Origin of the sequence: Mycobacterium sp. 852002-40037_SCH5390672 (assembly GCF_001665875.1) — a bacterium.
GTDB lineage: Bacteria > Actinomycetota > Actinomycetes > Mycobacteriales > Mycobacteriaceae > Mycobacterium.
Genome location: NZ_LZTA01000015.1, coordinates 1 through 45027, shown reverse-complemented (window position 1 = coordinate 45027; position 45027 = coordinate 1). Strand labels below are relative to the sequence as shown.

The 45027-nt window shown below is 66.6% G+C and carries 40 protein-coding genes, 1 tRNA gene and 1 pseudogene; 21 read left to right on the top strand and 21 right to left on the bottom strand.

All coding sequences use genetic code 11. The features are described 5' to 3' along the window. On the bottom strand, positions 1-96 hold a 96-nt coding region (locus tag A5782_RS26665; RefSeq protein ID WP_231986591.1), incomplete at its 3' end, for an FAD-dependent monooxygenase. Between A5782_RS26665 and A5782_RS04155 the strand changes: the two are divergent. Next, positions 67-1638, top strand: a pseudogene (locus A5782_RS04155) (GMC oxidoreductase); the annotation flags it as partial. The gene A5782_RS26665 and the pseudogene A5782_RS04155 sit on opposite strands and share 30 nt — an antisense overlap. A 38-nt stretch (positions 1639-1676) precedes the next feature. On the opposite strand, the gene A5782_RS04150 reads toward A5782_RS04155, so the two are convergent. Both A5782_RS04150 and A5782_RS04145 read right to left on the bottom strand, forming a co-directional pair. After that, positions 1677-2552, bottom strand: coding sequence for a hypothetical protein (locus A5782_RS04150; protein WP_067095584.1), 876 nt, complete (start codon positions 2550-2552; stop codon positions 1677-1679). Further along, positions 2549-3673 carry a Gfo/Idh/MocA family protein gene (locus A5782_RS04145; RefSeq protein WP_067095581.1) on the bottom strand — a complete coding sequence of 375 codons (1125 nt, stop codon included), beginning with the start codon at positions 3671-3673 and terminating at the stop codon, positions 2549-2551. The genes A5782_RS04150 and A5782_RS04145 overlap by 4 nt, the downstream gene beginning before the upstream one ends. Before the next feature lie 473 nt (positions 3674-4146). Between A5782_RS04145 and A5782_RS04140 the strand changes: the two genes are divergently transcribed. Both A5782_RS04140 and A5782_RS04135 read left to right on the top strand, forming a co-directional pair. Further along, on the top strand, positions 4147-4602 hold the full coding sequence (locus tag A5782_RS04140; protein WP_067095578.1) for a polysaccharide biosynthesis protein: 456 nt from the start codon (positions 4147-4149) through the stop codon (positions 4600-4602). Continuing rightward, positions 4599-5084, top strand: a complete 486-nt coding sequence (locus A5782_RS04135; RefSeq protein WP_067095575.1) for a glycosyltransferase — start codon at positions 4599-4601, stop codon at positions 5082-5084. Before A5782_RS04140 ends, A5782_RS04135 begins: the two co-directional genes overlap by 4 nt. Positions 5085-5093: 9 nt before the next feature. On the opposite strand, the gene A5782_RS04130 is transcribed toward A5782_RS04135, so the two are convergent. The 7 genes from A5782_RS04130 to A5782_RS25965 are packed head-to-tail and all read right to left on the bottom strand — an operon-like array spanning position 5094 to position 13158. Next, positions 5094-6137 carry a glycosyltransferase family 4 protein gene (locus A5782_RS04130; protein ID WP_067095572.1) on the bottom strand — a complete coding sequence of 348 codons (1044 nt, stop codon included), beginning with the start codon at positions 6135-6137 and terminating at the stop codon, positions 5094-5096. Between the two features lie 11 nt (positions 6138-6148). After that, complete coding sequence (locus A5782_RS04125) at positions 6149-8128, bottom strand: glycosyltransferase (protein WP_067095569.1); 1980 nt, start codon at positions 8126-8128, stop codon at positions 6149-6151. Next, a complete protein-coding gene (locus tag A5782_RS04120; RefSeq protein ID WP_067095566.1) occupies positions 8125-9588 on the bottom strand; it encodes a flippase in 1464 nt (487 codons plus the stop codon). The genes A5782_RS04125 and A5782_RS04120 overlap by 4 nt, the downstream gene beginning before the upstream one ends. An 11-nt stretch (positions 9589-9599) precedes the next feature. Beyond that, complete coding sequence (locus A5782_RS04115; protein ID WP_067095563.1) at positions 9600-11183, bottom strand: sugar transferase; 1584 nt, start codon at positions 11181-11183, stop codon at positions 9600-9602. Then, on the bottom strand, positions 11168-11740 hold the full coding sequence (locus tag A5782_RS04110) for a dTDP-4-dehydrorhamnose 3,5-epimerase family protein (protein ID WP_067095560.1): 573 nt from the start codon (positions 11738-11740) through the stop codon (positions 11168-11170). Before A5782_RS04110 ends, A5782_RS04115 begins: the two co-directional genes overlap by 16 nt. 55 nt (positions 11741-11795) lie before the next feature. Continuing rightward, positions 11796-13010, bottom strand: a complete 1215-nt coding sequence (locus A5782_RS04105; protein WP_067095557.1) for a PPE family protein — start codon at positions 13008-13010, stop codon at positions 11796-11798. A gap of 1 nt (position 13011) precedes the next feature. Continuing rightward, the gene (locus A5782_RS25965) at positions 13012-13158 is read right to left on the bottom strand and encodes a hypothetical protein (protein ID WP_156623784.1); all 147 of its coding nucleotides are present in this window, start codon (positions 13156-13158) and stop codon (positions 13012-13014) included. A 363-nt stretch (positions 13159-13521) separates the two neighbouring features. On the opposite strand from A5782_RS25965, the gene A5782_RS04100 reads away from it, so the two are divergent. From A5782_RS04100 to A5782_RS04085, 4 genes are all read left to right on the top strand, one after another. Beyond that, the gene (locus A5782_RS04100) at positions 13522-14199 is read left to right on the top strand and encodes a TetR/AcrR family transcriptional regulator (RefSeq protein WP_067095554.1); all 678 of its coding nucleotides are present in this window, start codon (positions 13522-13524) and stop codon (positions 14197-14199) included. Between the two features lie 125 nt (positions 14200-14324). Beyond that, positions 14325-15035 carry a TetR/AcrR family transcriptional regulator gene (locus A5782_RS04095; RefSeq protein WP_067095551.1) on the top strand — a complete coding sequence of 237 codons (711 nt, stop codon included), beginning with the start codon at positions 14325-14327 and terminating at the stop codon, positions 15033-15035. Between the two features lie 115 nt (positions 15036-15150). Further along, positions 15151-17157 carry a hypothetical protein gene (locus tag A5782_RS04090; protein WP_067095548.1) on the top strand — a complete coding sequence of 669 codons (2007 nt, stop codon included), beginning with the start codon at positions 15151-15153 and terminating at the stop codon, positions 17155-17157. 13 nt (positions 17158-17170) lie between these two features. Then, complete coding sequence (locus A5782_RS04085; protein WP_067095545.1) at positions 17171-18223, top strand: polysaccharide deacetylase family protein; 1053 nt, start codon at positions 17171-17173, stop codon at positions 18221-18223. A 17-nt stretch (positions 18224-18240) separates the two neighbouring features. Here the strand turns inward: A5782_RS04085 and A5782_RS04080 are convergent, their stop codons facing one another. Together A5782_RS04080 and metG are read right to left on the bottom strand one after the other, a co-directional pair. Beyond that, entirely contained in the window at positions 18241-18603 is a 363-nt protein-coding gene (locus tag A5782_RS04080) for a PAS domain S-box protein (RefSeq protein ID WP_067095541.1), read from the bottom strand. Between the two features lie 214 nt (positions 18604-18817). Then, complete coding sequence (gene metG / locus A5782_RS04075) at positions 18818-20374, bottom strand: methionine--tRNA ligase (RefSeq protein WP_067095538.1); 1557 nt, start codon at positions 20372-20374, stop codon at positions 18818-18820. A 33-nt stretch (positions 20375-20407) separates the two neighbouring features. Between metG and A5782_RS04070 the strand changes: the two genes are divergently transcribed. The 5 genes from A5782_RS04070 to A5782_RS04050 all read left to right on the top strand — a co-directional run bounded on the left by A5782_RS04070 (position 20408) and on the right by A5782_RS04050 (position 26429). Next, positions 20408-21250: a TatD family hydrolase gene (locus tag A5782_RS04070; protein WP_067095535.1), complete on the top strand. Its 843-nt coding sequence runs from the start codon at positions 20408-20410 to the stop codon at positions 21248-21250. Positions 21251-21396: 146 nt separating this feature from the next. Further along, entirely contained in the window at positions 21397-22524 is a 1128-nt protein-coding gene (locus A5782_RS04065; RefSeq protein ID WP_197694095.1) for a resuscitation-promoting factor, read from the top strand. Continuing rightward, on the top strand, positions 22488-23441 hold the full coding sequence (gene rsmA / locus A5782_RS04060) for a 16S rRNA (adenine(1518)-N(6)/adenine(1519)-N(6))-dimethyltransferase RsmA (RefSeq protein ID WP_067095528.1): 954 nt from the start codon (positions 22488-22490) through the stop codon (positions 23439-23441). Before A5782_RS04065 ends, rsmA begins: the two co-directional genes overlap by 37 nt. Positions 23442-23500: 59 nt before the next feature. After that, positions 23501-24457 (top strand): 4-(cytidine 5'-diphospho)-2-C-methyl-D-erythritol kinase, encoded by a 957-nt coding sequence (locus A5782_RS04055; RefSeq protein ID WP_067095525.1) that lies wholly within the window; start codon positions 23501-23503, stop codon positions 24455-24457. Between the two features lie 337 nt (positions 24458-24794). Continuing rightward, positions 24795-26429 carry a fatty acyl-AMP ligase gene (locus A5782_RS04050; RefSeq protein WP_067095522.1) on the top strand — a complete coding sequence of 545 codons (1635 nt, stop codon included), beginning with the start codon at positions 24795-24797 and terminating at the stop codon, positions 26427-26429. Positions 26430-26446: 17 nt separating this feature from the next. On the opposite strand, the gene pth is transcribed toward A5782_RS04050, so the two are convergent. The 8 genes from pth to A5782_RS04010 form a co-directional block, all read right to left on the bottom strand. Further along, positions 26447-27022 (bottom strand): aminoacyl-tRNA hydrolase, encoded by a 576-nt coding sequence (pth, locus tag A5782_RS04045; protein WP_067095518.1) that lies wholly within the window; start codon positions 27020-27022, stop codon positions 26447-26449. A gap of 12 nt (positions 27023-27034) precedes the next feature. After that, positions 27035-27703: a 50S ribosomal protein L25/general stress protein Ctc gene (locus tag A5782_RS04040; protein WP_067095517.1), complete on the bottom strand. Its 669-nt coding sequence runs from the start codon at positions 27701-27703 to the stop codon at positions 27035-27037. A 354-nt stretch (positions 27704-28057) separates the two neighbouring features. Then, positions 28058-28927: an oxidoreductase gene (locus A5782_RS04035; protein WP_067095514.1), complete on the bottom strand. Its 870-nt coding sequence runs from the start codon at positions 28925-28927 to the stop codon at positions 28058-28060. A gap of 228 nt (positions 28928-29155) precedes the next feature. Next, the gene (locus A5782_RS04030) at positions 29156-29812 is read right to left on the bottom strand and encodes an LpqN/LpqT family lipoprotein (protein WP_067095511.1); all 657 of its coding nucleotides are present in this window, start codon (positions 29810-29812) and stop codon (positions 29156-29158) included. Continuing rightward, positions 29809-30165, bottom strand: a complete 357-nt coding sequence (gene arsC / locus A5782_RS04025) for an arsenate reductase (glutaredoxin) (protein WP_067095509.1) — start codon at positions 30163-30165, stop codon at positions 29809-29811. Before arsC ends, A5782_RS04030 begins: the two co-directional genes overlap by 4 nt. After that, positions 30166-31146: a ribose-phosphate diphosphokinase gene (locus A5782_RS04020; RefSeq protein ID WP_067095506.1), complete on the bottom strand. Its 981-nt coding sequence runs from the start codon at positions 31144-31146 to the stop codon at positions 30166-30168. 94 nt (positions 31147-31240) lie between these two features. After that, positions 31241-32734, bottom strand: coding sequence for a bifunctional UDP-N-acetylglucosamine diphosphorylase/glucosamine-1-phosphate N-acetyltransferase GlmU (gene glmU / locus A5782_RS04015; protein WP_067095503.1), 1494 nt, complete (start codon positions 32732-32734; stop codon positions 31241-31243). A 124-nt stretch (positions 32735-32858) separates the two neighbouring features. Then, a tRNA-Gln gene (locus tag A5782_RS04010) sits at positions 32859-32930 on the bottom strand. Positions 32931-33091: 161 nt separating this feature from the next. On the opposite strand from A5782_RS04010, the gene A5782_RS04005 reads away from it, so the two are divergent. Continuing rightward, positions 33092-33685, top strand: a complete 594-nt coding sequence (locus tag A5782_RS04005) for a TetR/AcrR family transcriptional regulator (protein WP_007776775.1) — start codon at positions 33092-33094, stop codon at positions 33683-33685. Positions 33686-33731: 46 nt separating this feature from the next. Here the strand turns inward: A5782_RS04005 and lysA are convergent, their stop codons facing one another. Beyond that, complete coding sequence (gene lysA, locus A5782_RS04000) at positions 33732-35081, bottom strand: diaminopimelate decarboxylase (protein WP_067095501.1); 1350 nt, start codon at positions 35079-35081, stop codon at positions 33732-33734. A 130-nt stretch (positions 35082-35211) separates the two neighbouring features. Here lysA and mfd point away from each other — a divergent pair, with 130 nt between their 5' ends. The 8 genes from mfd (at position 35212) to A5782_RS03960 (ending at position 45003) form a co-directional block, all read left to right on the top strand. Beyond that, positions 35212-38868 carry a transcription-repair coupling factor gene (mfd, locus tag A5782_RS03995; RefSeq protein ID WP_197694094.1) on the top strand — a complete coding sequence of 1219 codons (3657 nt, stop codon included), beginning with the start codon at positions 35212-35214 and terminating at the stop codon, positions 38866-38868. A gap of 102 nt (positions 38869-38970) precedes the next feature. Next, positions 38971-40008: a nucleoside triphosphate pyrophosphohydrolase gene (locus tag A5782_RS03990; protein WP_067095496.1), complete on the top strand. Its 1038-nt coding sequence runs from the start codon at positions 38971-38973 to the stop codon at positions 40006-40008. Positions 40009-40327: 319 nt separating this feature from the next. Further along, positions 40328-41056, top strand: a complete 729-nt coding sequence (locus A5782_RS03985) for a lytic transglycosylase domain-containing protein (protein ID WP_156623785.1) — start codon at positions 40328-40330, stop codon at positions 41054-41056. A 58-nt stretch (positions 41057-41114) separates the two neighbouring features. Then, positions 41115-42404, top strand: coding sequence for a phosphopyruvate hydratase (gene eno / locus A5782_RS03980; protein WP_067095490.1), 1290 nt, complete (start codon positions 41115-41117; stop codon positions 42402-42404). 20 nt (positions 42405-42424) lie between these two features. Next, positions 42425-43138, top strand: a complete 714-nt coding sequence (locus A5782_RS03975) for a septum formation initiator family protein (RefSeq protein WP_067095487.1) — start codon at positions 42425-42427, stop codon at positions 43136-43138. After that, complete coding sequence (locus A5782_RS03970; RefSeq protein WP_067095484.1) at positions 43131-43619, top strand: DUF501 domain-containing protein; 489 nt, start codon at positions 43131-43133, stop codon at positions 43617-43619. The genes A5782_RS03975 and A5782_RS03970 overlap by 8 nt, the downstream gene beginning before the upstream one ends. Then, positions 43613-44560 carry a Ppx/GppA phosphatase family protein gene (locus A5782_RS03965; RefSeq protein WP_067095480.1) on the top strand — a complete coding sequence of 316 codons (948 nt, stop codon included), beginning with the start codon at positions 43613-43615 and terminating at the stop codon, positions 44558-44560. The genes A5782_RS03970 and A5782_RS03965 overlap by 7 nt, the downstream gene beginning before the upstream one ends. Before the next feature lie 101 nt (positions 44561-44661). Further along, positions 44662-45003 carry a hypothetical protein gene (locus A5782_RS03960; protein WP_067095477.1) on the top strand — a complete coding sequence of 114 codons (342 nt, stop codon included), beginning with the start codon at positions 44662-44664 and terminating at the stop codon, positions 45001-45003. Positions 45004-45027: the final 24 nt, after the last annotated feature.

Here is a 45027-nt window from a genome sequence, read left to right as displayed (position 1 = left end):
GCCCGCTGCCGCAAGCTCGAGCGCTGTCGTGATGCCGATCGGACCGGCCCCGACGATCGCTACGTCGGTCTCGATCGCACGGACCGGGCGGCACAAGAGCTATCGGCGTTCGATTCTCGCCAGGACGATTACTTCCATTCGCGTAGTGAGCTCACCGTCCGCCGGCAAGTCGGAGGAACCTCGGCCCTCTGGGGTGGGCGCTGCGTCAAGTTCGACCCCATCGATTTCGAGCTTCGACCCATCACCGCGCATGCGCCGTGGCCAATCGAGCATGACGATGTCGAGCCGTATCTCCAACGGGCCTGTGATTATGCGGTGTGCGGCCAGGCGGCATTCAACGCGCGCGATATTCCTGAAATCGCGCACCGCGACATGATCGTGGGACTTCCCGACGGCCGGGTGCGCACCACGGACCTCGAACGTTGGGCCTTGCCAACGCGTTTCGGGCGTGAATACCGCACGGCATTGCGCGACACTTCCGGCGTCACGCTGTGGACCGGCCTCACCTGCACCGAAATCGTGACGGCGCCGGCCGGTGACCGCGTCGATCACCTCGTGGTCAAGACGATTGACGGTCGGCAGGGGAGAGTCCTCGCGACGGACTACATCATCGCGACCGGTGGTTTGGAGGCCACCCGTCTACTGCTGGCGTCGGACCGCCATCACCCCGGGGGGCTGGGGAATGCGGGCGGGCACCTGGGTCGGTGGTACATGGCTCACGTCGAGAGCCGGGTGGCGCGCGTGCAATTCACCACCGACCGGATCCTCTACGCGTACGAACGGGACGCCGAGGGCGTGTACGTTCGCCGGCGCTTCACCTTCGATCCGCACCTGCTGCGCGAATCCGCAATGCCGAACGCCGCAGTCTGGTTGGTGAACCCGCCGATCAGCGACCCAGGACACGGAAGCGGGATTCTCTCGGGGGTTTATCTGACCCTCATCTCCCCGGTGGGCCGGTTCCTGCTCGCCGGGGCCATTCGTGAGGCACACACCAAGACCGACGCGTCGTCCCGAATCGTCGCGCACCTGCGCAATATCGTGCGAGACCTGATCCCCTCGATCCGGTTCGCGATCGCGTTCTGCTACGCCCGGTTCCTGCGCAGGGGCAGAAAGGCGCCGGGATTCTTCGTGAAGAGCGCCGACAATCGCTACCTGCTCCAGTACCACGGCGAGCATCTGCCACACTGGGAGAGTCGCGTCGAGCTGACCGATGAACGGGATACCTTGGGCATGAGGCGGATACGCACCCACATGCACTTCTCGGACGCCGATTACCGCAGCGTGCGCCAGGCCATCGTCGCGATCGACGAGCACCTTCGTCACCACGGCGTGGGCTACGTGGAGTGGCTGACCGACGATGTCGAGGGCGCGGTGCGCGCGTTCATGGAGAAGCGGACGGGCTTCCACCAGGCGGGAACCACCAGGATGTCGAACTCGCCGCGAGACGGCGTCGTAAACCCGCACCTGCAGGTGCACGGCGTGCGCGGGCTGCACGTTGCGAGCACGTCGGTGCTGCCGACGTCGAGTCAAGCCAACCCGACACTCCTCGGGATCGCGTTGGGCGTACGGCTAGCTCAGCGCCTTGCCGACGCCCGAAAAGCTTGCAGTCCGCCCGAATTCGGGGCGCGCACTAACTGACACTGAGTATGTGTGGCGCGCGTACCCCGGTAAAGGAATCATGTCGCCGTCTGCCACATGTCGTCGATGAGGGACTTCGTCTGCTGGATGTTGGTGCGGCTGGACGCGCCGAAAACGATCGACTGGATTTGGGGCTGGCTGCAGACATACTCGATCGCCTCGCGTGGCGGAATCGCGCCTGATGCGAGGACGGACATCGCAATCAGCCGGCACTGGCGTTCGCGGACGGTTCTCTCGTAAAGCTCTACGCCCCCGCACATCCGGAAGCCGATCTTGTTGAAATTGGCGCACACGATCGGGTTCTCGATCCCTTGCCGATCCAGAGCATCGAGGAGCCTCGGCAGGTTCATCGTGATGAAGCCCGGCTCGGCGTTGTACTTGAGCCTGACGTGGTCGGAGAACAACCTGAAGGCCTCGTTCATCCCGAGCCCGAGAAGCAGATCGGTGACGACGTTCTGGATGAAAATGACGGGGGTAGACATTCCGGCGAACATCTTCATCTCGGCATCGACCAAGAGCTGCATCAAGGGCTCGACGTCCTTGCTTGCGATCGCGACGCCGCCCTTGAACATCGACCTGACCGCCCCGTCGTCCGGCAGGAACTTCCGGAGCGCCTCGACAATTCCGAACTCGGTCACGGCATTCGCATACTTATGCGCGTACGGCATGCACGGGTAGAAGACGTAGTCGGGGTATTCAGTTCTGTTGGCGCGGAAGTGATCACAGACCTCGCCAACACGATCATGGGTCGTGCAGACGAACGTGCGGATGCCTTCCCGATAGGCGTCGTCCAGCGTCGCCAGCACGGCCGGGAGATGCTGGAAGCGTATCGCCTGTGCCCGTGCCTTTTCCTCGGACATGTGATTGACGCCGAAAAACTGGTTGTCCCCGAACAGCACGCGGTCCATGGTCACGATGCCTTGGAGGTTGCGAGTTTCTTGATGCGCGCGACGATCTCACGCCGCAATGCGCCGCGCGGGGATCCGTTCACCGACCCCTGCGGCGGCGGCACGGAGCGCATGCCGCCGGTGCCGCCGGTGATCATGTCGACCACGCGATCGACGTCGAGTGCCGAGCGAAACGTGTTTTCGCCATCCACCCGGTGCTGTTTCACGCTGCTGGCGAAATAATCGATCTGCGCCGAATATTCCTCGCCTCGAAGGTAATACCAAACCTCCTCGGTGAGGTCGGTCGTGTATCGGATTGTCCATCCCTGTGCCAACTCGGGGAGCTGGGGGTGTGCTTCACGCAGGTAGATTTGGCACTCCTGTCGATCGACGGTGATGCGGCCGTTCGTTCCCCATACCGACACCTTCGTCGACATCTTGCGGAAGCTCTCGTCGCTCCAGTTCACGCACAGCTGGCCGGTTGCGCCGTCGGGATAACGCATCGTGCAGTAGACCTCGTCGTCGACATCGCGCGAGAAGACACCATGGCGGACTACCCCGTCGACCGAATGCGGTACGCCGGCCACGAAGTTCATCAGATCGATGGCGTGACAAGCGTAGTCGTAGAGGGCGCCCCCGCCCTCGGCCTTCACTCCGCGCCACGTGCTCCCTTTCTCGCGCAGGACGACCGGGCCATATGCTTCCGCCCGCACATGGTGCAGGCGCCCCAGTGCGCCCGACGCGGCGATCCGCGCCGCCTCTTGGAAAGAACCAACGAAGCGGCAGTGATAGCCGACCTGAGTAACGAGCCGACTCGACTCGGCCAGGGCCACCAGGCGTTCGCCGTCCGCCACATCCAGGACGAACGGCTTCTCGCAGAAGACGTGCGCCCCGGCCTTCAGCGCCTTCTCGACTATCGGCGCGTGCAGCCTCGACGGGACGGCGACGACAACCGCTTCGATTTTGGTCGCCGCCAGCATCCGATCGAAGTCGTCGTAGCAGTCCAGGCCGGTGTATTTGGAGAGAACATCGCGCACATAGCCGGCCGAATCACAGATACCCACCACCTCGAGATCCGGGTGGGTACGCAGGATCGCAAGATGTGACAGCCCCATTTTTCCGAGGCCGACTAGGGCCGTGCGAATCATTTTGTGCGCCTTTCACTCTTCGTTCGAGTCCCGCGGCGACGTGTGCAGCGAAGGTGTCGAGCCAGATGGGCAGGAGGAGTTCCGCTTTGCTCAGATATTGGCGCCCGTGTGCATGGATCCGCCACGGCCGCCTCGCAGTCGATTGCTGCGCCGACGCCTATCAAGACATACCGGGCATCCCTGTCCTCGTACGCAGTGATCGCCCGCTTTAGGGACGCTCAACGCAACGATGATGACGTTAGCATCGCAGCGTTGATGATTTCGGCGATCTCGTCGATCTCGTTGCCGCCGCCCCGGGCGAGACGCCAGCCCGGTGCCCGCCGAGTTTCGTTGGTATATGCGAGAACGCGATTGAGGCGACGCCGGGTTCATTACCATTGAGCTGCCGCCTCGCCTGATGCAACGAGGGGCGGGAGCGAAAGCTCTTGTCGTGCGGCCGAGTTTGGTCGCGAGCGTCTGAGACGGGGGAGGACATGGGCCGCCTGCTCCTCATCGCGTCATCCGGCGGGCATATCTACGAAATGTTTTGCCTGCGGGAGTTCTGGCAGGACAAGGATCGGTTTTGGGTGAGTTTCGGTACCGCCGACGCCCGGTACCTGCTGCGCGACGAGAAGGAGATTCACTGGGCGGCGCACCCCACCGTCCGTAATGTCCCCAACCTGCTGCGCAATTTGGTGCTGGCGCTGCGGCTCCTGATCCGCCACCGGCCCGCGATGATCCTGACCACCGGTTCGGGGGTGGCCGCGCCCTTCCTCTGGCTGGCTTGGCTGCTGCGGATCCCCACGGTCTTCGTGGAGTCGATCACCCGCATCACCGAGCTCTCCCTCACCGCCCGGATGGTGAAGCCTTTCGCCTCGCGGTTTCTGGTGCAATGGCCCGAGTTGGTCGACCGGATTCCCGGCACGGAATATCACGGGAGGATCGTGTGATCTTCGTGATCATGGGGATGGAAGTGCATCCGTTCGACCGGCTGGCGCGCGCGGTCGACGAGCTGGCCCGGGCGGGCACGACCGGGGAGGACTTTTTCGTGCAGCTCGGAACCTGCGGCTATGAGCCGCGGCACGCCCGGTTCGAGCGCTTCCTGTCCTTCGGGGACGTCCGTGAACGGATACGTTCCGCGTCCGTGGCCGTCACCCACGCCGGCGCTGGATCGACCTTGCTGTGCATCGAGCAGGGCAAGCATCCGGTGATGGTCCCCCGTCGCTCGCGGCTCGGCGAGCACGTCGACGAGCACCAGCTGCCGTTCGCCGAGAAACTGGAGGCGGGCGGTTTGGCCACCGTGGTCCGAGAAATGGACGAGCTGCCGGCAGCGATCGCGGCGACGCGGTCTCAAGCGGCCCCGCCCGATGCGCTGGGCCGGGCCCGCGAGCTGACCGGGTGGCTGGAAACCTTCTGGCGTGGACTCGCCTGAACCCACTCGTCAGCGGCGATTGGTGATCACCTGTGCGATGACGTCCAGCAAGCGGTCCGCGACCAGATCGACGGAGCATCGCCGCGCGTAGTGGCGCGCGGCGTCGGCTCCTTGCGCCGCCGCGATATCCGGATCCGCCAGGGCGTCGAACGCGGCGGTGAGCCCGGCGACGTCGTCGATGCCGACCGGGGGGCAGCCCGGCGGCTGATACTCGGGCAGGGCACCGGCGGTGGACACAATCGGCATGACGCCCAGCTGCATAGAAAGCACTTGCACACCGCTTTGTGAAGCTCGCCGATAGTGCGCGATCGAACCTTTCGCGGCGGCCAGCGCGGGGATGACATCGGCGTAGCGGAAGCTGCCGTTGCGCCAGTGCGTGTGTTTGGGCAGGGCGGCCGCGTCTAGTGGCCCATCGCCGATGAGCACCATGTCATCCCCGCGCCAGCAGCCGCCGATCACGTGTCGCCGCCAGGCCTCCAGCACGACGTCGACGTTCTTGTACGGGTTGAGGCGGCCGAACATCACGAAATCACGGCGTCCTTCGGGCCCCACGAACGGTGGCAGCCGGTCCAGGTCGAGGTCGCTGGCCAACGGCACGACATGCACTGGCGTGCCGGCGATGTCGCGGCGCGCGGCGACGGCGGCCGCGACATAGCCGCTGTAGGTGACGGTGGCCGCCGCACCCGCGCCCCAGCGGTCGAATACCGCACGTTCGTAGGCCGGTGTCAGTTCGTCGGGATCGTGTGGCCGGTCGTCGTGCACCACCTGAATGCGCGGGACTCGGCCGGCCAGCGCGATCCACCGGGGATCCCGGACCAGTTCGGCGATCACGACGTCAGGCCGGTACTGGCGCACGCGGCGCCAGGCCTTGAAGGTCGGCGGCCAGGTTGTGGCCGTGCGAAATCGCGGGTCAAGCACCAACTCGTAATCGCGCGCGGTATCGGACTCCGGATGCTGGTCGGAGGTGACCAACAGCACGTCGGCGCCGTGGCGCAGCAGCGCTTCGGCCTGCACGCGTACCGCCGGTCGTGTCCACGGCGAAAGCCAAAGCACCCGAGGCGCATTCACAGCACCGCTCCGATCGCGTCGAGGTAGGCATCAGCCATTGCCTCTATCGTGTAGTGCTTGCGCATCCGCTCGTAGCCACATCGCCCAATCGATGGCAGCGCCCCCGGGTCTGCCAGGACCTGGGCCAGTTGTTCTCGCCAGCCCAAGACCGACACGGGTTCGACGAGGAATCCGGCCCTGCCGAAATCCAACATTTCCGGGACAGCGCAAACCGCCGATGCCGCAACCGGTATCGCTCGCGACATCGCCTCGAGAATCACCACCGGGAAAGCCTCGGAGCGGCTCGGAACGCAGAGTAGGTCCGCGTCGGCCAGTGCCGGTCCGGGCCCCGCTGACCATCCGCGCCACTGGACCCGCTCGGCCAATCCGGCAGGCGTGGCCGCCTGCAGTCTCGCTCGATCGGGTCCGTCACCGAAAATGGACAGCCGCCAGGGAATCTCGACGAGGCCGCTCAGCGCCTCGATCAGCAGATGGGGGTTCTTGTGCTCGACGATGCGTGTCAGCATCACCAGGTGCAGCGGATCGCCGGCACATCGGTGCCGAGGGCTCGGCTCCCCGATGTCGGCGACGCCATTGGGCGCGATGAATCGTTTTCCCCAGAGCCGGTGCTGTGCGGTCAGCATGTCCCAATGGCGTTGCGCCAAAACGATAAAGCCGTCCGCGCGGCGCATCGCTGCGGTCAGTGGCCGCGAGTAGATGGGCCTGTCCTCCTCGGGAGGGACATGTGGGGCGACCAACCAGTGCCGGTTTCGACCGGTCGCGCGCCACAAACTACCGAATCCCACCTCAGTGTTGGTGTCGCCGGTGACAACCACCGCCGGGCCTTCGGGGATGTCCACGATCGGAGCCCACCAGGGCTGGCGCACCACCCGCACGGAGTGCGGAATTTCCGAAATCAAGGGGCCGAGCCGCTGGACGCAGACAATGGTGACAGCGAATCCGCGGCGGACTAACTCCGTTGCCAGTAACGCCTTTTGCCGCTCAGCCCCGCCGTAGACCAGGCGGTTGGTCGTGATCACGATGGACGGCAGGTGCGCGCGCCGGCGGGCGCGACCGACGCCGCGCGCACCGCCCCCTGCCCGCTGTAACCGGTCCAGCACAATGGTGCCGGCCAGATACGTGTCGGCGTGGTGCACACTCTTTTGATGCTCGAGCAGCAGCGCGGTGTTGGCCCGCGCCAGGTCGCGATCGCGGCGGGGACCGCCGCGATGGTCCGGATCCCCGCGGATCACCGGGCGTTCGGCACCGAGTTCGTCGGCCAGTAGCACGCGCCAGCCCGCCAAGCGGGCCCGGGCCTGCCAGTCGGCGGCCTCACCGTATTCGAAGAATTCCTCGTCGAACCCGCCGATGGCGTTCCAGGCCACGCGGTTGATCGCCAGACACGTCGCGCTCAAATCACCGTCGAAGCCTTGTGATTCGGGAGGCCGGCGGGCGTACAGCGGTGAGATCGGCGTGCGGCGCAGCGACACGGAGTAGCCGGCAGCCTCGGTGAGGGATCGCCCCAATGTCGGTCGCCGGGTTGCGATGTCCCATGGTGCCAGGCCGGGCGCAGTCACGTCGCGCACCATCGGTGAAACCGCTGCCACCTTGGGCTGACGAAGTAACTCTCGGGTGCGGGTGAGGGGCCTTAGCACGCGGGCACAGACATCCAGTAACAGTAGGTCGGCGTCGGCGGGTGCGTGGTCGACCAGCGCGTTGCAGGCCGCGGCGAAGCCAATGTTGTCCTGTCCCGACACCCACTGCGCTGCAGGGTATTTCGCGGCCAGCCCGGCACGCTCTGGATGTTCTTCGCCGCTGTTCTCGTAGACATAGACCGGCAGCGCGGGTAAATGCTCGGCCACACTGCGTAGGCAGCTGTTGAGCGACTCGTGGCCGCGACGGTTCACGATCAGGACCGCCAGCGGGCGGGTGGTGGGCAGCTCGGGCGGGTCGCCGATCGGGCGCTTCAGATACGCCCGATCCGATTCGTGTTTCATGCCGCCAGCTGATTCCCGCGCAGGGCGGTCAGGTTCGACCAGCCGATCGGGCCGACGATCGCGCTGGTGGCCAGGTAGGCGCCAGCGGCGGCGAGCAGAGCCACAACGACGTGGTGACCCGAAAGTAGCAGCGCCACAGCAACACTCGCTGCCGTCGGTATCAGCAACCGCAGCAAGAACAGCACCGGTGTGCGGTAGCCGCAGCGACGGCGCAACCACCAGGTGCTGACCACCATGTTGAAGAGCTCGGTGCACACCAGCGCGATGCCTGGACCGACCGCGCCGTAGCGTCCGGCAAGGCTGAGATTGAGTGCGACGTTGAGCACCAGGGTGGCCATCGTCAACCAGAACAAGATCCGCTGATGATGACTGGCGACCAAACCCTGGCCCAGGGTGCCGCCGACGAATCGCAGGGCCGCCGCCACGAACAGCAACGCCAGCGTGGGCGTGCCGCGATCGACGAACGCGTTGTCGCCGAAGAACGCGATCAACGGTCGGGCCAGCAGCGCACCGACGATTGCGACGGGCACGGCCACGAAGCACATCAGCTCGACGCTGCGACGCAGAAAGCCTGCGAAAGCGGCGACGTCGCGCGCAAACAGCTCGGTGGCCGTCGACAGCGTCGACTTGTGAAAGATCAGCGATACCACGATGGTATTGAACGCGATCGTGAACGCCAGCCCGTACACGCCAACTTCGGAATGCGTGCTCAGCAGGGACAGGATCACGCCGTCGGCACGGCAGTACAGCAGACCGACCACCAGGAAACCGATCAGCGGAAGGCTTTCCCGTAACAGGTCGGCCGCCTCCCGCGGTGCGAAGATCGGGCGCACCGAGATGTGTCGCGTCGCCGCGGCGCCCTGAATCAACAGCTGCACAGCAGGCGGGATCAGTTGCGCGACGGCGAACCAAACGACGTCCGACCGCATCGCCACGAGGCAGGCGACCATGGCCAGGGTGCCCGTTCGGGCGGTGACGTCGGAGATGGCCACCGCGGAGAACCGGACGGTGGCCAGAAATACCGGCTCGAAGCGGGTCACCATGGTCTGCATCAGCAGTGCCCCGGAGAGCACGACGAGCATCACTCGCACCTCGGGGTCGTGATAGATGAGCAACCCGGAAACGGCGGCCAGTACGGCCAGCGGGACGCAATAGATCAGGGCCAAGCCGCTGTTGATGCGCACCAGGCGCTCCAGGTCGCCACGGCCGGAGGTCACCCGGCGCACGATGACGGTGGCGATTCCGAGATCGGCCAGACTGGTCCACATGGCGATGAAGAGGACCGCGATGGAAAGTTGGCCATAGCGCCCGGGCCCCAGATAACGAGCGGTCATCGCCACCGACACCACGGAGGCCAGCATGCCCAGAGCCCGGCAGGTCAATTGGATCGAGAACGCGTGAGCCATCCGCGTGAGCGGCACCGAGGGCACCATCGCGTCAGGTGCCGTCGGCTCGGTCATGGCTCGCGAGCCTAGTAGGCTCCGTGGCTCGTGAGAACCGCTTTCACGGTCTTGGCGACAATCACCAGATCCCCCGACATCGACCAGTTGTCGACGTAGGACTGATCCAGCCGCACCGACTCTTCCCAGGAAAGGTCCGAGCGGCCGCTCACTTGCCACAATCCGCTGACTCCCGGCTTGACCAACAACCTGCGCTTCACGTCACTTTCGTAGTTGTCGACTTCGCGTCGCAACGGAGGTCGCGGCCCGACGACGCTCATGTCTCCCTTGAGGACGTTGATGAATTGGGGCAGTTCGTCAATGCTGTACCGGCGAAGAATCTTGCCGACGGGGGTGACCCGGGGGTCTTCGCGCATCTTGAACAGCATGCCGCCGGCGCCCTCATTGAGCGATAGCAGCTGCTCGAGCTGGGTGTCCGCCCCGTTGGTCATGGTGCGGAACTTCAGCATTGTGAAGGGCTTTCCGTCGACGCCGATGCGTTCGGACGGGTAGAAGACGGGTCCCTTGCTGGTCAGCTTGATGGCGATGGCAGCCGCAATCAGAAGCGGTGCGGTGGCGACCAGCGCCGCCAGCGAGAACAAGAAGTCAAAGGCCTGCTTCTGAAAGCGGTGCGCCCCTTCGTATTGCGGCTTGTCGACATGCAGCAGAGGCAGCCCCGCGGTGAGGCGCAGGGTCAATCGCGCCGCGGTCACGTCCATCACGCCGGGAGAAACCACCAGGTCGACGTCCATGGTCTCGAGCTGCCACATCAGCTCCCTGATCCCGTGCATGCCAAAGTGATCCGTCTGGGTCAGCGCCACCGTGTCCGCGCCGCAACTGCCGATCGCAGTGGCCGCATGGGTTTGGTCGCCCAAGATCGGGATCTCCCGGCCTCCGATCGTCAGCGTGTTGCCGCGACCCGGCCCGTAGCCGGGAATGCAGACACCGACCACGACGCAGCCGGCCAGCGGATTGCGCGCCAGTTCATGCGCAAGGTGGGTAACCGCCTGGCGGTCTCCGATCGCCAAAACCCGGGTCTGGCAATGACCTTCGGCGCGCTTGCGATTGACGTGCTTACGCCACCCGCTGCGGCTTCCCAGCAGTGCCAGCGTCCCGACGGGAAGTGCGATGGCCAGATAGCCGCGGGCCAAATCAACCTTGGCGAGCAGCGTGACCATCGCGATGATTCCGAATGTCCAAAAGGATGCGGTGCCGATCCGCCGGTACTCCTCGATCCCCGCCCCGATGACCCGGCTGGAGCGCGTTTGGAACACCGCGAGGGCGGACAGCCACAGCGCCGCGAAGAGGAAGGAGAACAGCGTCATCATCGGGTCCGAGTAACCCGAGGTGTTCGCGATCTCCCCGAACCGAACGTACTGAGCAAGCATTACCGACGCGCAGACGATCGCGGAGTCGCTGATACGCAGGTATTGCGAGTATCGGTCCTGCCAGCGCCGTAAAACGTTGCCAGCAGCCAAATGCGCCGGACCCGAGGTTACCGGCGAACCATGGGTGTCGCCGCGATACAGCGCGGTGACGCCTGCGGGCCAGGGCTTCAGCGGCCGCCGGCCGGGCATGATATCCACGGTGTTGCGAATCATTACCGACTGATGCATGTCGCCACCTGTTCCACTGGAACCAATCTGGGTTTACGTGACGGCCAGCTCGCGTCCTGCTCGGAGATGACCGTGACTGGGATTGGCCACGAGACGCCGAATTCGGGGTCGTCCCAACGGATCCCCTGCTCCTCGGTCATCGCGTGATCCCCGCTGACCTGATAGCTGACTTCTGTGTCGTCGACCTGCGTCTGGAAGCCGTGAGCGACATAGGGCGGCAAGTACAGCGTCCGGTGGTCGTCGGCGCTCAATTCGACCATGACGTGGTCGCCATAGGTCAGCGAGTCGGGGCGGACATCAACCGCAACGGCGGCGATGGCCCCCCGGGTGCAGCGGACGAGCTTGGCCTCGGCGTGTGGCGGCACCTGACGGTACAGACCACGCACGGTGCCCCGGGTGTAGTTGAAGACGACATTGGTCTGCGTGACATCGAAATTCAGCCCGTGGTTAGCGAAGTCCCTGGCGCAGAACGACCGTGATGAGAACCCGCGATGGTCGCGGTGGAGTTCGAGATCGATGATCGTCACCCCGGCGACCTTGGTGGGCGTGTACTTCACTTACCGCTCCTTCTCCTGTACCGGGCCTGAAAATCCTCTGCGCTCATGCGATCGCTTATGCGTATCCGGCAGCCGGCGGGCGCGTCATCACGGTCGGGATAACGCCGTATCGGGGTCCGAGCGATTTACCCGAGGCGGCCGCCAGACGCGGCAGCGAACCCATGACGCTGGGCGGCACGTTTGCGCCGGCGAGGTTGATGGCGGGCAACGCCGAAACGGCGCTGTTAGCGGCGGGGATCACGCTCGTCCAGCTCGCCGGTACGGACAACGGCCCCAATGAGGCCGCGCTGCCGAGGCTGCCGAAGACGCCCGACCCGAGCGATCCGAGCGAACCCGCACCGGAACTGGCCGCGCTCGCGGCCCCCGACGCCGCGGCCATGGCCCCGTCGCCGACGGCTTTCGTCAAGCCTTGCGCGGTCTGGGCCATGCCGAGGATGGAGGACATCCCATACAAAGGGGTCGCTGACGCCGAGAAAGCGCTGGGAATAGCGCCGGGCAAACCCGACGCGAGGCCCGTCATGATCGACGAAGTGGTCGCGTCGGTTGCCCCGGTGGCTCCGGTTGTCCCCACGGTCCCAACGGTGCCGCCGGCGTCGGTGATCGTGCTGGTCGTGGCGGTCATCGGTGAGGAAAGCTGGTGCAGCGTGGTGGGGACCTTGGACACCACCTGCGCGAGGTTTGCTTGCTCAGTTTGCGCGGTGACCCGCCCAACCGTTGCGGCTTGCTCGGCCATGCCGCCCTCGTTGGTCACGTGCGGCGCCGGGTTGAACTGTGTCACCGAGCACGCGGCCGCCGAGCCCGCGGCGTACTCATACATCGCCGCGGCGTCCTGCGCCCACATCTCGCCGTACTCGGCCTCGGTCGCCGCTATCGCCGCCGTGTTCTGGCCGAAGAAGTTGGTCGCGACCAGCGCCGCGAGCTGGGCCCGGTTGGCGGCGACCGCCGGTGGGGGGACGGTCATCGCGAAGGCGGCTTCGTACACCTCTACCGCGAGCCTGGCTTGACCGGCCGATTCCGCGGCGCGCGCGGCGGCCCCTGCCGTCCACGCCATGTATGGCGCGAATGCGGAGGCCATGGTCAGCGACGACGGCCCCATCCAGCGCTGGGTAGTCAACCCCGCGATCACGGAGCGGTAGGAACTCGCCGCGGTATGCAGTTCGGCGGCCAATCCGTCCCAGGCCATCGCGGCAGCGATCAGCGATAGCGGGCCGGCACCGGTGTACATCCTGGTGGAGTTGATCTCCGGGGGAAGCGCTCCGAAATCGATCATTTCAGACCGTGGTGGTCAGTCGGGCCGAGGCGGAGCCGGCGGCGTAGGAGGTGGAGTGGACCGTCGATACGTCGACAATCCGCTGGTCAGCCCTGGTCTGGTGGTCCCGTGGGCCCTGTGACCAGTGGTTCGCCGTGACGAACGACATGTGCTTCCCCTTATGCGGTGCAGACGGTCGAGACGATGTTGAGGCTGATTGCAAACTGACGATATGACAATAGCGTACAAAACATACCAATAGTTTGACAATACCCTGTGACGTAGGCCTCAGGTATTTGCGCGCGCGTCAACAGGGACAGCCGTATGACTGCTAACCTCTGGGGTGGGCTACATGTCTTGAGCGGCGCGGGGTGCGTGTTCGCTCCCACCCCTGAAGAACCGAGGTAGTTGTGCCCTGCATGAGCAAGGCGTTTGTCGACGTCACGGCGGGCGACCCGGCCCGCGGGGTCAGTCTCGGTCTGGGCATTTGCATCAAAACTCGCACAATGGGGAAACCGAACTCTCGATTGCGATGACGACCCATTCGACTGACGGACGAGCGGACGCGACCCGGCAACAGATTCTGCGGGCCGCATCCCATCAGTTCGCCCGACGCCCCTACCACGATGTAGGCCTCGACGACATTCTCGCCGAGGCTGAACTGACCAAGGGTGCGATGTACTTCCATTTCAAGTCGAAGCACGCGTTGGCCGTCGCGATCATCGACGGTCAGACCGAAGCCGGCGCCGCCGCCGTGCAAGACCTGATGACGCGCGGGCTGTCGGGTCTCGAGACCCTGATCGACTTCTCGTATCTGATCGCCATCAAGGACATCAAGACCGACGTCGTCAGGTCGGGTCTGAACCTGATGGAGTCCGTCGGCCTGGCGGACGGGCTGCAGGAGAAGTTGTTCGATCAATGGATCAAAGCCCTGGCCAAAGTCGCCGAGCAGGCCAAGACCGAGGGCGACATCAACGAAGAGTGCGACCCGCAGGACATCGGCCGATTGATGGTTTCGCTCCACATGGGGCTGCGAAAAACCAGCAATCTTGACGCGCCCGAGCGCTTCCTGCGGGACCTGGAGAGGTGCTGGTCCCTGCTACTGACCGGGATTCTGCAGGCGGACCGCACCGAGTACTTCCGCCAATTCCTCAGTCGGCGTGCGGCGCTCGCCATCAACTCCAGTTCAGCGGATGCCGACGAGAAGTAGCGACGCTGGCCGCTCGTACGGTCGGATCGTTGCGGTGGCGGCTGATACTGTGGGCCGTCTTGCGGGCAATGTGAAACCAGATGAGCGATTTGCGCATCCGATGAGACTCCGGAGGTGCGTGCACAATGGCGCGCCAAGTTCGCTCTGAAGCCACTCGTCGAAAAATCCTTGATGCCGCAATCGAAGTCTTCAGTGACGTCGGGTATGCCGCCGCGGGATGGAGCACCATCATCGAGCGGACGGGAATGACCAAGGGCGCCCTCTATCACCATTTTGATTCGAAAGAATCGTTGGCCTCGAACATCATCGAGGAAGGCTCGGACACGCTTCTCAGCGCTTTTCGCAATGTCTGTGGGGCGTCGTCGCCCGGCCTGGAGAACCTGCTGCACGGAACATTCACGATTGTCGAGGTGCTGAGCTCGGACAAGATGGCCCGGGCGGCCGCGCAATTGGCCACAGCGTTAAGCGGATTCAACGCAGCGGCCTCGCGCTTCTACGCCAACTTGATTCTGGAAACCGCACAGGAGGCGCGGCGGGCGATCAAGGAGGGAGACCTCCGTAACGAAATCGACCCCGACGTGCTCAGCGCGTCGATCATCGGCACCATATTCGGGGCGCGGTTGGTAGCCAACTCGATATCCAGCCACGGCAGAATCGGCAACATCATCGGCGACCCCACCGTGCGCTTACATCAGATATGGAACCTGCTGCTCCCCGGTGTTGTCTCGGAGGCGTCGCTGCCCTACTTCCAGCAATTCCTCCGGCGCGAAGAAATGCGCCACGCCGCGGCCCGGGCATCCCGGGAACAGGCTGCGGCGGAATCGGAAACCGATTAGATACCGGTGAGAGCCGCTGCCGCGGCGTCGCAGGATCTTGAAGAGATGGTGCGAGATACCTTTTCGCGGTCGCCACGACGGCGATTCCGTTATTGGGGTTGAACCGCTTTCAACAATGCATACTGTTCCGGTGATGTACCGGAAATCTCTCGGCCGAGTAATTGCGCTGGCCGGTGTCGTCGGATTCTTGGTGATGAGTGCTCCGGCATCATGGGGTGCGCCCGCCGACCCGGCCACCTCGCCGGACTCGACGACGACCCTGTCGCTGCTCGACGTCGGGTCCGCCGCCACCCTGGAATTCTGGGGGCTGACGAGTAGCCAGCAGCTGACCGTCCCGGTGCTTCACGGCCTGACGCCGACCGCTCTGAATACGACGGTCGAACTGCCGATCAATCTGCGCTCGGGATTGATCACCGTGACGCAGGGCGAGCGGACGCTGGCGAGGCTGAACCTGCCAACCGCGGATCAGACACCGATCGCCATACCGTTGGCCGGAGCGGAGGTGACCGACAATTGGCTGACGGTAACCGTGCATGCGTATCTGGTTCCGTTGGACGGATACTGCTTGTACCAGGAAAGCCCCTTGCGTCTGACCAATGGAACCGTCACCTACAGCGGGGCGGAACTGCCGCCCACCACGGTGGCGCATTTCTTGCCGCCCGTGCTGCGGAAGCTGAGCATCTATCTGCCGCAATCGCCGTCGACCGCCGAGTCCGACACGGCAATTCAGCTCGCCGCCTCCGCCGCCGCGCACTACGGCAAGCAGGTTCCCGACATCGTGGTGCTGCCCTTGCCGGAAGGCCAGGCCGCGCCCCCGAACCCGCCGCAATCGCTGGAGCGCCAGATCGTCGTCAAAGAGGGCCCGGACAACGGGCTTTCGCTGCAAGGCTCGTCCGGTGTGCCGTGGCTGTTGATGTCTGGGCCACTGAACCGAACCGACGATTCGGACACGGCCGTGTTGTTCAGCGACCTGTCGGAGCTGGCCCTGTCGGCCAAGGTCGCGGTGGACTCACCGAAGCCAAAAGTGCAACTGCCCGGTAATAGCGCCTCACTGCGCGAGCTGGGGCAGCCCTTCGCCAACTCGACCTCCCTGCAACCTCGGGTGTCGATCGGAGTGGACCAGACCCGGTTCGGCAGATCCATTCATTCGGTGCGGGTGCATCTGCAGGGGTCCTACACCCCGACGTCGAACAACATCGTCGGCCAGATCGCGGTAACGATCGGCCCCGAGACCATCGACCACTGGCCGACAGACGGCCACGGCACCATCGATCGCTGGATCGACGTGCCAGACCGGCTGCTGCAGCGCTACACCAACCTCGAGTTGGTACTCGATCTTGCGAGCAATGTCGGGCACTGCGGCGACTTTTACACCGCCGGGCCCGGAAACCAGCTCCTCACGCTGAACATCAACGGCGACAGCACGGTTGAGAGTAGCCCGGCCGCGCCACCGATGCCCGACGGTTTTCAATCCGTGCCCCAAACCCTGATGCCCCGCGTCCAGGTGGGCATCGCCGAGCACTCGTTCATCGACACCGTGCGCGCGCTCGACATCATGGTGGGCCTGCAACGGATCAGCTCGATACCGATCGACACCACCGTCACCAGCGTCAAACAGGCGATCGACTCGGCCGATCCCGCGCTACTGATTTCCGCCGACGGATGGAACCAGTCCGACGTGGTGCTCCCGGTCGCCGCGGGCCCCAGCGGGCCGATCACGGTCAGCGCGGTCGGACCCGGTGACAAGCCTGCCAAGCTCACGTTGGACCCGGTGCTGCGGTTCGCCTCTCTCCAAACGGCTTTCAACCGGGGACGGTCACTGCTGATCGCGACGTCCAACGGAGCACCCGGACAACTCGACGAGCTGATCAGGTGGCTCAAGAGCGACAACAACAAACACTGGCAGCGGCTCAAAGGCGTTGCGGTGGTGTCGGTGCCCGGGCAAGACCCGGTTACCGTTGATCACCCGACGTTTGCCGCCGGTGCTTCCGCCGCAGCAGCCGGAAATCATTCCAAACTCGACTGGCTGTGGTGGTTCGGCGCCGGTTGGATCGTCGTGGCCATCGTCGGTGCAGGGGTGATCCTGTGGCGCGTGAGACGCGAATCATGGCGGCGCCGATAGCGTTTGACATTCGATGGCACGAGTCAGGGACGTCGTGATGCGCCCGGCCATCAAGAACGTCGCGGCCGGATTGCTGTGTGCCGCCGGGGTTCCGGCGTTGGCGCGGCGACGACACCGCGACCTGCTCGCCATCGTGATGTTCCACGGCGTGGAGGACCAACCGCTGTCGCCGCCCTGCTGGCATGTCAGCGACGTGGCGCTGTACCGCCGCCAACTGGAGTACCTGCGTAGGCACTTCAACGTCCTTCCACTCGAGCAGGCCCTCGCTTCCCTGGCCGCCGGGACATTGCCACCACGCGCGATGGCGATCACATTCGACGACGGCACCCGCAACCTGGCGACACAGGCGCTGCCGGTGCTGCGTGACCTGAACCTGCCCGCGGCGGTGTTCCTGGCGACGGGCCCGATCGGCACCGGCGACGCCCTGTGGCCCGACCGGCTCTGGCTGGCGATCGCACGCGCCGTGGCAGCCGAAGTCGATTTGGCCCCACTGGGATTGGGAACGCGTTCACTCGACGGTGACGTCCAGCGTGGCAGCGTCTACGCGGCGACGGTCGAGGCGTTGAAGAACCTTGCCGACGCGCAACGTATCGCGGTGCTGGATGAGGTCCTGGTCGCGCTGGGATATCGCGACGACGGTGACGCCGGCCCGTTCCGAATGCTCACCTGGGACGAAGCGCGCGAAATGGCCGGCGATCCGTTGGTGACGCTGTATCCGCACACGGTGACCCACCCCATCCTCGCCCGGTGCGACGACGACAAGGTCGAGCGCGAGATCACCGATTCGTGCGCCGCGCTCGAGCGTGAAATCGGCGTAATGCCAACGGTTTTTGCCTATCCGAATGGCCGGCCGCAGGATTTCGACGCCCGGGCCAAGAACGTATTGCGTCGCCGTGGAGTGCGCTGGGCGCTGTCCACCGCACCGGGATTCGCCGATCGCTTCTGCGACCCGCTGGCGTTGCCGCGGTTGGCGGTGGGTAGCGATTCCTCTTTCGACTACTTCCGGCTCACGGTCTCCGGCGGTCTGCCGCGGCCGCGGGGGACGGCCGGTGCGGCGAGCCACTGATGCAGCCCCCGGCGCCGCTAGCGCGTTTCTTCCCAGAGCTGTTCGGTCAGGTCCTGGAACGCCGCGAGGGCGAACTGGTCGTCCACCCGCCGCAACGCGGACTTGCTCATCATCGCGCGCACGACCGAGCCGTCTTTGTGCGCCAGTTCGACGACCATGTTCGCCAGTGCGTGAACCGTCGCCAACAGCGAATCCGATGCCGGGGCCTGATGGAAGATCTGTTCGAATCGCAGCGACAACGTCTCGTCTGGTTCGTAGCCCATCATGTCGGCAAATGCGGTGTTGGCGAACAAGATACTGCCGTCATCGCCGATGGCCAGCACCGGAACCGGGATCCGCTCCAGCACAACCAGTGCGGGCAGCTCCTTCAGGGTCGTCATCGGCGATTGGCTCTGTTGCCTGTTCTGGCGTCGTTCCACACGAAAGATTATGGTCTATGCCAGAAGATATGTTGGACACATTTGTCCAAAGCGGCACAGAAGTATTGCCTGTCGTCGAACTCGCTTGATTCTCAACCGAATTTTCCGGGTCTTTGACCGAGGCTCATTCGTTTTCGGTGCCGGATGCTCGTCTCGTTCGCATCACGCCGTTCGCTCACTCGACTTCGGCGACCGCCTGGTAGCGGGGGAATACGCCGGTGGGAGCGGGCAGCGCCGTGCCGGGCGTCAGGCGCGTGCCGACGGCGGCAAACGCTCGTTGACCTTGCGCCTGTCCGAGCAGATCCAGCAGCTTGCCGGCCGATTCGGGCATGACGGGCTGGACCAGCAGCGCGGCGATGCGCACCGCCTCGCAGGTGACGTATAAGACGGTGCGGAACCGTTCCTGGTCGGCCGCGGACTCGCTCTTGCGCAAGACCCACGGCTGCTGCGCCGAGAAGTACTTGTTGGCCTCGCCGAGCATCAGCCAGATCGCTTCCAGGGCCAGGTGCATCGCCTGCGAGTCGAAATTGGCCCGCACGCGCTCCAGCAAACCGTCGGCCGTCGCGAGCAACTCGGAGTCGGCGGTGATCAGGTCACCGGGTTCGGGAACGACGCCATCCAGGTTCTTGGCGATCATCGACAACGACCGCTGGGCCAGGTTGCCCAGCTCGTTGGCCAGGTCGGAGTTGATCCGGGTGACGATGGCGTCCTCGCTGAAGCTGCCGTCCTGGCCGAACGGAACTTCGCGCAACAGGAAATAGCGCACCTGATCCACGCCGAACGTGTCGATCAGGTTTACCGGGTCGACCACGTTGCCCACCGACTTGCTCATCTTCTCGCCACGGTTGAGCAGAAATCCGTGCGCGAAAACCCTTCGCGGCAGCTCGATTCCGGCCGACATCAAAAACGCCGGCCAGTACACGGTGTGGAATCGAATGATGTCCTTGCCGATCATGTGCAAGTCGGCCGGCCAATAGCGCCGGAACCGCTCGGACTCGGTGTCCGGGTAGCCGACCCCGGTCAGATAGTTGGTCAGTGCGTCGACCCAGACGTACATCACGTGGTCGGGATGCTCGGGCACCTGCACGCCCCAGTCGAATGAGGTGCGCGAGACGGACAGGTCACGCAGGCCGCCCGAGACGAAGCTGACCACCTCGTTGCGTCGCACCTCGGGCGCGATGAAGTCCGGATTCGCCTCGTAGTGGGCCAGCAGCTTGTCGGCATACGCCGAGAGCCGGAAGAAGTAGGTCTGCTCCTCGGTCCAGGTCACCGGGGCGCCGGTCTCCACGGCCACCCGGGTCCCGTCATCGAGGAGTTTGGTCTCCGATTCGACGAAGAACCGTTCGTCGCGCACCGAGTACCAGCCCGAGTAGGCGTCCAGGTAGATGTCACCGGCCGCCGACATCCGCCGCCAGATCTCCTTGGACGCCTCGTGGTGGTCGGGATCGGTGGTGCGGATGAAGCGGTCGAAGGAGATGTTCAACCGCTCCTGCAGCCGCTGGAACACATCGGAGTTGCGCCGGGCCAGCTCGGCCGTCGGAATGCCTTCGGCCGCCGCCGTTTCGACCATCTTGAGGCCGTGCTCGTCGGTGCCGGTCAGAAACCGCACATCGAAGCCGTCGAGCCGCTTGAACCGGGCGATCGCGTCGGTCGCGATGTACTCGTACGCGTGCCCGATGTGCGGATCGCCATTGGGGTAGGTGATCGCGGTGGTGACGTAATAGGGCCTCATCGGCCCCAACTCTATTGGTGGGCACCCTATTGTGTGCGCGTGAGTTCCAAACGTCAGCCGCCCCCCGCTCCCGAGCCGTTGCGGCCACTCGTCGACGCACACACCCACCTGGACGCGTGCGGCGCCACCGACCCCGAGGGAGTGCGGGCCATCGTGGACCGCGCCGCGGCCGTCGGAGTGGGCGCGGTCGTCACGATCGCCGACGACCTGGACTCGGCGCGCTGGGTCACGCGCGCCGCCGAGTGGGACCCGCGGGTCTATGCGGCGGTGGCGTTGCACCCGACCCGCGCCGACGCGCTCGACGAGGCCGCCCGCGCCGAAATCGAGCGACTCACGGCCCATCCCAGGGTGGTGGCCGTCGGCGAGACCGGCCTGGACCTGTACTGGCCCGGGCGTCTGGACGGTTGCGCCGAGCCGGCCGTGCAGCGGGAGGCCTTCGCCTGGCACATCGACCTGGCGAAGCGGTGCGGCAAACCGCTGATGATCCACAACCGGGACGCCGACGCCGAGGTACTCGACGTCCTGATGGCCGAGGGCGCTCCCGAGGCGGTGATCTTCCACTGCTTTTCCTCGGACGCCGCCATGGCCCGCCGCTGCGTGGACGCCGGGTGGCTGCTGAGTTTGTCCGGCACCGCAAGCTTTCGCAACGCGCACGCCCTGCGCGAAGCCGTCCCGTTGATACCGCCGGAGCAGCTACTGGTGGAAACCGATGCGCCATTCTTGACGCCGCATCCCTATCGGGGGAGGGCGAATGAGCCGTATTGCCTTCCTTATACTGTTCGGGCGATCGCCGAACTGGTGGATCGTCGCCCGGAGGAGCTGGCCGAGATAACAACCGGCAATGCGCAACGGGTGTATGGATTGGTCGCGGTGTGACGTAAACGACGTTTGATATCGCCACGTCAGAGTTGCCCAACAGTGACCGGTTCGTTACCGTCTTGTGATCGAACGGTATGGGCCTGCGGGCCCTTAATTTATGACCTGCTGCTGAATGAGTGGTCGTTGAGGTTGGGTAGCGCACGTTGAGTGTATTGACAAAACTTCATCAGAACCCTTCGCCGATGTTGCGTCTCGTTGTCGGAGGGCTGCTGGTAGTCCTGGCATTCGCCGGTGGATACGCGGTCTCGGTGTGCAAGACGGTGACGTTGACCGTCGACGGAATCGCCATGCACGTGACCACCATGAAGTCGCGGGTGATCGACGTCGTGCAAGAGAACGGTTTCGTCATCGACGAGCGTGACGACCTGTATCCCGCCGCTGATGTGAAGGTGCACGACGCCGGCAAGATCGTGCTGCGGCGCAGCCGCCCGTTGCAGATATCGCTGGACGGCCATGACACCAAACAGGTGTGGACCACCGCGTCCACCGTCGACGAGGCGCTGGCCCAGCTGGCGATGACCGACACCGCGCCGGCCGCGGCCAACCGCGGCAGCCGCGTCCCGCTGGCCGGGATGGCGCTGCCCGTCGTCAGTGCCAAGACGGTCCGCATCAACGACGGCGGTGCGATCCGCACGGTGCATCTGGCGGCGCCGAATGTCGCCGGCGTGCTCAGCGCCGCCGGCGCGCCGCTGCTCGAAAGCGACCAGGTGGTCCCCCCCGCGACGATGCCGATCGTCGACGGGATGGAAGTTCAGGTGACCCGCAACCGGATTCAGCAGGTCACCGAGCGGATCCCGCTGCCACCCAACGCCCGCCGGATCGAAGACCCGGGCATGAACATGAGCCGCCAGGTCGTCGAGGATCCGGGCAGCCCGGGCACGCAGGACGTCACCTTCTCGGTGGCCACGGTCAACGGCGTCGAGACCGGCCGGCTGCCGATCGCCAACACCGTGATCACACCCGCACGCGACTCGGTGGTCCGCATCGGCACCAAGCCGGGCACCGAGGTGCCTCCGGTCAATGACGGCTCCATCTGGGATGCGATCGCGGGCTGTGAGGCCGGCGGAAACTGGGCGATCAACACCGGTAACGGGTATTACGGCGGTGTGCAGTTCGATCAGGGCACGTGGGAGCGAAACGGCGGGTTGCGGTTCGCCTCCCGTGCCGACCTCGCCACCCGCGAGGAGCAGATCACCGTTGCCGAGGTGACCCGAGAGCGCCAGGGTTGGGGTGCGTGGCCAGTGTGCAGCGGAAGAGCTGGTGCACGCTGACCATCCGGCTGCTCGGGCGCACCGAGATCAGGCGGCTGGCCAAAGAACTTGAATTTCGGCCACGGAAATCGCTCGGCCAGAATTTCGTGCACGACGCCAACACCGTGCGCCGGATAGTTTCGACCTCCGGGGTGAGCCGGTCTGACCATGTCCTCGAAGTCGGGCCCGGCCTGGGGTCACTCACCCTGGCATTGCTCGATCGCGGCGCCGCCGTCACCGCCGTGGAAATCGATCCGGTGCTGGCCGAGCGGCTGCCCCAGACCATCGCCGAGCACTCCACGAGCGAAATCCAACGCCTGACGCTGATCAACCGCGACGTCTTGACCCTTCGCCGTGACGAGCTGGCCGTGCAGCCGACCGCCGTGGTCGCCAACCTGCCGTACAACGTCGCGGTTCCGGCGCTGTTGCACTTGCTGGCCGAGTTCCCGTCCATTCAGGTCGTGACGGTCATGGTGCAGGCCGAGGTCGCCGAACGTCTGGCCGCCGAGCCCGGTGGCAAGGAGTACGGCGTGCCCAGCGTCAAGGTCCGCTTCTTCGGCCGGGTTCGCCGTTGCGGCATGGTGTCGCCGACCGTCTTCTGGCCGATTCCGCGCGTCTACTCCGGGCTGGTCCGCATCGACCGGTACGCGACCTCGCCGTGGCCCACCGACGAAGCCTTCCGCCGCCAGGTGTTCCAACTGGTCGACATCGCGTTCGGACAGCGGCGCAAGACCTGTCGCAACGCGTTCGTGGACTGGGCCGGATCCGGCAACGAGTCGGCAGACCGGTTGCTGGCCGCCAGCATCGACCCCGCACGCCGCGGCGAGACGCTCTCGATCGACGACTTCGTGCGGTTGTTCCAGCGGTCCGGGGATCGCGCCCATACCACCAGCAGGACGGGTCCACCGACGGCCGAGCAGGAGACCTCCGCCGGCTGACCGCGGCCCGTAGGGCGCCGTTGCGTGTGGTTCGGCGAAAGCAGCGATAGTCTGCTGCCGTGCCAGCGTCCGAGGGAAATACCGCCGCCCAGTGGGTTCCCACCGGGTCGGTCACCGTTCGGGCGCCCGGAAAAGTCAACCTTTACCTGGCGGTCGGTGACCGCCGCGCGGACGGCTATCACGAGCTGAACACGATCTTCCAGGCCGTCTCGCTGCTCGACGAGGTGACGGTCCGCAATGCCGATGTGCTCTCGCTCGAGATCGTCGGCGAGGGCGCCGAGAAACTGCCCACCGACGAACGCAACCTCGCCTGGCAGGCCGCCGAGCTGATGGCCGAACACGTCGGCCGTGCGCCGGATGTGTCGATCATGATCGACAAGTCCATTCCGGTGGCCGGCGGCATGGCCGGTGGCAGCGCCGACGCGGCGGCCGTGCTGGTCGCGATGAACTCGCTGTGGGATCTCAACGTGCCCCGCCGCGATCTGCGCATGCTGGCCGCTCGCTTGGGCAGTGACGTGCCGTTCGCGCTGCATGGCGGAACCGCGCTGGGCACCGGTCGCGGCGAGGAATTGGCGACGGTGTTGTCCCGCAACACCTTCCACTGGGTGTTGGCGTTCGCCGACAGTGAGCTGCTGACGCCGGCCGTCTTTGCCGAATTGGACCGGTTGCGGGAGGCGGGGAGTCCGCCCCGGCTGCCGGCGCCCGGGCCGGTGCTGGGGGCCCTGGCTGCCGGCGACGCCGAGCAGTTGGCGCCGCTGTTGGGCAATGAGATGCAGGCGGCCGCGGTGAGCCTGCACCCCGGCCTGCGGCGCACCTTGCGCGCCGGGGTGGACGCCGGGGCGCTGGCCGGGGTCGTGTCCGGTTCGGGCCCGACGTGTGCCTTCCTGTGCTCGTCGGCGGGCGCCGCGGTCGACGTCGGCACCGAGGTGTCCGGCGCGGGTGTCTGCCGCACGGTGCGGGTCGCCAGCGGGCCGGTGGCGGGCGCGCGTGTGGTCCCCGCACCCACCGAGGTGTGAATATTTTCCCATTTTGCGCATTAGTTTGGCGCGTCCCTAAGAGGAGCTTAAGATAATGCGCGGTGACGGGAAGCGTTGAGCAAGATCACTTAATTCCATCGTCCGCCGGGCGTTCCGGCGGACGATTCATGCATGGGTCCCGACGAGGTTGCTCGGGCCCGTTTCGCGCTTATCGAGCGAGCGGCCGCCGCTCCTTCGCGGCGGGCGCGGACGCATCACCGATCCGAGACCTAACCGCCACCCAACTGTGTTTGGGTGCTTGCGGCCAAGTGTTACCCAGCGGGCGGAACATGAGATCCCGGGCATTGGGACGAGGGCTGGAACCGAGGAGGATTTTGTGAGCAGGTTTACCGAGAAGATGTACCGCAATGCCCGGTCCGTGGCGACGGGCATGGTCACCGGTGAACCCCACGAACCGGTCCGCCACACCTGGGGCGAGGTCCACGAGCGCGCCCGCCGTATCGCCGGCGGCCTGGCCGCCGCGGGCATCGGACCCGGCGACGCCGTCGGTGTGCTCGCCGGTTACCCGGTGGAGATCGCGCCTACTGCGCAGGGCCTCTGGATGCGCGGGGCCAGCCTGACCATGCTGCACCAGCCCACGCCGCGCACGGACCTCGCCGTGTGGGCGGAGGACACCATGAACGTCATCGGCATGATCGAGGCGAAGGCCGTCGTCGTCTCGGAGCCCTTCCTGATAGCCATCCCGGTCCTCGAGGAGAAGGGCATCCAGGTCGTCACCGTCGCCGACCTGCTCGCGGCGGAACCGATCGAACCGGTTGAGGTCGGCGAGGACGCGCTCGCGCTGATGCAGCTGACGTCGGGGTCCACCGGATCGCCCAAGGCGGTGCAGATCACCCACCGCAACATCTACTCCAACGCAGAGGCGATGTTCATCGGCGCCCAGTACGACGTCACGAAGGACGTCATGGTCAGCTGGCTGCCCTGCTTCCACGACATGGGCATGGTCGGCTTCCTCACCATCCCCATGTACTTCGGTGCCGAGCTGGTCAAGGTCACCCCGATGGACTTCCTGCGCGACACGCTGCTGTGGGCCAAGCTCATCGACAAGTACAAGGGCACCATGACGGCGGCGCCCAACTTCGCCTACGCGCTGTTGGCCAAGCGGCTGCGCCGCAACGCCAAGCCCGGCGACTTCGACCTGTCGACCCTGCGGTTCGCGCTGTCCGGCGCCGAGCCCGTCGAACCCGCCGACGTCGAGGACCTGCTCGACGCCGGCAAGCCGTTCGGCCTGCAGCCCTCGGCGATCCTGCCCGCCTACGGCATGGCCGAGACCACGCTGGCCGTGTCGTTCTCCGAGTGCAACGCCGGTCTGGTCGTCGACGAGGTCGACGCCGACCTGCTGGCCGCCCTGCGCCGCGCCGTGCCGTCCGCCAAGGGCAACACCCGTCGGTTGGCCACGCTCGGCCCGCTGCTGAAGGATCTCGAGGCGCGCATCATCGACGAGAACGGCGATGTGATGCCCGCCCGCGGTGTTGGTGTCATCGAGTTGCGCGGCGAATCACTCACGCCCGGCTACCTCACCATGGGCGGCTTCATCTCGGCCCAGGACGAGAACGGCTGGTATGACACCGGTGACCTCGGCTACCTGACCGAGGAGGGCCACGTGGTGGTCTGCGGCCGCGTCAAGGACGTCATCATCATGGCGGGCCGCAACATCTATCCCACCGACATCGAGCGCGCTGCCTGCCGCGTCGAGGGGGTGCGGCCCGGCTGCGCCGTGGCGGTGCGGTTGGACGCCGGGCACTCCCGCGAGACGTTCGCCGTGGCCGTGGAGTCCAACGCCTTCCAAGACCAGGCGGAGGTGCGCCGTATCGAGCACCAGGTCGCCCGTGAGGTCGTGGCCGAGGTCGACGTGCGCCCTCGCAACGTGGTAGTGCTGGGTCCGGGAACCATCCCGAAGACACCGTCGGGCAAGCTGCGCCGGTCCACGTCCGTCAACCTGGTCACCTAGTCCGGCATCGCGCCGGATTACCAGGCGTGGACGCGGTTCTGGGCGGCCTCTAGCCCCAGTTCGATCAGCAACTCGGTGGCATCCGCGGCCTGCTCGCAGATGGTGGGAACCTCGGCGCGCTCGGCGGCGCTGAAGCTTTCCAGCACAAACGCCGCCGGGTCTTTGCGTCCCGGAGGACGGCCGATGCCGATACGAACCCGCTGAAACTCCTTGCTGCCCAAGGCGTTAACGATCGAACGCAGACCGTTGTGGCCGCCTTCGCCGCCGCCGATCTTCAGCCGGATGCGGCCGAAGTCCAAGTCGAGGTCGTCGTGGATGACGACGATGTCACCCGGGGTCACCGAGTAGAACTTCGCCAACGGGCCGACCTGACGGCCTGATTCGTTCATGTAGCAGCGCGGCTTGGCCACGACCACCGAGTGCCCGGCGAGGCGTCCGCTGACAATCTCGGCGCCGGAACGCTTGTGCGCCTTGAATTTCGAACCCAGCCGCGCCGCGAGCAGGTCGGCGACCATGAACCCGACGTTGTGTCGGGTCCGGGCGTAGTTGTCTCCGGGATTGCCCAGGCCGACGACCAGCAACGGCTCGGCCACGGTGTGATCCGCCTACTCGGACTCGGCTTCGGCGGCCTCTTCTTCGCCGGCTCCGGCTTCTTCTTCGCCCGCGGACGCCGCGGCCTGCTCGGTGACCTCGCCCGCACCCTCTTCGGCGAGTTCCTCGGCCGTCGGGGCGGTGACCACGTTGACCACCAGCGTCTCCGGGTCGGAGATCAGGGTGACGCCCTTGGGCAGGGGGACCTGTCCGGCGCTGAACTGGGTGCCGGGCTCGGCGCCCTCGATCGACACGGTCAGCTGCTCGGGAATCGACATGGCGTCGGCCTCGATTTCGATGGTGCTGGCGTCCTGGGTCACCAGGGTGCCGGATACCGGCTCGCCCTCGATGATGACGCGGACCTCGACGACGACCTTCTCGCCGCGACGCACGACCACCAGGTCGGCGTGCTGAATGCTGCGGCGAATGGGGTGGATGTCGAGCGACTTGGTCAGCGCCAGCTGCTCCTTGCCCTCGATGTCGAGGGTCAGCACCGCGTTGGTGCCGGCGTGCCGCAGCACCGCCGCGAAGTCGCGGCCGGGCAGCTCCAGGTGCTGCGGATCGGCGCCGTGGCCGTAGAGAACGGCCGGGATCTTGCCGTCGCGGCGGGCTCGCCGGGACGCACCCTTGCCCGTCTCGGCGCGGACCGCGACCTTCAACTGGTTGACTACTTGCTTGGCCATCTTGTCGCTCCTGTGTGCTCGCCGGTGTTTCGGGGCACGGCCAGGGTCGCGACGATTCCGTCGTTCTCCGTCGATAACGGTGCTGGTCAGCCAGCCACCCTCGCCGTGACGCCCGGTCAGGCTAGCGCATCCGCGCCTCGGAGGGGAAATCCAGTGCCCGCGGCGTGCGCGAGCGTCACACCTGTCACTCGCCTAGGTGAAGTTGCGTGTGCCCGCCTTTGAGCGACAAATCGGCGGCCGCTTGGCGGGCCGTGCGGCGGGTGGACCCGGGTTGTCGCTCAAAGGCGGGCACAACGTTCTATTGGTCCGGCGGGGCACTGATGTGGCGGCCGTGACCGATGTGGCTCACAGGCCTCAGAGGGGAAACTTCGTCTTCGTGAGCTGCTCGGACAACGCCCACAGCGCCGCCGCGGTGGCCGTGTCCCGCGCTCGCCGGCTGCGCCCAACCGGTTGGGTGCGGCCCATCTGACCGAATCGGGGGCCGACGAAGGTGTCGCCGGGCAGATCCTGGGATGCCGCGTACAGGGTTTGCCGGGCGCCGAAATCGGCGTTGGTGGCGACCACCCGGGTCGCGGCCGACATCAGCGTGTCACCCAGCTTGCGGCCGGAGGCGCCTTGCAGGTTGGTGTGTGAGTAGCCGGGGTGGGCCGCGAGCGCGCGCAGCGGGGAGCCGGCGGCGGCGAGGCGGCGCTGCAGCTCGCTGGTGAACAGCAGGTTGGCGAGCTTGGACTGGCTGTAGGCCAGCCACGGCGAGTACCGCCGTTTCTGCCAGTTCAGATCGTCGAGGTTGATGCTTCCGGGCCAGTGCGCCATCGATGACACCGTGACCACCCGATCGGTCAGCTTGGACAGCAACAGGTTCGTCAGCGCGAAGTGACCCAGGTGGTTGGTGCCGATCTGGGTCTCGAAGCCGTCGACCGTCAGGGCGAAGGGGGCGGCCATGATGCCGGCATTGTTGATCAGCACGTCGGCCTGGCTTACCCCGTCGGCGAACCGCTTCACCGACGACAGGTCCTGCAGGTCGAGCTCACGCACCTCGACCCGACCGGCCATCTGACGGGCGGCGGTCTCGCCCTTGCGGATGTCGCGGACGGCCATGATGATCGTGGCCCCGCGGCGCGCCAGCTCGCGGGCGGTCACGGCGCCCAGCCCGCTATTGGCGCCGGTGATGATGACGGTTCGTTCGGCAAACGACGGTAGATCTGCGGCGCTCCAGCCAGTCATGGCTGACAACACTAATCGTCAACCGCGCGGGATCGCCGAGTGCCCGGCATGCGCTGGGTGATCAACCGCAGCGCCTCGGTCAGTTCCCTGCGCGCAAGGTGAACAACAAAGGCATCGGCACGCGGCTTTTCATCTCGCCCCACACGGTGCAGCCTCGCCGTGTGTATGCCAAACTCGGCCTGACGTCCCGTTTCCAGCTCGTGCAGGAAGCAGGTCGTCGCGCCTGAATCACTTTGCGGCGACGACGAATCCGTGAATGATCGCGTCGATGTCGGTCGACTGTGCGGCCGCCTGATTGGCCAGGCCGGTGATGGTCAGCTGCACCAGATAGCGCTGGTGCGCCGGCGGTGATCCGGTGGGGATGACGATGCGGTTCCAGCTGTGCAGCCGCATGCCGTCGATGTCGTAGCTGCCCTGGATCATCGACGAGGGAAATCCGTTGTAGGGCGCGCCCGAGGCGTCCAGCTGCTTGAAGTTCTCGAACAGTTGCGCATCGTCGTTGCCGTGCTTGATGACTTGGGCCGGGTCGAAATTGCCGGTCAATTTGAAAACCACCAGCCGCGCCGTCGGGAATTTGCCGCCTTGGGAGATGATCAGGGTTTGCGGGGTGATGTTGGGACTGGTGAACGGCGACCAGCCCGGCGGTGTCGGTATCGACACCGTCAGATCGGGCAGCGATCCCGGTGCCACGGGTTGCCCGGTCACTCCGATGCTTTGCAGATACTGCGATAGGGGGACCGGCTTCTCCGTCGCCGTGGTGGTGGCGGCCGTCGAAGTTTTGGACAAGATCGATTGATAATCAGGCGGTTTCGGAGCACAGCCGCCAGCGGAGAACGCCACCGCAACTATCGCGGCGACGACCGCGCAGTTGCCGAGCCGAATCACAGAATCTCGCGGACCGCGTCGATCGGGCGGGCCAACCGGGCACCCTTGGGGGTGATGACGAAGGGTCGTTCGATGAGGATGGGGTGTTCGACCATGGCGTCGAGCAACTGGTCATCGGTCGCGTCCGCGAGATTGAGCTCGTCATACAGCGACTCACGCTTGCGGATCGCGGTGCGCACGTCGATGCCGGCGTCGCGGATCATCTTCACCAGCTCGCTGCGCGACGGCGGTGTCTTCAGGTACTCGACAACCTTGGGTTCAAAGCCATTGTCGCGCAGCAAGTCCAGCGTCTTTCGCGAGGTGCTGCAGCGTGGGTTGTGGTAGATAACGGCTTGGTCTGCCTTAGCAGCCATCTAGGCGTCTCCGTCGAATAGCCCTGTGACCGAACCATTTTCGAAGACGGCGCGGATGGTGCTGGCCAGCAATGGCGCGATGGACAGGACCGTCAGCTGCGGGAAACGCTTCTCCTCGCCGATCGGAAGGGTGTTCGTCACGATCACTTCCCGGGCGCCGCAGGCGGCCAGCCGCTCGGCGGCCGGATCGGAGAGCACACCGTGCGTCGCGGCGATCACCACGTCGGAGGCGCCGTCGTCGTGCAGCAGCTTCACCGCGCCGGCGATGGTGCCGCCGGTGTCGATCATGTCGTCGATCAGGACGCAGGTCCGCCCATGCACTTCGCCGACGACGCGGTTGGACACCACCTGGTTGGGCACCTTCGGGTCGCGGGTCTTGTGAATGAAGGCCAGCGGGACGCCGCCGAGTGCGTCGGCCCATTTCTCGGCGATGCGCACCCGGCCGGAGTCGGGCGAGACGACCACCATGTTGCCGTCGGGGTAGTTGTCGCGGATGTACCCGGTCAGCAGGTTCTGTCCGCGCATGTGATCGACGGGTCCGTCGAAGAAGCCCTGGATCTGGTCGGTGTGCAGGTCGACGGTGACGATTCGGTCCGCGCCGGCGGTCTTGAGCAGGTCGGCGACCAGCCGGGCCGAGATCGGTTCGCGGCCGCGGTGCTTCTTGTCCTGCCGGGCGTAGGGGTAGAACGGCACGACCGCGGTGATCCGCTTGGCGCTGCCCCGCTTGAGGGCGTCGATCATGATCAGCTGCTCCATCAACCACTGGTTGACCGGCGCCGGGTGCGACTGCAGGACGAACGCGTCGCAGCCGCGAACGGATTCGTGGAACCGCACGAAGATCTCGCCGTTGGCGAACTCCCGCGCGGTCTGTGCGGTCACGTGGACGTCGAGCTCTTTGGCCACCTGCTCGGCCAGCTCCGGATGCGCACGGCCGGAGAAGAGCATCAAATTTTTGCGGTTATCGGTCCAGTCGTGGCTCAACGCACTGCCCTCGCCAAATCGGGGTGGGGGATGGAAGGCCCCATCGTACGAAGCGAATCGTACGGAAATGTGGCCGGGTTGCCAGCTACCAAATTCACGGTGTCTGTTCGGCTTCTGGCGCCGTGCCGGCCGCAGGGGTCTGACCGGCGGCTTTCTCGGCGGCTTGGGCCGCTTGGGCGGCGGCACTGCCGGGGCGCTTGCGGTGCACCCAACCTTCGATATTGCGTTGTGGACCCGCGGATACCGCCAGCGTTCCGGGCGGGACGTCGTTGCGCACCACCGTGCCGGCTCCGGTGTAGGCGCCGTCGCCGACCGTCACCGGCGCCACGAACATGGTGTCGGAGCCGGTGCGCACGTGCGAGCCGATAGTGGTCCGCCGTTTGGATTCGCCGTCGTAGTTGACGAACACGCTGGACGCGCCGATGTTGCTGTGTTCGCCGATGTCGGCGTCCCCGACGTAGGTCAGATGCGGCACTTTGGATCCGGTGCCGATGGTGGCGTTCTTGGTCTCGACGAACGCGCCGAGCTTGCCGTCGTCTCCCAGCACGGTGCCCGGCCGCAGGTAGGTGAACGGGCCGACGGTCGCGCTGGCACCGATGGACGACGACGTGCCGTGTGTGCGCACCACCGAGGCACCGTCGCCCACGCTGACGTCGGTCAGGGTGGTGTCCGGGCCGACGACGCAATGCCCGCCGACCTGGGTGCGGCCCAGCAGCTGCGTCCCCGGATGGATGACCGTGTCGCGACCGATGGTGACGTCGACGTCGATCCAGGTGGTGGCGGGGTCGACGACGGTGACGCCGGCCATCTGGTGGGCCGCGATGATGCGGCGGTTCAGTTCGGCACCAAGCTGCGCGAGTTGGACGCGGTTGTTGACGCCGGCCACCAGCGCGCTGTCGTCGACATGGCGGGCGTGGATGGCCAGGCCGTCGCCGCGCAGAATGGCGATGACGTCAGTCAAATAGAGCTCCTGCTGGGCGTTGTTGGAGCTCAACCGGTTCAGCGCCGAGCGCAGCGCCTCGGTATCGAAGGCGTAGACGCCGGCATTGACCTCACGGATGTCGCGCTGCGAGGCCGTGGCGTCGGCGTGTTCCACGATCGCCATGACCTCGTTGTCCTGGGTGCGCAGGATGCGGCCGTAGCCACTGGGGTCGCTCAGCGTGGTGGTCAGCACCGTGACCGCGGCCGGCGCCGCGCTGTGGGCGGCGATCAGGTCGGCCAGGGTGTCGGCATCCAGCAGCGGGGTGTCGCCCGAGGTGACCACCACCACCCCGGCGTAATCGGCGGGCAAGGCGGACAGGCCGCACAGCACCGCGTCGCCGGTGCCGCGGGCACGGTCCTGCAGCGCCACGTCGATGGGACGTCCCAGGGCGTCGGCCCAGTCGGCGACCAGCGGTGCGATGCGCTCGTGGTCGTGGCCCAAAACGACGGCCAGGTGCTGGGGAGCCACCTTGGTGATCGCGTGCAGGAGATGGGACAGCATGCTGCGCCCACCGATGGTGTGCAGGACTTTCGGGGTGTCCGACCGCATCCGGGTGCCGGGCCCGGCCGCCAGCACCAGGACCGCGGTGTCACCAGGAGACGACATCACCCCTCCTCTTCGGGTTTGTCCGCGCAAGGCTGCGCGCGGAAGCGCCGACACGCCGTCAAGCGTGTCACTTCAGCTGCGATGAAGGCAAAAAACGATGGGATATCGCAATCGGCAATTGAAGCTCCGTCGCCAGGACTCGAACCTGAACTATCTGAACCAAAATCAGAGGTGCTGCCGATTACACCACGACGGATCGCTAACCCATGGCGAGCGGCGGGTTGACACCGACCGCGCCAAGAAGACTTTAGTCCGACGACGATGCGGGCCGCTTACGGCCCGATGACCGATAGGCTGATCGACGTGGCCGTGCTGGACAAGGACCCGGACAAAGAGGTGCGGGCGCCGCGCGCGCGGATGACTGGCACCGAGCGCCGCCAACAGCTCGTCGGCATCGCACGCACGCTGTTCGCCGAACGCGGGTACGAAGGCACCTCGATCGAGGAGATCGCGCTGCGCGCCAACGTGTCCAAACCGGTCGTCTACGAGCATTTCGGCGGCAAGGAAGGCCTTTACGCCGTCGTCGTCGACCGGGAGATGTCGGCGTTGCTGGACGGAATCACCTCGTCGCTGACCAACAACCGGTCCCGGGTGCGGGTCGAGCGGGTCGCATTGGCGCTGCTCACCTACGTCGAAGAGCGCACCGACGGCTTCCGGATCATGATCCGTGACTCGCCCGCCGCGATCAGCTCGGGCACCTACTCCAGCCTGCTCAACGACGCCGTCAACCAGGTCAGCTCCATCCTGGCCGGCGACTTCTCCCGGCGTGGCCTGGATCCCGGGCTGGCGCCGCTGTACGCGCAGGCGCTGGTCGGCTCGGTGTCGATGACAGCGCAGTGGTGGCTCGATACGCGGGAGCCCAAGAAAGAAGTGGTGGCTGCGCACCTGGTCAACCTGATGTGGAATGGGCTGACCCACCTGGAAGCCGACCCCCGGCTGCAGGACGAGTAGCGGTCAAATTCGCGGCGGTCCTGCTCGGCGGCCGGCGCGGGGCAACCTAGCCGCAGTCGCGGGCCAACAGGTCGGCAACCGTCTCGCGGCGAACCAGTTCGCGGGCCCGCCCGTCCTTGACCGCCACCAGAGCCGGGCGCCCGACCATGTTGTAGTTCGACGCCATGCCGTGGTGATACGCCCCGGTGCAGGCCACGGCCAGCAGGTCGCCGGGCCGCAGGTCAGCGGGGAGCTCGACGTCGCGGGCGATCTCGTCGCCCGCTTCACAGTGCCGGCCGGCCACGGTGACGCGCTGCTTGAGGCCCAGCGGATGCCGGTTCGCCAGCGCGATTTCGTAGCGCGCGCCGTACAACGACACCCGCGGGTTGTCGCTCATGCCGCCGTCGACGGCGACGAAGGTGCGGCCGTTGTTTTGCGTCTTGATCGAGCGCACCCGATACAGCGTGACGCCGGCCCGGCCGCAGATGGCCCTGCCCGGTTCCACCACGATCTGCGGGCGGGGGAAATGCTCAGCGGCACAGGCCTCGTCGAGGGCGTTCTCGATGACGTCGGCCAGCTGCTCGAGGTTGAGCTCGCTGTCGCCGGAGAAGTAGGGGATGGCGTGCCCGCCGCCGATGTTCAGCTCGGTGAGGATGACGCCGTGCCGGGCACGGATATCGGCCATCGCGGGGATCATCCGGCGGATCGCTTTGCCGTACAGGGTGGGGTCGGCGACCTGTGAGCCGATATGGCAGTGCAGGCCGACGAGGTCGAGGATGGGATGCGCCAGCACGCGTTGCACCGCCTCGGCGGCGTGGTCGCCGGCGAGGGTGAATCCGAACTTCTGGTCGCTGACTCCGGTGGACAGGGCGCGGTGTCCGTGGATGTTGATGTCGGGGGTCACCCGGATGAGCACCGGCTGGCGTCGCTGCGCCAGACCGGCGAGGTAGGCGATTTCCATGCAGGAATCCAGCACGATGCGCCCCACGCCGACGCGCACCGCTTCGCGCAGCTCCTCGGGCGATTTCGCGTTGCCATGCATGACGATGCGGACCGGGTCGAGTCCGCCGGCAAGCGCGACGGCCAGCTCGCCGGTCGAGCAGACGTCGATGCCGAGGCCCTCTTCGCGGGCCCAGCGGGCCACCGCGGTGCTCAGGAGCGATTTTCCGGCGTAGACCACCTCAAAACCGTTCGAGCCACGCAGCGTCTTGCGGTAGTGGCGGGCGCGATGCCGGAAGTCGGCTTCGTCGATGACGTAGGCCGGGGTGTGGAACTCGTCGGCGATATCGGCCAGTAGCACACCGCCGACGCAAAGCCTGCCCTCCTCGTCGGGGTGGGCGGTGATGGGCCAGATCGCGGGATCGAAGCGCGGGGGAGCCGCATGACCGAGAGACGGCAGGAGGTCCAGCAGTGTCATGAATTCAACGTGCGCCCGCGGGTAATCCGGCGGTGCTTTTCTTACGATCCCTTGACGGCGGCGAGCTCAATATTGACGTGGTTCGGTGTGTCCGGCCCTGTCCCTGAGGGCCCCTAGAATGGAATTCATCATGACCGCACCGGGGGCTGCTTGCCCAGACACCCCGATCGCGGGGCTCGTTGAATTGGCGCTCACCGCGCCGACCTTCCAGCAACTGATCGACAGCGCGGCCGCGTCGCCCGCCGAACTGAGCCTGGTGGGTCCAGCCAGCGCGCGGCTGTTCGTGACCAGTGCGCTGGCGCGGTTGGGTCCTCTGCTGGTAGTCACCGCGACCGGGCGCGAAGCCGACGACTTGACCGCTGAACTGCGCGGCGTCTTCGGCGATGCCGTCGCGGTCTTCCCGTCGTGGGAAACACTGCCGCACGAACGACTTTCACCGGGCGTGGACACCGTCGGCGCGCGTTTGACGGTGCTGCGCCGGCTGGCCCTTCCCGACGATGCGCGGTTGGGCCCGCCGCTGAAGGTCGTGGTGACCGCGGTGCGCTCGCTGCTGCAGCCGATGACGCCGCAGCTGGGGCTGGTGGAGCCGGTCACGTTGAGCGTCGGTGCGGAAATCGAATTCGAGAGCGTGATCACCCGGCTCGCCGAGCTGGCTTACACCCGGGTCGACATGGTGGGGCGGCGCGGCGAATTCGCCGTGCGCGGCGGGATTCTCGACGTCTTCCCACCGACCGCCGAGCACCCGGTGCGCATCGAGTTCTGGGGCGACGAGGTCAGCGAGATGCGGATGTTCTCGGTCGCAGATCAGCGCTCGATCCCCGAGATCGACGTCGACACCCTGATCGCGGTGGCGTGCCGGGAACTGCTGCTGACCGACGAGGTGCGCGAGCGTGCCGCAGAATTGGCCGCGCGGCACCGCACCACCGAGCCCGCCATCACGGGCAGTGTCACCGACATGCTGGCCAAGATCGGCGAGGGCATTTCGGTCGATGGCATGGAAGCGCTGCTGCCGGTGCTTCGGCCCGGCGAGCACGTGCTGCTCACCGATCAATTGGCGCCGCGCACACCGGTCTTGCTCTGCGACCCGGAGAAGGTCCGCACCCGGGCCGCTGATCTGATCAAGACCGGCAGCGAATTCCTCGAAGCGTCGTGGTCGGTCGCCGCGTTGGGTACCGACGCCCCGGTCGACGTGGCGCAGTTCGGCGGATCGGGATTCTCCGAACTCGACGAGGTGCGGGCCGCGGCGGCCCGCGCCGGGCATCCGTGGTGGACGTTGAGCCAGCTGTCCGACGAGTCGGCTGTCGAGCTGGATATCCGGGCGGCGCCGTCGGCGCGCGGGCATCAGCACGACATCGACGGCATCTTCGCCATGCTGCGCGCGCACGTCGCGACCGGCGGCTACGCCGTCGTCGTCGCGCCCGGCACCGGCACCGCACATCGCGTGGTGGAACGGCTGGCCGAATGTGACACCCCCGCGGCCATGCTCGAATCGGGTGCTGCGCCCAAGGCCGGCGTGGTTGGTGTGCTCAAGGGCCCGCTGCACGACGGCGTCATCATCCCCGGCGCCGCGCTGGTGGTGATCACAGAGACGGATCTGACCGGCAGCCGGGTGACGGCCGTCGAGGGCAAGCGCCTGGCGGCCAAGCGGCGCAACACCGTTGATCCGTTGGCGCTCACCGCCGGTGATCTCGTGGTGCACGACCAGCACGGAATCGGCCGGTTCGTGGAGATGGTCGAGCGCACCGTCGGCGGCGCCCGCCGCGAGTACCTGGTGCTCGAATACGCCTCGAGCAAGCGTGGCGGCGGATCGGACAAGCTGTACGTGCCGATGGATTCGCTGGACCAGCTGTCGCGGTACGTCGGCGGCCAGGCGCCGGCACTGAGCCGGTTGGGCGGCAGCGACTGGACCAACACCAAGACCAAGGCGCGCCGCGCGGTGCGCGAGATCGCCGGCGAGCTGGTGTCGCTGTACGCCAAGCGCCAGGCCAGCGCCGGGCACGCGTTCGGGCCGGACACCCCCTGGCAGGCCGAGATGGAAGACGCGTTCGGATACACCGAGACGGTCGACCAGCTCACCGCGATCACCGAGGTCAAGTCCGACATGGAAAAGCCGGTCCCGATGGACCGGGTGATCTGCGGCGACGTGGGCTACGGCAAGACCGAGATCGCGGTGCGGGCGGCGTTCAAGGCGGTCCAGGACGGCAAGCAGGTCGCCGTGCTGGTGCCCACCACTCTGCTGGCCGACCAGCATCTGCAGACCTTCACCGACCGGATGACCGGGTTCCCGGTCACCGTCAAGGGCTTGTCCCGGTTCACCGACGGGACGGAGTCCAAGGCCGTGATCGAGGGCCTGGCCGACGGGTCGGTGGACGTGGTGATCGGCACGCATCGGCTGCTGCAGACCGGGGTGCGCTGGAAGGACCTCGGCCTGGTGGTGGTCGACGAGGAGCAGCGGTTCGGTGTCGAGCACAAGGAGCACATCAAGTCGCTGCGCACCCACGTCGACGTGCTGACCATGAGCGCCACCCCCATTCCGCGGACGCTGGAGATGAGCCTGGCCGGCATCCGGGAGATGTCGACGATCCTGACGCCGCCCGAAGAGCGGTATCCCGTGCTGACCTATGTCGGTCCACACGACGACAAGCAGGTCGCGGCGGCTCTGCGGCGCGAGCTGCTGCGCGACGGGCAGGTCTTCTACGTGCACAACCGGGTCAGCTCGATCGACCGGGCGGCGGCCCGGATCCGGGAGCTGCTGCCGGAGGCCCGGGTGGTCGTCGCGCACGGGCAGATGCCCGAGGAACGGCTGGAACGCACGGTCCAGGGGTTCTGGAACCGCGAATACGACATCTTGGTGTGCACCACGATCGTGGAGACCGGCCTGGACATCTCCAACGCGAACACGCTGATCGTCGAGCGCGCCGACACGTTCGGCCTGTCGCAGTTGCACCAGCTCCGCGGCCGGGTCGGCCGCAGCCGTGAGCGCGGCTATGCCTACTTCTTGTATCCGCCGGACTCGCCGCTGACCGAGACGGCCTACGACCGGTTGGCCACCATCGCGCAGAACAACGAGCTGGGCGCGGGCATGGCCGTCGCGATGAAGGACCTCGAAATCCGCGGCGCCGGCAACGTGCTGGGTGTCGAGCAGTCCGGGCATGTCGCCGGGGTCGGTTTCGACCTGTACGTGCGGCTGGTGGGCGAGGCCGTGGAGGCCTACCGAGCCGCCGCCGACGGCCAAACCGTCACGACCGCCGAGGAACCCAAGGACGTGCGGATCGACCTGCCGGTCGATCCGCACCTGCCGCCGGACTACATCGCCAGCGACCGGCTGCGCCTGGAGGGGTACCGGCGGCTGGCCGCCGCGGCCTCCGATGGCGAGATCGACGCGGTCGTGGAGGAACTCATCGACCGGTACGGGGCATTGCCCGAACCGGCCCTGCGGCTGGTGGCGGTGGCACGGCTGCGGCTGCTGTGCCGCACCGCCGGGATCACCGAGGTGTCGGCGCCGTCGGCGTCCACCGTGCGGCTCTCCCCGATGACGCTGCCGGATTCGGCTCAGGTGCGGCTCAAGCGGATGTACCCGGCCGCGAACTACCGCGCCACGACGTCCACCGTGGTGGTTCCCATCCCGCGAGCCGGTGGGGTGGGCGCGCCGCGACTGCGCGATGTCGAGCTGGTGCAGATGGTGGCAAACCTGGTGACGGCACTGCAGGGCAAACCCCAGGCAGATATTGGTATAACGAGTGAACTACCTGCACCGATGGCAAGTGAAGAGCGGCAAGCGCGATGATGCGCGCCCGCGACGATGCGCAGCGAAGCGATGAGGAGGAGGGGCGCCGATGATCCGCGCCCGCGACGATGCAGAGCGAAGCGATGAGGAGGAGGGGCGCCGATGATAGTCGTCTTGTTCGACCCCCGCCGTCCCTCGTTGGTGCCCGTCGAGGCCATCGAGTACCTGACCGGCGAGGTGCAATACACCGAAGAGATGCCGGTCGCGGTGCCTTGGTCGCTACCCGCGGCGCGCCCGGTGCACTCGGGTGAAGACGCCCCGGTATTGCTGTCATCGGACCCCGACCACCCCGCGGTCACCGCCCGGTTGGCGGCGGGGGCGCGGCTGATTTCGGCGCCCGAGACTCCGCGCGGTGAACGGCTGGTCGATGCCGTGGCCATGATGGACAAACTGCGCACGGCCGGGCCGTGGGAAAGCGAGCAAACCCACGACTCGCTGCGCAGGTTTTTGCTGGAGGAAACCTACGAACTGCTGGACGCGGTCGGCAGCGGCAACGCGGAGCAGCTGCGCGACGAGCTCGGTGACGTGCTGCTGCAGGTCCTCTTCCACGCCCGCATCGCCGAGGACGCGCCGCAGTCTCCCTTCACCATCGATGACGTCGCCGCCGCCCTGATGCGCAAGCTGGGTAACCGGGTGCCGGGAGTGCTTGCCGGTCAATCGATTTCGCTAGAAGAGCAGCTGGCCCAGTGGGAAGAGCGGAAGGCGGCCGAGAAGCCGCGGAAATCGGTGATGGACGATGTGCACACCGGGCAACCCGCGTTGGCACTGGCCCAGAAGGTCATTGCGCGTGCCGACAAGGCAGGTCTGCCCGCCGACCTGATCCCCGACGAGATCACGTCGGTCTCGGTGTCGGCCGATGTCGATGCCGAAAGCGCGTTACGTACCGCCGTTCTGGAATTCGTGGCGGCGGTCCGCGGAGCCGAGCGGGCGATAGCGGCCGCGCGCCGCGGCACCGGTGTTCCCGAGGAGTTCGATGTGGCCCCACTTGGTGAGATCTCCGAGGACCAGTGGCGCGAGCACTGGCCCGGGGGTGCCCCGGCGGTCGACGATCGGCCGAGGGAGTGGGAGCTCGAGACCGACGGTGAGGCCGACTCGGCGGCCGAGGACTCCACCGCTGACGCCCCGGCCGACGACGCCTGACGGGCCGGGAACGCCCCTACCGCGGCGCTGCCGCGCCCTAATTTCCCACTTTCGGCCAATAGGTCGGAGCGATCGCCGGAATGTTTGCCGAATTAGTCATCGGCCGCTCGGTAATATCGCGGATGAGGTTGCGAATCCCCGTGGTCGGCCTTGGTCTGACTGCGCTAGCCAAAGCGACCAGCAGCTAACCACGGGTTAGCTGCAACCGACCGAACGTCGGTGCGCAGAGGCTCGAGGCAACCGGGTACGTCCCGAACACATGGGACGATGGTGTGGCGGAGTTGGTGCAGGCGAGTTTAGGGGAGCTCAGGAAAGCATGGTGTCGCCGAGGCGTTGGATGCGCGCGGCCGCCGTGATCGGCGCGACCGCGATCGTTCTGGCCTCCAGCTGCACCTGGCAGCTCAGCCTGTTCATTCCCGACGGTGTCCCCCCACCGGCCGGGGATCCGGTGCCCGCGGTGAACACTCATGCCAGCGGTCGGCCCGCGGATCAGTTGCGGGACTGGGCCCAACGACGGTCAGCGGCACTGGAGATCCCGGTGATCGCGCTCGAGGCCTACGCCTACGCGGCGCGGGTCGCCGAAGTCGAGAACCCGAAATGCCACATCGCGTGGACCACCCTGGCCGGCATCGGCCAGGTCGAGAGCCACCACGGCACCTACCGCGGAGCGCGGCTGGCCCCCAACGGTGATGTGAGCCCCCCGATTCGGGGCGTGCGCCTCGACGGCAGCGGCGGCACGCTGCGCATCGTCGACACCGAGGAAGCCGTCACGGATGAGGACGGTGTGACGCGCGCCATGGGACCGATGCAGTTCATCCCGGAGACGTGGCGGCTCTATGGTGTCGACGCTCACAACGACGGCCGCGTCAGCCCGGACAACATCGACGACGCCGCGCTCGCGGCGGCCGGTTATCTGTGCTGGCGCGGAAAGGATCTCGGAACTCCCCGAGGCTGGATCACCGCGCTGCGCGCCTACAACAACTCCGGCGTCTACGCCCGGGCGGTTCGCGATTGGGCGACCGCTTACGCCAAAGGCCACCCGCTGTAGCAGGATGTATCGCTGACCGGCGAAAAGCACGCACCGGCTACGACGCAAGGAGAACTCAGTGCCGATTATCGAGCAGGTCGGGGCCCGCGAGATCCTCGATTCCCGCGGCAACCCCACGGTCGAGGTCGAGATTGCCCTGATCGACGGAACGTTTGCCCGCGCGGCGGTGCCGTCCGGCGCGTCGACGGGCGAGCACGAGGCCGTCGAACTGCGCGACGGTGGCGAGCGCTACGGCGGCAAGGGTGTTCGGAAAGCCGTGCAGGCCGTGCTGGACGAGATCGGTCCGGCGGTGATCGGCCTGAACGCCGACGATCAACGGTTGGTGGACCAGGCCCTGCTCGACCTGGACGGCACCCCGGACAAGTCGAGGCTGGGCGGCAACGCGATCCTGGGCGTATCGCTGGCTGTCGCCAAGGCCGCCGCCGATTCCGCCGCGCTGCCGCTGTTCCGCTATCTCGGCGGCCCCAACGCGCACATCTTGCCGGTGCCGATGATGAACATCCTCAACGGCGGCGCGCACGCCGACACCGCCGTCGACATCCAGGAGTTCATGGTGGCGCCGATCGGTGCGCCGAGCTTCGCCGAGGCGCTGCGCTGGGGTACCGAGGTATACCACGCGCTGAAGTCGGTGCTGAAGAAGGAGGGCCTGAGCACGGGCCTGGGCGACGAAGGGGGCTTCGCACCCGACGTGGCGGGCACCACCGCGGCCCTGGATCTGATCAGCCGGGCCATCGAGTCGGTCGGTTTCAAACTCGGCGCCGACGTGGCGCTGGCCCTCGATGCTGCGGCCACCGAGTTCTTCACCGATCAGACCGGCTACACATTCGAGGGCAGCGCCCGCACGGCGGAGCAGATGGCGGACTTCTACGCCGGGCTGCTCGGCTCGTATCCGCTGGTGTCGATCGAAGACCCGCTGGCGGAAGACGATTGGGACGGCTGGGCGACCTTGACCGCGTCGATCGGTGACCGGGTGCAGCTGGTCGGCGACGACATCTTCGTCACCAATCCCGAACGTCTGGAAGAGGGCATCGACAAGGGGGTGGCAAACGCCTTGCTGGTCAAGGTGAATCAGATCGGCACGCTGACCGAGACGCTGGACGCCGTCGCGCTCGCCCACCACAGCGGCTATCGCACGATGATGAGTCACCGCAGTGGCGAAACCGAGGACACCACCATCGCCGACCTGGCGGTGGCGGTCGGCAGTGGGCAGATCAAGACCGGTGCACCGGCCCGCAGCGAGCGCGTCGCCAAGTACAACCAGCTGCTGCGGATCGAGGAGGCACTCGGTGATGCCGCCCGCTACGCCGGCGACCTGGCTTTTCCCCGGTATGCCGTGGAGGCGAAATAGCTTGACGTTCAACGGCTGGCATGGCTGACGCGAAACGGCCTGATTCGAAACGGCGTTCCCCGGCATCGCGCCCGGGGAAAGTCGGCGATTCGGTTCGGCGCCGCCGTTCGGCCAAGCCATCCTCCAAGCCGTCTTCGCGAACGTCGCCGACGGCGAACCAGGCCGGCCGGAACACCACGCGAACGCAGCAAGAGCATGTCGTCGAGCCCATCACGCGGCAAGCCGCCGAATCCGTTGAGCAGCGCTCCGAACAACGGCTCGGTTTCACCGCGCGCCGGGCGGCGGTGCTGGCCGCTGTGATCTGCGTACTGACGTTGACCATCGCCGGACCGGTGCGCACCTACTTTGCCCAGCGCACCGAGATGAATCAGCTGACCGCCAGTGAAGCGGCCCTGCGCCGTCAGGTCACCGATCTGGAGCAACGGAAGGCCAAACTCGGTGACCCGGCCTACATTGCGGCGCAGGCCCGTGAGCGGCTCGGCTTCGTCAAGCCGGGCGACATCCCGTTCCAGGTGCAGCTTCCGGCGTCGGCGGCCGAACCCACGCAGCAGGGATCGCCGTCAGCCAAACCGGCCAACAGTGACCCGTGGTACACGTCGCTGTGGCATACCATCGCCGACGCTCCACACCTGCCGCCGACCAATTCGCCTGCGCCCCAAGGCCCGTCCGCTCCGGCCGAGCCGGGATCACCCGGTCCGGCGCCCGGACCTAATCCCGCGGGTCCCGGTGGTTGAGCATGCCGACCTGGAGGCGGTGGCTCGCCAACTGGGGCGCGAGCCGCGCGGGGTGCTCGACATCGCCTACCGTTGTCCCAATGGTGAGCCCGGCGTGGTGAAGACGGCGCCGAAACTTCCTGACGGCACGCCGTTTCCGACGCTGTATTACCTGACCCATCCGGTGCTGACGGCCGCCGCCAGCAGGCTGGAGACGACGGGGTTGATGCGCGAGATGACCGAACGGCTGGCCCAGGACGCTGAATTGGCGGGCGCCTATCGGCGGGCCCACGAGTCGTATCTGGCCGAACGAGACGCGATCGAATCGCTGGGGACCACGTTCTCCGGGGGAGGAATGCCCGACCGGGTCAAGTGCCTGCACGTGCTGATCGCCCATTCACTGGCGAAGGGTCCCGGCGTGAATCCGTTCGGCGACGAGGCGCTGGCGATCCTGGCCGACGAGCCCGCGATGGCGGGCATTCTGGTGCCCGGTCGATGGTGAACGGCAGGCTCGCGGGTATTGACTGCGGTACCAACTCAATTCGGTTGCTGATCGCCGACGTCGAAGGTGGGCGGCTGCGCGATGTGCACCGGGAGACGCGGATCGTGCGGCTGGGTCAGGGTGTCGACGCGACCGGCGAGTTCGCGGCGGATGCGATAGCCCGCACCCGCGCGGCGCTCACCGACTATGCGGCGTTGCTGAAGCAGCACGGCGCGCAGCGGGTCCGGATGGTGGCCACATCGGCCGCCCGCGACGTCGCCAACCGCGACGCCTTCTTTGCGATGACGGCCGACGTGTTGGGCGCGGTGCTGCCTGGAGCGGTGGCGGAAGTGATTACCGGCGCCGAAGAGGCCGAGCTCTCGTTCCGCGGTGCCGTCGGCGAGTTGGACCGTGTGGCTGGGCCTTTCGTCGTCGTCGACCTGGGCGGCGGCTCCACCGAAATCGTGGTCGGCGCTGATGCGGTGACAGCCAGCTACTCGGCAGACATCGGCTGCGTCCGGTTGACCGAACGCTGCTTGCATTCGGACCCGCCGACGCCCGGGGAAGTGGCCGCGGCGCGCCAGGCGGTGCGCGAGCGGCTCGACGTCGCGCTGGGTGTGGTGCCCGTCGAGGGGGCGAAGACCTGGGTGGGATTGGCCGGGACGATGACCACGCTGTCCGCGCTCGCCCACAACTTCGCGACGTATGACTCTGCGGCCATTCATCTTTCGCGTGTCGCCGGCGATGACCTGCAGTCGGTGTGCGAACGGCTGATCGGCATGACGCGGGCCGAGCGCGCGGGGCTGCCCCCGATGCACGAGGGGCGGGCCGACGTGATCGGCGGGGGCGCGATCGTGGTCGAGGAGTTGGCGCGCGAGTTGCGCGCCCGTGCGGGCATCGACGAGCTGACCGTCAGCGAGCACGACATCCTGGACGGCATCGTGTTGTCCATCGCCGAGTAGGCCACATACGCCACACTGGCCCCTGCCGGAGTGGGCATGTCTTTTGCCCGCCTTTCAGCGACAACTTCGGCGGTGTCGTACCCGTATGCGACTGTCCGACGATGAACCTTCGCGGAATTGAGCTGCGTTACGTGCTCGCGATGCAGCTGGCGGTGCATGGGCCCGCGACCGTCGAGGAGTTGATCGATGCGCTGAGGTGGCACAGCTTTTCGGTGCGCGGCCGACCATCGAAGACGATCTCGGATGCGCTGCGGTGGGAGATCGAACGTGGCAGGGTGCACCGACTCGGGCGGGGCCGGTATGGGCCGGGCTACATGCCGCGCGGCACCGAACACCGGATCCACCAGCGCGTGCTGGCATTAAGGGAGGCGGCAACCAAGTTGTCGCTAGAAGGCGGGCAAGAGGCATGCCCTCCGATGCGGGGGACAAAGTGGCTGATGTGACACGGGCTCACCCCACGGAGCTCA

Coding starts and splice junctions, on each gene's coding strand:
- A5782_RS04145 (WP_067095581.1), bottom strand. CDS start 3,673: ATGATTCGCACGGCCCTAGTCGGCCTCGGAAAAATGGGGCTGTCACAT.
- A5782_RS04140 (WP_067095578.1), top strand. CDS start 4,147: ATGGGCCGCCTGCTCCTCATCGCGTCATCCGGCGGGCATATCTACGAA.
- A5782_RS04125 (WP_067095569.1), bottom strand. CDS start 8,128: ATGAAACACGAATCGGATCGGGCGTATCTGAAGCGCCCGATCGGCGAC.
- A5782_RS04120 (WP_067095566.1), bottom strand. CDS start 9,588: ATGACCGAGCCGACGGCACCTGACGCGATGGTGCCCTCGGTGCCGCTC.
- A5782_RS04115 (WP_067095563.1), bottom strand. CDS start 11,183: ATGCATCAGTCGGTAATGATTCGCAACACCGTGGATATCATGCCCGGC.
- A5782_RS04105 (WP_067095557.1), bottom strand. CDS start 13,010: ATGATCGATTTCGGAGCGCTTCCCCCGGAGATCAACTCCACCAGGATG.
- A5782_RS25965 (WP_156623784.1), bottom strand. CDS start 13,158: ATGTCGTTCGTCACGGCGAACCACTGGTCACAGGGCCCACGGGACCAC.
- A5782_RS04100 (WP_067095554.1), top strand. CDS start 13,522: ATGACGACCCATTCGACTGACGGACGAGCGGACGCGACCCGGCAACAG.
- A5782_RS04095 (WP_067095551.1), top strand. CDS start 14,325: ATGGCGCGCCAAGTTCGCTCTGAAGCCACTCGTCGAAAAATCCTTGAT.
- A5782_RS04090 (WP_067095548.1), top strand. CDS start 15,151: ATGCATACTGTTCCGGTGATGTACCGGAAATCTCTCGGCCGAGTAATT.
- A5782_RS04085 (WP_067095545.1), top strand. CDS start 17,171: ATGGCACGAGTCAGGGACGTCGTGATGCGCCCGGCCATCAAGAACGTC.
- A5782_RS04080 (WP_067095541.1), bottom strand. CDS start 18,603: ATGACGACCCTGAAGGAGCTGCCCGCACTGGTTGTGCTGGAGCGGATC.
- metG (WP_067095538.1), bottom strand. CDS start 20,374: ATGAGGCCCTATTACGTCACCACCGCGATCACCTACCCCAATGGCGAT.
- A5782_RS04040 (WP_067095517.1), bottom strand. CDS start 27,703: ATGGCCAAGCAAGTAGTCAACCAGTTGAAGGTCGCGGTCCGCGCCGAG.
- A5782_RS04035 (WP_067095514.1), bottom strand. CDS start 28,927: ATGACTGGCTGGAGCGCCGCAGATCTACCGTCGTTTGCCGAACGAACC.
- arsC (WP_067095509.1), bottom strand. CDS start 30,165: ATGGCTGCTAAGGCAGACCAAGCCGTTATCTACCACAACCCACGCTGC.
- glmU (WP_067095503.1), bottom strand. CDS start 32,734: ATGTCGTCTCCTGGTGACACCGCGGTCCTGGTGCTGGCGGCCGGGCCC.
- A5782_RS04005 (WP_007776775.1), top strand. CDS start 33,092: ATGACTGGCACCGAGCGCCGCCAACAGCTCGTCGGCATCGCACGCACG.
- lysA (WP_067095501.1), bottom strand. CDS start 35,081: ATGACACTGCTGGACCTCCTGCCGTCTCTCGGTCATGCGGCTCCCCCG.
- mfd (WP_197694094.1), top strand. CDS start 35,212: ATGACCGCACCGGGGGCTGCTTGCCCAGACACCCCGATCGCGGGGCTC.
- A5782_RS03990 (WP_067095496.1), top strand. CDS start 38,971: ATGATAGTCGTCTTGTTCGACCCCCGCCGTCCCTCGTTGGTGCCCGTC.
- A5782_RS03975 (WP_067095487.1), top strand. CDS start 42,425: ATGGCTGACGCGAAACGGCCTGATTCGAAACGGCGTTCCCCGGCATCG.
- A5782_RS03965 (WP_067095480.1), top strand. CDS start 43,613: ATGGTGAACGGCAGGCTCGCGGGTATTGACTGCGGTACCAACTCAATT.
- A5782_RS03960 (WP_067095477.1), top strand. CDS start 44,662: ATGAACCTTCGCGGAATTGAGCTGCGTTACGTGCTCGCGATGCAGCTG.